The following is a 57,671-nucleotide window of genomic DNA, read 5'->3' as shown; positions in this document are numbered from 1 at the left end:
AGGCGCGGCCGCTTGCGTCGAAGTCAGGGACGGGTTCGGCTGCCACCCCGAGGAACTCGGCGATCGCATCGATCTGGGCCAGGCTTGCGTGCGGTCCCTGCTCCGGCGGAGCCGGCGTGGGTACCTCTGCGTGCGGTGGCGGCGTCGGGGCCGGCCCGGCGACCTTGGTGAGGGTCACCGCGCAAGCCTTGTACTCCGGTTGGCGCGACACCGGGTCGACGGCGTCATTGGTGACCGCGTTGATCGAAAGGTATTCGCCGAAGGAGTCATTCCAGTGGAATGGAGCGAAACAGTTGCCGGGGCGCACGCGGTCGGTGACGACGGCGGGCAGCACTGCACGGCCGCGCCGGGATGCGATCTCCACCCGGTCGCCTTCGGAGATATGTTGGCGGGCGGCGTCTTCGGGATGAATCTCGACAAACGGTCCGGGATTGAGCCTGTTGAGTTTGGCGACCTTGCCGGTCTTGGTCATGGTGTGCCATTGGTGCGCCAGCCGACCCGTGTTGAGCAAGAAGGGGTAGTCGGCGTCCGGCATCTCATCGGGCGGCAGGTGCGGACGGGCATGGAACACCGCCCGACCGTGCGGGGTCGGGAATGCGAACCTCGGCACGTGACCGTCCTCGCGGACCAGCAGGTTTTGGCTCACACCGTCGTTGAGATAGCGGATCGGATTGCGGTCGGCGAGACTGTCGGGCGGGCAAGGCCACTGCACGGGCGTCTCGCGCAGCCGCTGGTAGCTGACGCCGCGAATGTCGTAGCCGGTCCTGGGATTCCAGAACCGCTTGATCTCGTCGAACACCTCCTCGGCGCTGCGGTAAGTGAACGAGTCGGAATATCCCATCTCGCAGGCGATCCGGGCGATGATCTGCCAGTCGGGCAGCGCTTGGGCCGGCGGATCGACCGCCTTCTGGAACAGCGTCAGATTGCGCTCGGAGTTGACCATCACCCCCTCGGATTCGGTCCACAGGGCGGCCGGCAGCACCACGTCCGCGTATTCGTTGGTCTCGTTCTCCAGGTACGCGTCCTGGGTGATCACCAGCTCCGCCTTCTCCAGGCCGGCCAGCACTGTCTTGCGGTTGGCAACGGTCGCAACGGGATTGGTGCACATGATCCAGCACGCCTTGATCTCACCGTCGGCCATCCGGGAAAACATGTCGATGACGCCGTCGCTGACGTCGGTGCGCAGTGAGCCGCGGGGGATACCCCACTGGTCCTCGGTGAACTCGCGGTCCTCGGTGCAGGTGACCGCCCGCTGGCCCGGCAAACCCGGACCCATGTAACCCATTTCACGCCCGCCCATGGCGTTGGGCTGCCCGGTGAGGGAGAACGGTCCGCTGCCGGGCCGGCAGATCGCACCGGTGGCCAGATGCAGGTTGCACAACGCGTTGGTGTTCCAGGTGCCGTGGGTGCTCTGGTTGAGACCCATCGTCCAGCAACTCATCCAGTTCGCGGCCTCGCCGATCCACTGCGCGGCGGTGCGGATGTCTTCGGCCGGAATGGAGGTGATTTCGCTGACGACGTCTGGGGTGAACTCCTCGAGGAAACTCGGCATCACCTCCCAGCCGGTGGTGAACTCGGCGATGAACTCGGGATCCGTGTGTCCAGTGCGCACGATCAGATGGAGTAATCCGTTGAGCAGCGCAAGATCCGAGCCGGGAGCGATCTGCAGGAACAGGTCGGCCTTTTCGGCGGTCGCGGTACGGCGCGGATCGACCACGATCAGCTTGGCGCCCGCCTTGACCCGTTCCATCATGCGCAGGAACAGGATCGGATGGCAGTCAGCCATATTGGCGCCGATCACGAAGAAGACGTCGGCGTGATCGAAATCCTGATACGACCCGGGAGGCCCATCGGCGCCCAGGGACAGCTTGTAACCCGAACTCGCGCCGGCCATGCACAGCCGGGAGTTCGACTCGATCTGATTGGTGCCGATGAATCCCTTGGCCAGCTTGTTCGCCAGGTATTGGGCTTCCAGCGACATCTGGCCCGACACGTAAAGAGCTACCGAATCCGGACCGTGCTTGTCGATCAGGGCCCGCAACCGCTTGGCCGATCGGATGATCGCGGTGTCGGTATCGACGGCCTCGAACGGCTGACCGCGGTCGGTCCGGGTGTATGCAGACTCCACCCTGCCCGGCGCCGCGAGGAACTCAGCGGTGGTTGCGCCTTTGGTGCACAACCGCCCGAAGTTGGCCGGGTGGTCCTCCTGTCCAACCGATTTGGCGGTGTGACGCCTGCCACTTACCGGATCGGTTGTGATCTGCAGCACCATTCCGCACCCGACGCCACAGTAGGCGCACATCGTGCGCACGGTGTCGTCGACGGACCCCATGGTGATACTCCGACCTCCCCTGTTCAGACACCGGGATACGACCACATCGTCCGGCAGCGATGTTTCAGTACGGCACATCCGAGGTTTCTGCGGTTTTACGGACTTCTCGCAACGGGGTACGTCGCCGTGTGCGGCATCCGAAACCGGCTGGAAAATAGGTCAGAAACACGCGCCGGCCCTGGGCGATCCCGGTCCTCTTCGACCAGTGATCGCAGCCGAGATTACCCGCGGCGCCGGCTGGTTTATGCCCTCTACCAGCGATACTGACGAAATTCGACGGACATTCACAGTGCGCTTCCAGGCTCGCGCGGCCGCCGGCACGTTCGTTAAGCTCGCGACGTGCGTTCTCGCTTCGGCGCTGTGGTCCTGGTACTGGGCCTGGCAACGGCAGGCTGCGACAGTGCGCCCACGTCCCGGCCGCAGGCCAAGCCGGATTCCTGCAAGGAGTCTGACAGCCCGACCGCCGAGACGGTGCGCCGTGCGATTGCCGCCGTCCCGATCGAGGTGCCGGGCTCTGCATGGGTGGAGATCGCCCGCGGCCATACCCGTAAATGCAGGTTGAACTGGGTGCAGATCATCCCGACCATTGCCTCGGAGTCGACGCCGCAACAGTTGCTGTTTTTCGATCGCAACACCCCACTGGGCTCGCCCACCCCGAACCCGAAGCCCTACATCACGGTGCTGGCGCCGGCAGACGACACCGTGACCGTGCAGTATCAATGGCGAGTCGGCAAGGACGAGGAATGCTGCCCCACCGGACGGGGCACCGTGACGTTCGAGATCGGGCCGGACGGAAAACTCAAAGCGCTCAGTCCGATTCCGCACCAGTAATTCACAGTCAAATCCCAGCGTTCGACGTCGCATTCAGCTGTTCTTCAGCACACCTACAGCAGGTTCAGGCTGCTCCCGGCGTGCTGCACGCCGGTCGGCCTGGCACGCTTGAGTTTCCGTTCACGACACAGCCATGGACGCACAGCAAGGAGGGTTATGCACCAGCAGACGTTGCCGCGAAAGGTGGAGTCATGCGACAACGCGGCGAGCAGACGCCGTGGGCCGCGGCACATCTCGCACTGGGACGCCGAGGATCTGGTGGCCTGGGAAGCGGGCAACAAGGTGATCGCGCGCCGCAACCTGCTGTGGTCGGTCATTACCGTGCACCTGGGCTATTCGGTATGGACGTTGTGGCCGGTGATGGAGTTGTTCATGCCGCAGAACGTCTACGGGTTCTCCACGAGCGACAAGTTGCTACTCGGTATCACGGCCACCCTGGTCGGAGCGGGTCTGCGGATGCCGTACTCGTTGGCCACCAACGTCTTCGGTGGGCGCAACTGGGCGATCTTCTCGTCTCTGGCGTTACTCGTCCCCGTGATCGGCGCCATGGTGTTGTTGATGCATCCCGGTCTGCCGCTGTGGCCGTACCTGATCTGCGCGGGACTGACCGGACTGGGTGGTGGCAACTTCGCCGCCTCGATGACCAACGCAAACGCCTTCTATCCCCACCGGCTGAAGGGCTCCGCCCTCGGACTAGCCGGCGGTATAGGCAATCTGGGCGTACCCGCGGTCCAATTGGTCGGCCTGCTGGTCATCGCCACACTGGGTGACCGCAAGCCCTACCTGATCTGCGGACTGTATGCGGTGTCATTGGCGGTCGCAGCCCTCGGAGTCACCCTGTTCATGAATAACGTTGAGCAGCACCGGGTTAAACCGGAGCGACTGCGACCGATCATCAAAGCCGTTTTCACCACCCGCGACACCTGGCTGCTTTCGCTGCTCTATCTCGGTACGTTCGGCTCGTTCATCGGGTTCTCTTTCGCGTTCGGCCAGGTGCTGCAGGCCAACTTCGTGTGTAGCGGGCAAACCGTCGGACAGGCAAGCCTGCACGCCGCCGAACTCGCGTTCCTGGGTCCGTTGCTGGCTGCCCTGGCGCGGGTATACGGCGGCCGGCTGGCCGACCGGATCGGCGGCAGCCGCCTGACGCTGATGGTCTTCATCGGCATGGCGCTCACCGCAGGACTACTGATCAGCGCAAGCATGGACCAGCACCGCCACCATGGTAGTGCCGCCGCCATGGCGGGCTATTTCGCCTGCTTCATCGCACTGTTCATCTTGTCCGGATTGGGTAACGGATCGGTCTACAAGATGATTCCGACAATCTTCGAGGCCTGCAGCCGCTCGCTCGACCTCAGCGAAGGAGAGCGGCGCGAATGGTCTCGCATCATCTCGGGTGCCGTCATCGGGTTTGTCGCCTCGGTGGGCACCCTGGGCGGAGTCGGCATCAACCTCGCGCTGCGCGCGTCGTACCTGAGCACCGGCACCGCGACGGAAGCGTTCTGGGGCTTCATGGCGTGCTACGCCGCCGCCGCGGCACTGACCTGGAAGGCATATATCCGCAGGTCGGCCGCGCCCGAGCCGGTGGTGCAGACCGCCGAGCTGGCTGTCAGCAGCGCTTAGTCGGGCAGATTCTCCGGGTGCAGCATCTCGGCGTAGCGCAGCTGCTTCGGGATGCCGAACCCGTCGACCAGCGTCCTGGCGTGCGGCCGCAGGACCCGGCATCGATCGTTGATGCCCCGGGTGACGGCTTTGGCACGCTCGGTCGACAGGTAGCGGTGCTCGATGAACCAGGCTTTGTCCCCTTCGATCACCGACAACGCGTACAGGTCGCACACCACGCCCAGCAGTTCGCGCGCCTCGGGGTCGGGACATGACTCGATGCCCGCGACAAAGGCTTCCAGCACCACCGTGTCGATGTGGGCCTGCGCGGCGTGCAGCACGTGATCCTGGACCGCGTTGAACGCGTCGAAAGCCGACATCTCTTTGGACTTGCCCTGCAACCGGCGCGCCACTGAGGACAGCAGGTAATCCTCGCGGTCCTCGAACATCTGCACCTGGGTGCCGCGGTTGAACAGGCTGCCTTCCTCTTCGTTGTCCTGTCTCGCGTCGACGATGCGTTGCATGATCGCTTCGGCCGCAGTGCGTTTCTTGACGCGGTCACCGACGGTGGTGGCCGCGAACCGAACCCACTCGACCGGGCTCATGCTCTTGATGTCGTCGGCGTAGGCGGTGAGCAGTTCCTTGGCGACCAGCTGAGTCAACACGTGGTTGTCACCCTCGAAGGTGGTGAACACGTCGGTGTCGGCGCGCAACCCAATCAACCGGTTCTCGGCCATGTAACCCGCGCCGCCGCAGGCTTCCCGGGCTTCCTGGATAGCCCGGGACGCGTGCCAGGTGTTGGCGGCCTTGAGCCCGGCGGCGCGCGCTTCCAGCTCGCGCTGCTCCTCGGCGTCCACCACTTCAGAGGTTTGCAGGTCATGGCACTTGGACACCAGTTCGTTCTGGGCGAACTGCAGCGCGTACGACTTCGCGATCAACGGGAACAGCCGCCGCTGGTGCACCAGGTAGTCCATGATCAGCACTTCGTGGTCATCGTCGCCGGGAGCGCTGAACTGCCTGCGCTGCAACGCATAACGGGTAGCGATGTCCAGCGCGACGTGAGTCGCGTTGCCGGCACTGCCGCCGACGGTGACCCTGCCGCGGATCAGTGTGCCGATCATGGTGAAGAAGCGCCGGTTGGCGTTGTCGATCGGTGAGGTGTATGTGCCGTCGGGCTCGACGTTGCCGTATTTGTTCAGCAGGTTGACCCGCGGCACCCGGACGTTGTCGAACATGATTCGGCCATTGTCGACACCGGGCAACCCACCCTTGTAGTGGCAGTCCGAGGTGGTCACCCCCGGCAGGTCGTTGCCGTCGGCGTCGCGGAGCGGGACCAGGACACAGTGCACGCCGTGGTTCACCGGCTCGCCGTCCTTGTGGGTGATCAGCTGCGCGAAAACCGCTGCGATTCTTGCCGTTTCGGCTGCGCCGCCGATGTAGTCCTTGCGGGATGTCGGTGTGGGGGAGTTGATCACGAACTCTTCGGTCTCGACGTCGTAGGTGGCCGTCGTCTCCAGCGACTGGACGTCACTGCCGTGTCCGGTCTCGGTCATCGCGAAACAACCGAGCAGATCGAGGGTGATGATGTCCCTGACGTAGGAGGCGTGGCGTTCGGTGCCCAGGTTTTCGACGGCGCCGCCGAACAGGCCCCACTGCACGCCGGCCTTGACCATCAACGACAAATCCGACATTGCCAGCATCTCGATCATGGTGATCGCCGCGCCGACATCGCCGGTGCCGCCGTGCTCCTTGCGGAACCCTTCGTCGGAAATGCCTGCGGCCGCCATCATCTGCATCTGCTCGGCGACCTTGGCACGGGCGATGACCGTGTTCGGGGTGTGGTGCGGACGGAACGCCTCGTGCGAGAGTTTGGCCCGTGTCTCGTTTTTCACATCGCGCCAACGCCCGTCGAGGGCATCGCGGAGGTAGTCGGCCGTGCTTTTGTTGTCAGACGCCATTCCCCGACCGTAGCTCGTCACCCGCACTGTCGGAACCAGTCGGCCCGGGCGACGAAAGGTGTCGCGCAAATTTCGGGCTATAGGCAGCGGCGGCGGCGGTTGCTCGTACGCATCCCCGCCCGCCGTCAGGCAGTTACTGTTGCTCGCGATGTCTCGGCACGACCCTCCGGCGCGCGCAACCGGTACCGGACGAAACCGAGCCATATCGCGCCGAGAAGCCCCAGCATGAGCATGTCGAACACCCACCAACCCGAGTAGTGGCTCCACATCGCGTTGTGGTCAGCCAGCTTGTCGACCCGGCGCAGGTCCGCCGTCGCAGCAGCGGCCGCGAAACCCCATTGGGCCGGGACGAGCCACGAAACCTGGTCGTAGCCCCAAGTTCCCACCAGCGAAACCAACCCGCCGGCGAAGAGCAGCGACGCCAGCAATGCCGGGATGATCAGCGGCACCACCTCACGCATGGACTTTCCGAGCGAAGACAACGCCAGCCCCACGATCGCTGAAACGACGGCCGTCGCAGACACGGCGACGTACAACTCGATGCCGGCCGCCAACGGTGAGGTGCCCAGCAGTGCCGCGCCGTGCCTGGGGCCGCCCTTGCCCACGATGACGATGGCGGTCAGGATCGCGGCCTGCGCGGCGGCCACCGAACCGAAGACGATCAGCTTGGCGAGCAGGTAGGCCGACGCCGACAGCCCGATCGACTGCTCACGCCGGAAGATTCGGTGTTCGGAGACCAGGACGCCAATGGTGGCCGTGGTGCCCAGCAGGACCGCTGCGAAGTTGAGCGCCGCGAGTAATTCGATGGCTTCGTGCGAATTGCCCGACGACGGTCGATTCAATCCGGAATCGCCGGGGATCAGCAGTGTCAACCCCCCCAGCGCAATCGGCAGGATCAGCAGGAGCAGGGGATACCAGGGATTGGCCGACAACAACCGCAGTTGCCGGCGGCCCACCAACCTAACCTGCTGGCCGAAGCCGGTTTTGGGCGCCAGAGGCTGCGGCCTGGCGATCGACGGGGGAGTCGGCGACACCGACGCCTCCTGCCGCATCAGGTACGCGTGGTGTGCGCCGTGTGGGTCGGCGTTGATCCGAGCCAGGATTTCCCACCAGTCGGTGGTGCCCATCGCTGAGTCGATATGTGAAGGCGGTCCGGCGAACGCCAACTCACCGGCGGTGGTGAGCAGCAGCACCTGGTCGCACATGTTGAGCGAGGCCGGCGAGGTGCCGGCGATGACGACTACGCAGCCCAGGTCCGCCTGCCGGCGCAGTAGCGCCATCACGTGATGCTCCTGCACCGGGTCCAGTCCGGCGCCCGGCCCCTCGACTACCAGCAAGGACGGCCGGGTGAGCAGCTCGACCGCCAGCGACACGCACCGGCGCGCTTCGGGGGGCAGCTTGGCCACCCGGGTGGTGCGGTGCGGGGTCAGGTCGAGTTCATCGAGAACCTGGTGGACCACCCGTTCCCGATTCTCCGGCGTGGTGCTTGGCGGCAGCCGCAACTCGGCCGCGTATCCCACAGCGCGATCCACGGTCAGGCCGCGGTGCACCCGGTTGTCGCGCGGGACCACCCCGATCCGGAGCCGCATCACGTCGGGTTCGGCGTGAGCGTCGTGGCCGTCCACCGTCAGCACACCAGAACTGAGCGGTCGCGTTCCGGCGAGCAGTCCGGTCAGGGCGAAATTGCGCGCCGCCGACGGACCGACGACCGCGATCAGTGAACCCGGGGGCGCTGTGAACGAGATGTCTGAGAGCAGCGGCTGGCCGTCTACGGTGAGTCCGAGGTTGTAGCCGGCCACGCCGATCGTGCGGGCGCCCGGTAGCAGGGGTAACCGGCTGGTCTGCGGAGGCAGCTCCTCTTGCAGCGGGTCCGTGCCGCCGGGAAGCAGTTTCCGGGTCGCCTCGGTCATGCGCGCGACCAATCCTGGACCTTCGACCTGTGCGCCGTCCGGTTCGGGCTCAGCGGGCAGCGTTTCGATGTATCGGAAGGGTCTGGTGGGCCGCTCCAGCGGCGAGTACTCAAGCGGGACCGGCTGCGCGGGGATGCGGGTGGTCTGTGGGTCGGCCGCGGCCTCGGGCTGGGCGGGGATGCGGGTGGTCTGTGGGTCGGCCGCGGCCTCGGGCTGCGCGGGGATGCGGGTGGTCTGTGGGTCGGCCGCGGCCTCGACCACAACCGGCACCGGGTCGGGCACCGGCGTCTTCACCCTCATCGGATCGGTGGTAGGCGGAGGCGCGTCGTCAGGAGCCGTGAACAGGAAGCTCAGCCGTGGTCCGTGCTGCGGATCGCCGATCGCGACCGTCTGACCATCTCGGATGTCGATCGTCGACATCCGCACCCCGTCGAGGAACAGGCCCCGATGGCCTTGATCGACGGCAAGCCAATGGGTACCGGCGAACCGCAGCACCACATCCGGGACGGGTGGCGAAGCGTCGTCTGCGCCGGCGCCATCCGGGTCCAGGCGGACATCGCAGTGTCCGCCGTGTCCCACGGTCACATCGCGGCCCGGCGCGAAGACGTACCGCGTCGATCCGACCCATACGGTCAACGGTGAGACGTCAGGGATGGCCGCCACCTTTCATCACAGACCATTGGTACTGATTCAAGTGTCTACCCGTTGAACGGGTCTATCCACTCGCGGCGGCCGGCGGTCAGAGCGTGCGGCGGCCCGGCGTGCTGGCCGCATTTTCCAGCAGACGCCGCAGCACCTGCACCGCATCCGCCAGCACCTGACGATCGGCGGCGTCGAGGCGGGCCAGTTGCGGTTCGATCGCGGCGGCGCGATCCCTGCGGACCGCGTTGAGCATGTTCAGGCCCTTGGGCGTGATTTTGATGCGAACCGCGCGGGCATCGCCCGGGTCGACGGTCCGCGATACCAGTCCGGCGTCCTCGAGCCGGCGCACCTGGGTGGTCATGGTTGGTTGCGAGCAGTGGTCGACGCCGGCCAGGTCACCGATGCGAGCTTCTCCCTGCGATTCGATGGTGGCCAGCAACCGGGCTTGTGCCGCCGGCAGCGGCATCTGGATGCGCTGGGTGGCCAGGCGATTCAACCGCGCCACCACGGCCAGCAGGTCGGCGCCCAGACCGAGCGCGACCTCCGTGTCTTTTGCCGTGGCGGACGAAGTCATGCATCCATCGTTGCATAGCTTTGCTATAGGAGACCAACGGGAGACCGATCGTGACAGCCATCACGCCAGACACCCGGGGGGTCCGTGTGCTGGTCACTCGTGGCGAGTGGACCTGGCAGAATCGATCGAGTGAGCGAGATCGGGCCACCTCCATCGCGCACCCGGGGTGGACCGCTGCGACCGAGTGAATTGGCGCAAGCGTCGGTGATGGCCGCGCTGTGCTCGGTGACCGCCATCGTTTCAGTTGTGGTGCCCTTCGCCGCGGGGTTGGCATTGCTGGGCACCGTCCCCACCGGCCTGCTGGCCTACCGCTACCGCCTGAGGGTGCTGATCACCGCGACAGTCGCCGCGGGGGTCATCGCCTTCCTCATCGCCGGCGGAGGTGGACTGATGGGCGTCATCCAGAGCGCCTATATCGGTGGGCTCACCGGAATCATCAAGCGCCGGGGGCGCGGCACGCCCACCGTGGTCGTCTCGTCGGTGATCGCTGGACTGGTGTTCGGCGCCGCCAACGTCGGCGTGTTGATGGTGCTGACTCGCCTGCGGCACCTGATGCGTGATGCCATCAGCGCGAACGTGAACGGACTGGCCGCGTTTTTGGGGCGGGTGGGTCTGCGGGATGTGGGGTTCTGGCTCAAAAGGCTGTACGCGGGGGCGCTGCAGTACTGGCAGCTGGTCCTGCTCGGCTTTGTCGCCGTCGGGGTCATCTTCATCTCGCTGATCGGGTGGTGGGCGCTGTCCCGACTGTTGGAGCGGATGCGGGGAATCCCGGACGTGCACAAGCTGGACGCCCCCGCCGGTGATGTCGCCGGCGCCGCCGTCGGGCCGGTTCCGGTTCGGTTGAACGACGTGCGCTTCCGTTATCCCGGCGCCGACCAGGACGCGTTGCGCGAAATCAGTCTGGAGATCAGGGAAGGCGAACACCTCGCTATTACCGGCGCCAACGGATCCGGCAAGACCACACTGATGCTGATCCTGGCGGGCCGGGAGCCGACATCGGGCACCGTGGATCGGCCGGGGGCAGTGGGGCTGGGCAAGCTCGGCGGCACCGCAGTGGTGCTGCAGCATCCCGAAAGCCAGGTACTGGGCACCCGGGTCGCCGACGACGTGGTGTGGGGTCTGCCACCGGGCACCGAAACCGACGTCGACCAGTTGCTGCGCGAAGTCGGACTGGACGACCTCGCCGAACGCGATACCGGAAGCTTGTCCGGCGGTGAACTGCAGCGGCTGGCGCTTGCGGCGGCGCTGGCCCGCGAGCCCGCGATGCTGATCGCTGACGAAGTCACGACCATGGTGGATCAGCAGGGCCGCGAGGCGTTGTTAAATGTGCTGTCCGGGCTGACGAAGCGGCACCGCACGGCACTCGTGCACATCACCCACTACAACAACGAAGCCGAGTCCGCCGACCGCACAATCAAACTCAGTGACTCCCCGGACAATGCCGGCATGGTCCAGCCCACCGGTGACGAGCAGATGCCGACCACCGGCGTGGGCGGAACCCGCAGCGGGTCGACACTCGAACTCATCGGTGTCGGCCACGAATACGGCGTCGGTACCCCGTGGGCCAAGGTAGCGCTGCACGACATCAACTTCGTCGTGGAGCAGGGCGACGGTGTACTCATCCACGGCGGCAACGGTTCTGGCAAGTCAACACTGGCGTGGATCATGGCCGGTCTGACCGCGCCGACGCGTGGGGTGTGCCTGCTGGACGGTCGCTCTACCGACGAACAGGTCGGCGCGGTGGCACTGTCGTTTCAGGCGGCCCGATTACAGCTGATGCGCAGCCGTGTCGACCTGGAAGTCGCCTCAGCGGCCGGCTTTTCGCACAAGGATCAGGACCGCGTGATCTCGGCGCTCGGCGTCGTCGGACTCGACCCTGCGCTGGCCTCCCGCAGCATCGACAAGCTCAGCGGCGGGCAGATGCGCCGGGTAGTCCTGGCCGGGCTGCTGGCGTGCTCGCCCAAGGCGCTGATTCTCGACGAGCCGTTGGCCGGGCTGGACGCGGAGAGCCAGAGCGGACTGCTGCGACTGCTCGAGGACCTGCGCCGCGAGCGGGGGCTGACGGTGGTGGTCATCTCACACGACCTCGTCGGGATGGAGAGCCTGTGTCCGCGCACCCTGCACCTGCGCGATGGCACGCTCGAGTCGGCCTCGACGTCCGCTGTGCGACCGGGCGGCGTGTCGTGACCGGGAGTTCGTCGTCGCGGCAGCGGGAGAACCGTAGGCCCGGTCGTCCCGTGGTGTTGCTCGTTCCGATCCCGGGTCGCTCACCCATCCACGATCTGTGGGCAGGTACGAAACTCCTGGTGGTTTTCGGCATCTCGGTGCTCCTGGCGTTCTACCCGGGTTGGGTGACCATCGGGTGCGCCGCAGCCGTGGTGCTGGCGGCGGTGTGGGCCGCGCGTATTCCCCGCGGCACCCTGCCGTCCATCCCGCGCTGGTTGTGGATCGTCGTCTTGATCGGCGGAATCACGGCCGCACTGGCCGGCGGTGATCCGCTGATCTCGGTGGCAGGCACTGACGTGGGACTCGGCGGGTTCTTGAACTTCGTGCGCATCACCGCGCTGACACTGGTGCTGCTGGCGTTGGGTGGTTTGGTGTCGTACACCACCAACGTTGCCGAAATCGGTCCCGCGGTAGCCACTTTGGGGCGGCCACTGCGTCTGCTCCGGCTGCCGATCGACGAGTGGGCGGTGGCGTTGGCGTTGGCGCTACGGGCTTTCCCGATGCTGATCGACGAGTTCCAGGTGCTGTACGCCGCTCGCCGGCTGCGCCCCAAACCCGTGCCACGCAGCCGCAAGGAGAAGCGACAGCAACGCAGGATGGAGGTCATCGACCTGCTCGCGGCCACCATCACCGTGACGTTGCGACGGGCCGACGAGATGGGCGACGCGATCACCGCCCGCGGCGGCACCGGTCAGTTGTCGGCCCATCCACAGCGCCCCAAACTTGCCGACTGGGCGGCGATGACCATTACCATCCTGGTCTGCGGCGCGGGCGTGGCGATCCAGACGATCTTCACGGCGCGATAGCCGTCGGTTTGGCGACAACCGCTCACGTTCGCATCCGATCAATCAGATTCGACAGCACCACAATGCTTTCGCTGCGCTCCACGTCGGCGCTGGAGCGGATACGTTCCAGCGCCGCCTCCAGGTGCCGCATGTCGCGGGCAAGCACGTGCAGGATCGCATCCGAGGTGCCCGTCACGGTGGCGGCGCTGACCACCTCGGGAATGTCGACCCACGCCTCGCGCAGCCGGTCGGGCGCAATCGTGCCGTGGCAGAACACCTGCACGTAGGCCTCGGTGTTCCAGCCGAGCGCATTGTGGTCGACGACCGTGGTGAAGCCGCGGATGACACCGCTGTCGAGCATCCGGTCGACGCGCCGTTTCACCGCCGGCGCGGAGAGGTTCACCTTCTGGCCGATCTCGGCGAAGGTGGCCCGTGCATGCTCGGCCAATTCGACGAGGATGCGTTCGTCGGTGTCGTCCAGGCGGTCCATCGGGATCCTCCGTCATCAGCTGTGCAATAGATCGACGCGTGGTGTAGCCTAGCGCAACAAATCGACGGTAAATGCGCAACGTACTTCGTTTGCTTGCGTTTAGGCGAGAAAATATCGTTGATCTCATGACGGACTACTACGTCGATGCGCGGTCGGTGCCCCCGGCTGGGCAGGCTTGCAGGCCGCAACGGACACCCACGCCTCGGCACTACGCGATGACGCCGCCCGCGTTCTTCGCCGTCGAGTACGCCATCAATCCATGGATGGACACCAGCACGCCGGTCGACATCGCACGCGCAGCGGCCCAATGGGAGCAACTGCGGGAAACCTACCTACGGCTCGGGCACCGAGTGGACCTGGTCGAGCCCGTCGCGGGTCTGCCGGACATGGTGTACGCCGCCAATGGGGGGTTCATCGCTCACGACATCGCCGTCGTCGCCCGGTTCCGGTACGCCGAGCGTGCCGACGAATCCAGGGCTTACGCGAATTGGATGTCCTCGATCGGCCACCGGCCCGTGACCACCCGGCACGTCAACGAGGGGCAGGGCGATCTGCTGTTGGTCGGCGATATAGTGTTGGCGGGGTACGGTTTTCGCACCGACCGGCGCGCGCACGCCGAGATCGCGGCGGCTTTGCGGATGCCGGTGGTGTCTCTGGAGTTGGTCGATCCGCGCTTCTATCATCTCGATACCGCGCTGGCCGTCCTCGATGATCGCACCATCGCCTACTACCCCCCGGCGTTCAGCGAGGCCGCGCAAACGCAACTGCGGGCATTGTTCGCCGACGCGGTCGTCGTCGGCACCTCCGATGCGTACGTGTTCGGTCTCAACGCCGTCTCTGACGGCCGCCATGTCGTGTTGCCCTCGGCGGCAACGGGTTTTGCCCAACAGTTGCGTGACGCCGGTTTCGAGCCGATCGGCGTCGATCTGTCCGAACTACTCAAGGGTGGCGGTTCGGTGAAGTGCTGCACATTGGAGGTGCATTCATGACCATCCTGGCGGACCTGACCGACACAGCCATATCTTTGGCGGAAAGGCATGCAGCGCACAATTATTCACCGCTGCCGGTGGTCGCTGCCAGCGCTGAGGGGGCCTGGATCACCGATGTGGACGGCCGCCGGTACCTGGACTGTCTGGCTGCCTACTCGGCGGTCAACTTCGGGCATCGCCACCCCGAAATCATCGCCACGGCGCACGCCCAGCTCGACACCGTGACGTTGGTGAGCCGCGCCTTCCACTCCGATCGCCTGGGCCCGTTCTGCGCCGCACTGGCCGAACTCTGCGGGAAGGACATGGTGTTGCCGATGAATTCGGGTGCCGAGGCCGTCGAGAGCGGTCTGAAGGTTGCCCGTAAATGGGGTGCCGAGGTCAAGGGAGTTCCCGCGGGCATGGCCAACATCATCGTGGCCGACAACAACTTTCATGGCCGCACCATCAGCATCGTCAGCTTCTCCTCGGATCCGGCGGCCCGGGATGGATTCGGCCCGTTCACACCCGGATTCCGTTCGGTGCCCTTCGGCGATGCCGGCGCACTGGCGCGGGCGATCGACGAGCACACCGTCGCCGTCCTGCTCGAGCCGATCCAGGGCGAGGCGGGCATCATCGTGCCCCCGGACGACTATCTGCCCGCGGTGCGGGCGCTGTGCAGCGAGCACAACGTGTTGATGATCGCCGACGAGATCCAATCCGGGCTGGCGCGCACCGGCTACACATTCGCCTGTGACCGCTGGGGCGTGGTGCCCGATGTCTACCTGCTCGGCAAGGCGCTGGGCGGAGGCGTGGTTCCGCTGTCGGCGGTGGTCTCCGACCGGGACATCCTGGGAGTGCTGAACCCCGGCGAGCACGGCTCGACATTCGGGGGGAATCCGTTGGCGGCGGCGATCGGCACCACCGTCGTGGGAATCCTGGCGGGCGGTGAGTTCCAGTCCCGCTCGGCGCGATTGGGTGCCCACCTGCACGCGGGGTTGGGTGCGCTGATCGGGGAGGGGGTGACGGCGGTGCGCGGCTTCGGCTTGTGGGCCGGTGTCGACATCGACCCGGCGCTGGCTCCTGGGCCGCAGAAAGGCAAGCAGTTCAGTCTTGCCCTGGCCGAGCGCGGAGTACTGGTCAAAGACACTCACGACTGGACGCTGCGGTTCGCGCCACCGTTGGTGATCACCGCCGCGGAGATCGACTGGGTGGTGGGGCAGTTCGCCGCCGTGCTGCGGGAGGCACATACTTAGCTGACACAGCGACGGGAGGCGCAGTTGCCGGCTACTTCGATCAGCCTCAGGCAGCAGATGCTGCGCCGCCGCCCGGTGGGTGGTGCGCCCGTCGCGCATGGGGCCGCATCCGAGCTCAAGCGCAGTTTCGGCACCTTCCAGCTCACTCTGTTCGGCGTGGGGTCGACCGTCGGCACCGGCATCTTCTTCGTGCTCTCCCAAGCGGTGCCGGAGGCGGGGCCCGGCGTGCTGGTTTCCTTTCTGGTGGCCGGGATCGCGGCCGGACTGGCCGCGATCTGCTACGCCGAATTGGCCTCGGCCGTCCCGGTATCGGGCTCGTCGTATTCTTACGCCTACACCACCCTGGGGGAGGCGGTGGCCATGGTGGTGGCGGCGTGCCTGCTGCTGGAATACGGCGTGGCCACCGCCGCCGTGGCGGTGGGGTGGAGCGGTTATCTCAACAAGCTGCTGCAAAACCTGTTGGGCGGCGAACTGCCGCACGCCCTGTCGGCGGCACCGTGGGACAAGACACCCGAGGGTGTTTCCCACGGCTGGGTCAACCTGCCTGCGGTGATCCTGATCGGATTGTGTGCGCTGCTGTTGATCCGTGGTGCCAGTGAATCGGCCAAGGTGAATACCATCATGGTGCTGATCAAACTCGGCGTGCTGGGTCTGTTCGCCGTCATATCCTTCACCGCCTTCAACGACGACCACCTCAGAGACTTCGCGCCATTCGGCGTCGCCGGCATCGGCACCGCGGCGGGCACCATCTTCTTCTCCTATATCGGCTTGGACGCGGTCTCCACCGCCGGGGACGAGGTGAAGGACCCACAGAAGACGATGCCGCGTGCGCTGATCTCGGCGTTGGTCGTCGTCACCGGCGTGTATCTGCTGGTGGCTCTGGCCGCGCTGGGCACCCAGCCTTGGCGGGACTTCGCCGCGCAGGAAAACGCCGGCCTGGCCACCATTCTCGACAACGTCACGCACAGCCGATGGGCCGGCACGGTACTGGCCGCGGGCGCGGTGATCTCGATCTTCACCGTCACCCTGGTCACGATGTACGGCCAGACCCGCATCCTGTTCGCGATGGGTCGTGACGGATTGCTACCCACCCGCTTCGCGACCGTGAACCCGACCACCATGACCCCGGTCAACAACACCGTGATCGTTGCGGTCGCGGCGTCCCTGCTGGCCGCCTTCGTGCCGCTGGACAAACTGGCGGACATGGTGTCGATCGGCACCCTCACCGCGTTCATCGTGGTGTCGGTAGGGGTGATCATCCTGCGGGTGCGCCAACCGGATCTGCCACGGGCCTTCCGGGTGCCTGGTTACCCTGTGACACCAGTGCTTTCGGTGTTGGCGTGCGGATACATCCTGGCCAGCCTGCACTGGTACACGTGGCTGGCCTTCAGCGGTTGGATCGCGGTGGCGCTGGTCTACTACTTCGTGTGGGGCCGCCATCACAGCGCGCTGAATGAGAACCCGCCGTGACCGTCGTCGTCGGGTATCGGTCCGAAAGGGTCGGTTTGTCGGGGTTGTACCTGGCCGTCGGCATCGCCCGCACGCTCCAGACGTCTCTCACGGTGGTGACCATCGTGCCCAAGGCCTGGCCGACACCGTCGTTGGCGCGGGTGGACGCCGAATACGAGCACTGGGCCGAGCATCTGGGGGAGAACTCGGCGAAGGAAGCCCGGCGTTACGTCTCCTCATTAGCCGACGGGATCGAGGTCGACTACCGCCAGTGCGCGCACCGCTCGGTGTCCAGTGGGCTGCTGGAAGTGGTCGACGAGGTCGGCGGGGAGATCCTGGTGCTGGGCTCGTTGCCCAGCGTGCGGCGGGTGCAGATGGTGGTTGGCACCACCGCTGACTGGTTGCTGCACTCCTCGCCGGTGCCGGTGGCGATCAGTTCTCCCGGATATCTTTCGCGCACCGGCAGATTGGCACGACTCACCTGTGCCTACTCCGCCGTCCCGCAGTCGGAGAACGTGGTGCGCCGCTGCGCCGCGTACGCCGAACGGATGCAGATTCCGCTGCGAGTGCTCACTTTCGCGGTACGCGGCCGAACGATGTATCCACCCGACGTGGGACTCTACGCCGAGGACAGCATCCTCGAGGCTTGGGCGGTGCAGGCGCGCGACGTGCTGGAGTCACTCAAGATCGACGGCGTGGTCGGTGATGACGTTGCGCTACAAGTGGTGACCGGCCAGAGCTGGCTGGAGGTGCTGCACAAAGCGGAGTGGGTCGACGGCGAAATCCTCACGGTGGGCACGTCACCGGGCGGCGATATCCGCAGGGTGTTTCTCGGGGCGCGCAGCGGCAAGATCATTCGCCACAGCCCGGTGCCGGTGCTGGTGCTGCCAGGCTGACGCCGGGCGCTAATGCGTCTCGAGCCGGTATACGTCGACAGGTTCCGGGAGGCCTTTGAGTTGTTGCGGGCCAAGGCTTTCAAACACGAGGCCCGAGCCCGCGGACAGATCGCGTACGGTGCGGCCGGCGAGCACCTCACCGGAACCGGCCATCGCCCCGATGCGTGCCCCGATGTGCACCGCCACGCCGCTCCACTCATCGCCTCGCCGCTCGACATTCACCGGTGTGGATGCCGGCGCGGATGGGGATGTTGCGAGCGGCGACAGCGGGAACCAGCTGCAACCCGCAGCGTGCCGCCTTCGTTGGTGCATCGAACAGCGCGAAAACGCTGTCGCCGGTGTGGCTGACGCGAGGTAGGGGCTGTCGGGTTTCGTCGATTGCGTCGACGTTGCTGACCACCCACCCCGGCACCCAGATGAGCGTGGGCCCGGACTCACCGAAGATCCGGTACGCCAGGCGCACGCCGCCGTTGCGGGCGTAGCGCACCCCGTCGTCGGTCATAGGGAGATGGTGACACTTCCCGGTCAGCGCTGATAGAGCGGCGGCCGCTCTGAACAAAGACAGAAAAAAATCTATGAGTTAAACAAATACCGTGATATGTTCATGGCCGTTGGAGCAACATAGGAGGAGGTTCGCCGTGGCGACCATTGCAGAGACAAGATCCGGCACGGTCGCAGGCTGGCGTGACCGCAAGCGATACCTGTGGCCCCTGGGCCTGATCCTGCCGACGTCCTTGCTGGCGGCGGTCGGGCTGGCCTGGGCGTTCGGCAAGCTCGGCTGGACCGCTGCCACGCCGGTGGTGTGGTGGGTGGGGCCGATCCTGCTCTACGTGCTGTTGCCGATCCTGGACACGTTGTTTGGCGCCGATGACCAGAACCCGCCGGACGAGGTGATCGAGTACTTGGAGAACGACAAGTATTACCGCTACTGCACCTACGCTTTCATCCCTTTTCAGATGATCAGTCTGGTGATCGCGTGCTATCTCTGGTCCGCCGACGATCTGAGCTGGCTGGGCATCAGCGGCGGACTCGGCTGGATCTCCAAAATCGGCGTCATGGCCACCATAGGGATCATCGGCGGAGTAGGCATCAACACCGCTCACGAGATGGGTCACAAGCGGGAGGACCTGGAGCGCTGGCTGGCGAAAGTCACGCTCGCCCAGACTCTCTACGGGCACTTCTACATCGAACACAATCGCGGTCACCACGTCCGCGTCTCCACCCCGGAGGATCCCGCGAGCGCGCGATTCGGCGAGAGTTTCTGGATGTTTCTGCCGCGCAGCGTAATCGGTTCGCTCAAGTCGGCATGGGGACTCGAGAAGGCGCGTATGGAGCGGATCGGTAAGTCCACGTGGAACATTCAGAACGACGTGCTCAACGCTTGGCTGATGTCGGTCGTGTTGTTCGGCGCGCTGACGGCCGCGTTCGGGTGGCAGGTGCTGCCGTTCTTGATCATTCAGGCGGCGTACGGCGCCTCGCTGCTGGAGTCGGTGAACTTCCTGGAGCACTACGGCCTGCTGCGCCAGAAGACCGCGTCGGGACGTTACGAACGGTGCGCCCCGGTGCACAGCTGGAACTCGGATCACATCGTCACCAACGTGTTCCTCTACCACCTGCAGCGGCACAGCGATCATCACGCCAATCCGGTGCGGCGCTACCAGACACTGCGCAGCATGGACGGGGCGCCGAACCTGCCCAGCGGCTACGCCACCCTGATCGGGCTGACATACGTCCCCGCGGCGTGGCGAAAGTTGATGGACCACAGGGTGATCGAGCACTATCGCGGTGACATCACCGCGGTCAACATCGACCCGCGCAAGCGGGACAAGATCCTGGCCCGCTACGGGGTCAAGTGATGGCCGCCTACCAGTGTCCGGTCTGTGACTACCTCTACGACGAAGCGAACGGCGCTGCGCGTGAGGGCTATCCGGCCGGCACGAGCTGGGCCGACGTCGAAGACGACTGGCGCTGTCCGGACTGCGGTGTCCGCGAGAAGATCGATTTCACCCGGGCGACCGGGCCCGCCATCGCCGTATCGAACCGCAATGGGCATTAGTCTCGGCTGCATGGTTGAGCAGACGCCCTCGCGAAACCGCAGCCCGTATCAGAACAGCGCAATCGCTCTGATGCGCAGCGGGGTTCTCGATGCCATGCAGGGTTTGCTCCTGGAACGGAAGTGGTCCTCGATCACGATGACCGACGTGGCCACGGCGGCGGGCGTGAGCCGCGGCACGCTCTACAACGAGTTCGGCACCCGCCGCGGGCTCGCACGCGCTTACGCGTTGCGCCTCACCGACAGCATCATCAGCGGCATGGAGTCGGCGGTGCACACCCATCCCGACGACGGCTACGGCACCCTGCGCTCGGCGTTCAGCGAGTTCTTCGACCGCGCCGAGAGCGACCCGCTGGTGCGGGCGCTGCGCACCGAAGACGCACCCAACGACCTGCTTCGGATGATCACGGTCGAAAGTCAGTTCATCGTCGACTACGCCGCCGAGCAGCTTGCCGTCGTCTTCGAGCAGAGCTGGGTGCGGCCCAACCCGGACGATGCGAGTTTGATCGGACAAGCCATTGCGCGGGCCGCGCTCAGCTTTCTCGCCCTGCCGCCCACTGCGGTTGATATCTCAGCCGCGGCGCTGGCGCGGGTGCTGGCGCCGTTTCTGCACAGCATCGCGGATTAGCTCGCGCGGGCCCGTGAACAGACGCAAAATCGCACGCTTCCAACGGAAGTCGTGCGATTTTGCGTCTGCTCGCGGAGGGTACTCTCGCGCGCGCTACCGTCGAGCGGCGGCGTTGGCGGCATCCTGGGCCCGCTTCAGCGTTGTCTCGATATCACCCCGGCCGAGGAACATGTCGTCGAAATAGGGCTGTAGCGCCTCGTTGCCGGCCGCGAACCCGGCGCCTCCCGGTGCGGGGATCCGTGGTCCGGCCAGCACCGCGAAGAAGGGCGTGACGTCTACGCCCCTGGCCCTCCAATACGCGAAGTACCCAGGCTGCGCCGAGAGCACCGCCGGGATCGCCGCACCTTCGCGGCCCAGGTAGGCGTTGCCTTCGCCGCTACCCATCCAGGCCAGCACCTGGCGTACCGCGTCCGGATGCTTCGTCGCCGAATTGCCTGCTGCGGCAATGCCGTTGGTCACACTGACGCGCCCCTTGGGGCCGGCGGGCATCATTGCGATGCCCCAGTGGAAGGTGGCGTCGCGGGCCACCGCGGCCAGGCTGTAGGTCCCGGACTGGAAGAGCGCCATCTTGCCGGCCAGAAATTGGTTGCGGGAGAAGTCACCGTTGTCGTTGGTGTCGGAGGCCGGGGGCGCGACGTGGTCGGCATTGATCAGGCCGACGAGGTAGCGGAAAGCTTCCACCGCCTCGGGGTTGTCGAAGGCGAACTCATCGTCACGCTGGAACACTCCGCCGGCTGACCCGATGTAGTTGAGGTAGATGGCCTGGGGGTCATTGGCGGCGTTGTATCCCCATTGGCGCACCCGGCGGGGCTCGAACCCCGTGGTACCGGCCAAGTGTCCGTCTGCGTCGACGGTGAGCCGGCGCAGCAGGGGACGCAGTGTGTCATCGCTGCCGGGACTCCAACGCACGGTGTCCAGGGAAGCGGGATCGACACCGGCCGCGGCCAGCAGGTCGGCGTTGTAGAACAGCGCGATGCCGGCGTCGGTGAGTTGCGGCACCGCCCACAGGGTGCCGTGGCGGGTGAACTGTTCGGTCACGGCCGGTTCCCAGTCCCGCTCGGAGGTGTCGATCTTCATGAGCCGCCCACTGTCGGCGTACGCGTCCAGGTAGGAGTTGGACAGCCAGAAGATGTCGTCGGCGCTGCCTCCGGCCACGTCGGTGCGCAGGGTGTCGAAATAGTTCGAGAACGCCACCATATTGGTGCGTACCTCGATGTCGGGATGGCTGCGCGTGAACGCCTGGAAAGACTCCTGATAGACCCGCGCGATCGGATCGGCCCACAGGCGCACGGTCACCACGACCTTGCCGTTGTCCTCGATGCGGCCCATCAGGATCGCCGTCGCCATCAGCAGTGCCGCAACCAGAATCAGCGCGGCGGCGACCACCGTCGAGAACCGCGGGCGACTCATAGCACGCGCCGAGATTGCCATAGGGGTCGCGATGCCACGCGGATCACAGCCGTAGCGGCAATCTCGACCACGCGGCGCCGGTTCATTTGAGTCCCGACACCAGAATCGAGGACACGATGTGGCGCTGAAAGGCCAGGAACAGCACGATCAGCGGCACGATCGCGACCGTCGTGGCCGCCATCACTAAGGTCCACTGCGAGTTGTACCGGGACTGCAGATCGGCGGTGGCCACGGTCAGCACCCGCCACTTGCGGCCACTGGTGATGACCAACGGCCACATGAAGTTGTTCCACTGTGAGACGACGGTGATCATCGTGAGCGCGGCCAGCACCGGCTTGCTGGACGGCAGGATCACATGCACGAGCACGTCCAGCGTGTTGGCGCCATCCAGGCTCGCGGCGTTGACCAGATCGTCGGGGATGAGCCGAAAGTGCTCACGCAGCAGGAAGATTGCGTACGGCGAGCCGAACATGAAGGGAATCACCAGCGCCCAGAAGGTATTACGCAGACCCATCTGGGCCATCATCAAATACAATGGCACCACCGTCACCGTGCCCGGCACCATCAGCGTCGCCACGTACACCCAGAACAGGGCGTCACGCCCCGGAAATTGCAGTCGTGCGAACGCGTAGGCGGCCAGCACCGAGAAGGTCATCTGGCCCAGCAGGATCACCGCGGTCATCAGCGCAGTCACCGCGGCCGCACGCCCGAAGCCGGTGCCGACCAGGTCGGTGTAGTTGGCCAGGGTGGGCGGGTGCGGCCACTGCAGCGGCGAACCGGTGGCGAACTGGTGACCGGAGGTGAACGAGGTGAGCAAGCCGAGTGCAAAGGGTGCCAGGGTGATCAGCGCTCCGGCGATCAGGGCCGCATAGATCAGGCCCAGCGGCAACCTAGACGAGGTCATAGCTGATCCTCTTGCGGAAGTACAGGTGCTGGACGAAGGTGACGCCCACCAGAATGACGAACAACACCACGGCCATCACCGCGGCCCGGCCGATGGCTGCCGCACCGAAGGCCTCGGCATAGATCTGGTGGGCCACCAGGTCGGTGCTGCCCTCCGGGCCGCCGCCGGTCAACGCATACACGGTGTCGAAAACCTGTGCGGTGCTGACGATCCCGGTAACGAGGACGAAGAAGGTGGTGGGTCGCAGCATCGGTAGCGTGATCCGCCAGAACCGCTGCCACACGCCGGCGCCGTCGGTGCGCGCGGCGTTGTGCACGTCCTCGGGTATCGCCAGCAGACCAGCCAGGAAGGACAGCGACACGTAGCCGACGTTGGTCCAGATGACGACTGCCGAGACCATCGGCAACGCCAGGTCGGGGTTGGTCAGCCACTCGATGCGCCGTCCCAGCAGGGTGCTCACCGCGCCGTCGGTGGGGGCCAGGATCCAGCGCCACAACACCGCGATCGCCAGCGGCGCGCAGATCCACGGCAGCACGTAGAGCGTGCGGAACAACCCGCTGCCGGGCAGCCGGGGCGCCAGCAGCAGTGCGGCCAGCAGTCCCAGCGCCGTCTGCGCCGGTACGACGAGTGCGACGAAGAGGGCGGTGACCACCAGCGAGTCCCCGAAGTCGCCGTCGTGCAGCACCGAGCGCCAGTTCGCGAGGCCGACGTAATGCAGCGGCCCCAGCAGGTCCCAGCGATAGAGGCTGAGCCAGATCACGACCAGAATCGGCAGCAACAGGAACGCGACGACGCCGAACAGGCTGGGCGCCAGCAGCGCGTAGGCCAGCGCGGTGGAACGGCGTGGCGCGTCGGACATGAATGTATTAAAGCCGGTCGTTACGGTGTACCGGTGACCGCGAACCGGGGAATCGACGCCGACTTCCTTGACCTGCCGCGCCACCAGTTGGCGGACGCCGCATTGTCGGCGGCACGAGCGGCCGGGGCCAGTTACGCAGACCTGCGGATTCACCGCATCACCACCGAAATCATCCAGCTGCGCGACGGCGAACTCGAGACCGCCGTTCTCAGCCGCGACATCGGGCTGGCGGTGCGGGTGATCGTGGCGGGCACGTGGGGGTTCGCATCCCATGCCGAACTCTCCCCAGATGTGGCGGCCCGGACCGCTCGGCACGCCGTGCAGGTGGCCACCATCCTGGCGGCGCTGAACACCGAACAGGTCAGGCTCGCTGCCGAGCCGGTGTACCCCGACGTCGTGTGGGCGTCGGATTATCAGATCGACCCGTTCGGTGTTCCGGCGTCCGACAAGATCGACGTGCTGCGGGAGTACTCGGCGCGGCTGCTGGACGCCGACGGCATCGACCATGTGTCGGCCAGCCTGACCGCCGTCAAAGAGCAGACTTTCTACGCCGACAGCTTCGGCTCCTCGATCACCCAGCAGCGGGTGCGGCTGCAGCCGCAGCTTGAAGCGGTGACCGTCGATGCCAAGGCGGGCAGTTTCGAATCGATGCGCACGCTGGCCCCGCCCAGCGCGCGGGGCTGGGAACTCGTCGCCGGCGACGACATCTGGAACTGGTCCGCGGAGCTGGCGGAGCTGCCCGACCTGTTGTACGAGAAGGTGCACGCGCCTTCGGTGGTGCCAGGACCCACTGACCTGGTGATCGACCCGACCAACCTGTGGTTGACCATCCACGAATCCATCGGCCACGCAACCGAATACGATCGGGCCATCGGCTATGAAGCCGCCTACGCCGGAACCTCGTTCGCCACTCCGGACAAATTGGGCAGTTTGCAGTACGGCTCGCCGGTCATGAACGTGACCGCCGACCGTACGATCGAATACGGTTTGGCCACAGTCGGTTACGACGACGAGGGGGTGGCCGCCCAGAGCTGGGACCTGGTGCGCAACGGTGTTTTCGTCGGCTACCAGCTCGACCGGGTGTTCGCGCTGCGCCTGGGACAGCCGCGTTCCAACGGGTGTTCGTACGCCGACTCGGCTCATCACGTGCCGATCCAGCGGATGGCCAACGTGTCGTTGCAGCCGGGACCGGAGGACCTCAGCACCGCGGACCTGATCAGCCGGATCGATGACGGGATCTACATCGTCGGCGACAAGTCCTGGTCGATCGACATGCAGCGGTACAACTTCCAGTTCACCGGGCAGCGGTTCTACCGCATCCGCGACGGCCGCCTCTACGGGCAGTTACGCGACGTGGCCTATCAGGCGACCACCACCGATTTCTGGAACGCCATGGAGGCTGTGGGCGGGCGATCGACGTGGCGACTCGGCGGTGCCTTGAATTGCGGCAAAGCTCAGCCCGGCCAGGCGGCCGCGGTCAGCCACGGCTGCCCGTCGGCGTTGTTCCGCGGCATCAATGTGCTCAACACCCGTACCGAGGGCGCCCGATGATCACTCCTCAGCACGTCATCAACATCGTCCTGGACGAGGCCGCCAAGATCGGTCGTGCCGACGAGACCATGGTGCTGGTCACTGACAGGGTCGATGCGACACTGCGCTGGGCGAACAGCACGATGACCACCAACGGTGTGACGGTCACCCGCAGTGTCACGATCATTTCCGTTGTGCGACAGGGTGATAGCGCCTACGTCGGCACCGTGGTCTCCGGCGAGACAGACCCGTCGGTGCTGCCCGGGCTGGTGGTGTCGTCCCAGGACGCGGCCCGTTCTGCGCCCGAGGCCGGAGACGCCGCGCCGCTGCTCGCCGATTCCGGGGAGCCCGCCGATTGGGATGCGCCGGTGCCGGGTACCGGTGCCGGGGTGTTCGGCGCCATCACAGGTCCGCTGTGCCAGGGATTCCGGCGCAGCGACCGGTTGTACGGCTATGCGCACCATAGTGTGTCGACGACGTTCCTGGCGTCGTCGACCGGGCTGCGGCGACGCTACACCCAGCCTTCCGGGGCGATCGAGATCAACGCCAAGCGCGGTGACGCCAGCGCCTGGGCGGGCATCGGTACGCCGGATTTCGTTGACGTTCCTATTGATTCGCTGCTTTCGGACCTGTCGACGCGGCTGGAATGGGCGTCCCGGAAAGTGGAGCTGCCGGCCGGTCGCTACGAGACGATCATGCCGCCGTCCACCGTGGCCGACATGATGATCTACCTGGCCTGGAAGATGTCCGGGCGCGGTGCCCAGGAGGGCCGCACCGCGCTGTCGGCACCCGGTGGCGGAACCCGGGTAGGGGAGCGGCTCACCGATCTGCCGCTCACCCTGTTCTCCGATCCGATGGCGCCGGGCCTGGCGTGCACGCCGTTTGTCGCGGTGAGCCACTCCTCGGAGATGATGTCGGTGTTCGACAACGGCATGGAGATCGATCAGGTCGACTGGATCCGCGACGGGGTCATCAACGCGCTGGCCTATCCGCGGGCCGCCGCGGCCAGGTTCGACGCCCCGGTCGCGGTCGCCTGCGACAACATCATGATGACCGGCGGGTCGGCTGAACTCGCCGACATGATCGCCGCCACCGAGCGGGGCCTGCTGCTGTCCACGCTGTGGTACATGCGCGAGGTTGATCCCACCACGTTGCTTTTGACGGGTCTGACCCGCGACGGTGTTTATCTGATCGAGGACGGCGAGGTGACGGGGGCGGTCAACAATTTCCGGTTCAACGAGAGCCCGCTGGACCTGTTGCGGCGCGCGACCGAGGCCGGAGTGAGCGAGAAGACGCTGCCGCGCGAGTGGGGCGACTGGGCCACCCGGGCGGCGATGCCGTCGTTGCGGATACCCGACTTCCATATGTCCTCGGTCAGTCAGGCGCAGTAGCGTACGAAAGATGTCGCTTCCTGCTGACCAGCTGACGAGGCTGGTCGCGCTTTCTGACGGGCGCATGTCGGCACTGGTGCGACGGGTGTGCGCGCAAACCATGTCGCTGCCGCCTCTGCCGGCGCCTGTTGCCGTGGGCGAGCCCGAGTCCGAGACCGACACCGTCGTCGCCGAGTTCGCCGAGCAGTTCAGCGCCGACGTCTCGGCAATCACCGTCGAGCAGCGGTCGCGACTGCTGAAGTGCCTGGGCCACAGTGCGTTTCGTGTCGTCGTCGCGATCTTCATCGCCGACTTCGTGCCGCGGGTGCGGGCCGGCTTGGAAGCCCTCGGGGTCGGCTCGGAGTATTTGGCCTGGGTGCACGGGCCGATCGCGTGGGACGACACGCGCGATCCCTCGGACGAGTTGTTCAGTGGATTCCTGCCGAGGGTGGCCCGCGAGCGCGCCGTGGACCCCGTGACCTCAGAACTCGTGCGACTGCGCGGTGCGGCCGCGCACAACTGCCGGCTGTGCAAGTCGCTGCGTGAAGGAAACGCCCTGGATGCGGGTGGTTCGGAGTCGTTGTACGACGAGATTGCGCAGTTCGAGACGTCCGATGTGCTCGCTGATCGTGCAAAGTCCGCCCTGCGGTATGCGGATGCGTTAATTTGGACCCCTGCGCACCTCGCCGTCGACGATGCCGCCGAGGTGCGCTCCCGGTTCTCGCCCGCCGAGGCCGTGGAGCTGACGTTCGACATCATGCGCAATGCCAGCAACAAGATTGCCGTGTCGTTGGGAGCCGATGCGGCGCGCGTGGAGTCCGGGACCGAGCGGTATCTGATCGATGTCGATGGGCAAACCGTCTTCAGCTGACCCGACGCTTCCGTAGCCGCTTGTCCAGCGCGTCAACGGCGAGCAGGACCGGCATCGAGGCGAGTGCGACGACCCACCCCCAGATAGGCGGATTCCACTGGCCCAGCAGCCGCGCGACCGGCGGCACCCATAGCTCGATCAGCGAGATCGCCAGCCCGGCCAACGCCGCGGGTACCAGCAGCCGGTTGGTGAACCAGCCCAGCGCTCCGGGCCATCGGGAGGACGATCGGCAGGCGAAGACGTTGGCCGTCTGGGCCAGGACGACAGTGATGAACGCCGCGCCGGATGCCGCTGCCAGTTCGTGCCCGGTGGGAAACGGATTGCCGGGGCGCCAGCCGAGCGCCAGCAGGGACACGATGAAGGCGGCGAGGGAGAGAACCGCTTCGAGCGGACCCAACAGACCGAAGGCCCGGCGCAACACGGTGCGGTTCATCAGCCGGCCGTGCACCGGAGGTCCCTCGAGTAGGTGCTTGGCGGGTGGCTCGGCGCCGAGTGCGACCGCGGACAGCGTGTCGGTGCCCAGGTCGAGTGCGATGATCTGCAGCACGCCGAGCGCCAGGGGGAAGAAGCCGCCGGAGAGCGCCCAGACGAGGAATGGCGCCAGCTCGGCGACGTTGTCGGTCAGGTGATAGGTCAGGAAGCGGCGGATATTGACGAAGGTTGCACGGCCCTGCTCGATGCCGGCCACGATGCCGGCGAAGGAGTCGTCGAGCAGTACCAGGTCGGCTGCCGCGCGGGCGACGTCGGTGCCGGATCGGCCCATAGCGACTCCGATATCTGATTCATGCAGCGCCGGGGCGTCGTTGACGCCGTCTCCCGTCATCGCCACCACGTGACCCAGCGAGCGCAGCGCGCGGGCGATGCGCAGTTTGTCCTCCGGCGATACCCGGGCGATGACGATGCCGTCGTGGTCCAGCAGAGCGGCCAGTTGCTGCTGATCGTCGGGCAGGTCGGAACCCGACAGCACCGGCGAGTCGGGGGCGCGCAGCCCCACCTCGTCGGCGATGGCGGTCGCGGTGGCCGGATGGTCACCGGTCACCATCGCCACCTTGACGCCGGCCGTGCGGCAGGCCCGCAGTGACGCGGAGACGTCGTCACGCGGCGGGTCCTGCAGTGCGACCAGGCCGAGCAGGCGCAAGCCATGCTCGCAGTCGGTCTGATCGCGGGGTGTGCGGCCGTTCCTCGCGGCGGCGGCGATGGCGAGCACCCGTAGCCCGCGTGCGGTGAGGGCCTCCATCGCCTGGCGGGGCGCCGGATCGTCACCGCAGAGCGGAAGGACGGCGTCCGGCGCGCCCTTGACCACGATCTCGTCGGCCAGCACGACAGCCATCCGGCGCAGCCGGGGGTCGAAGGGGAACCGCAACGCGGCCGGGCCGGTGCGGCGGTCCTCGACGGTGTCGACACCCAGTCGCCGGGCGAGAGCATCCAGGGCCGCTTCCATGGGATCCCCATGAGCCCGCCACTGGCCCGCTACTTCTTCGGCGTACCCGGTGGAGCAGCGTTCGGCAGCCAGGGCCAGCCTGCGGGCGGCGTCTTGTGCGGCGGGCGAGGAAGGGATCAGGGTGGCCGTGGGTCCGTAGCCGGACCCGTCGACGCGCAGCGACCCGGCGGGTGTCCACGTTTCGACGACGGTCATCTGGTTGCGGGTCAGGGTGCCGGTTTTGTCGGTGCAGATGAAAGTGGTAGAGCCGAGGGTTTCGACCGCCTCGAGGTTCCGAACCAGAATCTGCTGCTTGGCCATCTGCTCCGAACCCCAGGCGAGTGACAGCGTCACCGTCGGCAACAGTGCCTCGGGGACCAGCGCGACGGTGACGCCGATCGCGAACACGAAGGCCTGCTGGATGGGGTTGCCCACAAGCAGGGAAACGACCAGGAACAGCACGCCCACGCTGACCGAGATCGCAGCGGTGAGACGGACAACGCCGTTCAGGCCGCGGGTCAGCGGGGTGTCGGGTTTCGCGGTCGACGTCGACAGACGGGCGATCCCGGCAAGTCGCGTCCGTTCGCCGATCGCGGTGACCTGGGCGCGCGAGTCGCCCTCGACGACGAATGTGCCCGCAAACAGCGATTCGCCCTCGGCCACGGAATTGGCCTGGCTCTCGCCGGTGAGCATCGAGGAGTCGACGAGCAACCGGTTCTCCGCCAGCACCACAGCGTCGGCGGGCACCCGATCGCCACTTTCCAGCAGCAGAACGTCGCCGATTACCACGTCCTCGGCGTCGATCAGTTGCCGGCGCCCGTCCCGCCACACCGTGACACGGGTGGGCAGCATCTCCTGCAGCCGATCGGCCGCACGGTCCGCCCGAGCCTGCTGGATCAGGGCGAAGACGCCGTTGAGCACGATCACCGCGGCGATCGCGACGCTGAGTTGCGGGAGCTTCGCGAGGAAGGCCAGTGCCGCGGCCGTCCACAGCAGCAAGGCGAAGAAGTGCGTCAGCTCCCCGAGCAGGCGGCGCAAGACGGACGGCCGCTTCGCGGCGGGCAGCGCATTGGCGCCGTCCCGCGCACGCCGCGCGAGAGCTTCCGCCTTCGTCAGCCCTGCTGCCGTCACAGCGGCCATGTTTTCCCCTCAGCTACCGCGATGGAAAACCGCCGGCACAACCTTATCGCCGGGCTGGTGCACCGCGGTGCGGGAACCGATGGCCCCGCGCCTCGTTCGCGGTATCGTGAGCAAACAAATCAAAATCGCAGCAGCAGCGAGGAGTCATGGCGGTTAAAGCGGCTTTCGCCATCATGTTAGTCGCGGTATTCGTGGTGACCGGCTGTTCTGGATCCGACGGCAAACCGCCTCGGCAAACGCCGACCGGCCACGACAATCCGTCTCGGTTACCGCCCATCTACCCCGGGACCACCGTCTCGATTCCCCCGTCCGCGTCCGCTGCGTCGCCGACATCGTCGACTGCTACGTCTTCGGCTGCGCCGGCCCGCACCATCCCGGGTGACGGGACGTTCCGGACGGGAGCGGACCTGGTGCCGGGCACCTACCGATCCCCAGGTGGTGGCTCCTGTTACTGGGAGCGGTTGAGGGGCTTCGGTGGGCAGACCGCCGACATCATCGCCAACGGGGCGGGCATCCTGCCGCAGACGGTGACGATCGCGCCGACCGACGCCGGGTTCCGATCCCAGGGCTGCGCCCCGTGGACGTTGGTGACGGATGCCGCTACCACCACCACTTCGGTTGCACTCCCGGCGGGTGCCCAGGCCTGCCCGCCGACGTCGGGGCCGGCCGGCGGCTTCGCGCACTCCGCGGTCGGATCCGCCGACACGTCATGTCCGTTCGCCGAGCAGGTTCGGCTCGCGTACGGTGCCGGGGGGCCGGCCAGCGTGACACCGCGCGAGGTCGAAGCCGACAGTCCGGTGACCGGCCAGCACTACACCATGACGTGTGCCGCCAACGGGTCGATGGTGGTGTGCAACGGCGGCAACGGCGCGGTTGTATATGTCTATTAGTTGTTGCGGTGCAACGGGATAAGTCAGCGAATCGAGGAACTATGGAGCCTGGGGAAATCTTGGAGGTGGGCACAAGCTATTGCCTCAACTGCCGCGTCGACGCGGAGTATCACATCATTGACATGACAGGTAACGGCGACCGGATGGACCGTCAGTGGCTTTGTCCCGGTAATCACCGCGACACTCACGTGCAGGACGAATACAAGCAATACACCTGGGAGAATCGGCGGCGAGCGAAGAAAGAGGGTTCGTAGGCGCGGCCGCGGCGCGGTCGCAACGGCTACGGTTAACGTGTGTCACTCCGACGAGAAAGCCCGCTGCGCGGGCGGCGGCTGCGCGTCCACGAAGCCCTGTTCGAACGCTTCGCCATGAGCCGGGCCGGCGCCGTGCTGGGGACGCACGTGATGCCGCGCCTCGACAAGGTGCTGATACCGCGGACCAAGGGGCGGCTCAGCGGTATGGGGCTTGACAAGGTCGGGCTCGTCACCTCGACCGGCGCCAAATCCGGCCGGCCGCGCACGAATCCGCTCACGTTGATCGATGACTCCAACGGGCTGCTGGCGATCGGATCGAACTATGGCCGCCCCACGCACCCGGGGTGGAGTGCCAACCTGCTGGCTAATCCCGAATGCACGGTCGAATACAAGGGTCCGCCCCGGCAGTACCGGGCCGAGCTATTGACCGGCGATGCCCGCGAGGCGGCGTGGGCTACCGCGGTCGACTTCTACGCGGGTTACGAGGCCTACCGGGTCAAGTGCGCGCCGCGAGAGATCAGGGTGTTCCGGCTGCGGCCCGTCAACACCGGGGACAGCGCAACCCACGGAGGTCGGTGAGCTCGTCATCGGGGAGCGTGGGCCTTGCCGATATCCCGCTGTGGCCGCTGCGCCTTGAGCCAGATTGTTGCCGCCTCGACGCGGTTGGCTGCGCCGAGCTTTCGCAGGATCCGTTTGACATGCGACTTCGCGGTGTCCTCGGTGATCACCAGGCGTGCGGCGATGTGGGCGTTGGACGCTCCCGAGCCCAACAGGGCAAGTACCTCGAGTTCGCGTTTGGAGAGGTCCCCGGGGATTTCGCTGTCGACGGTCGGGAGGATCGCGGTGGTCGCGCGCGAGGCGGCGGTGCCTTCCGAGTCGCCGCTCACGAGTTCGACCTCGGCGTCGAGGTATTCGGCGACCACCGCTTCGGTGCGCTGCAGAAGTCGTCGTAGCTCTTGGCCCTGCGCGCGCAACCGGTCCGTGAGTTGGGCTCGTTCCACCGCGAAACCGAATCCCTCCGCGAACGCCCACAGGGAGTCGCGGTCGAACTCGTCCACCCGGCGCGGTTTGAGCCGGTGGTCGGCGTGAATGAAGCCGATGACCCGACCCTCCGGCATGATCGGCGCGGCGACGTAGGAGTGGGTGTCGTAGGCGTCGGCGAGCTCGGCGAACACCCGTGGATTGCCGACGACCTGTTGGATCGCCATGGGTCTGCGGCGCCGGACCATCTCGGTCTCGAGAACCCGGGCGGCGAGGATGGCAGGGTGCTCGCGGCTGAACGCCAGCAGTCGTGCCGCGGCTTCAGGATCGCCGTTCACCCAAAACGCTTCAGCGAGAAGCTCTTTGCCGCGGACGCGGTAGAGCACCGCTCGATCGAAGCCGCAGGCTTCGCAGGCCTGTTGCGGGGCTGCGGCGATCATCGCTTCCGCACTGGGCATCCGGCGCAGGTGCGCGAGGGCGGTATGGACGCGGGCGAGGACTTCGAGCCGGTCGCGGAGCTGGGCGTCGGCGGCTCGGTCGCGGCGTTCGTGGAGATCGGCGAGTGCACGGACGGCGGCTTGTAACTCGGGTGCGGCGGTGGCGGTGAGCACGCCGAGGCGCTCCTCGAGATCCGCCAACTCGTCGTCGAGTTCGGCGCGTACCTCAGAGGTCGGGCTGGCCGGAGGGTTGTCGGGCCATGCGGGCAGCGGCCCGTGCAGAGCGTGGGTGCGCGGGTCGCTGCGGGTCTGATTCACAGCTCGACGCTAACAGCGAAGTGAACGAGGCGTCGACGGCCGAAATCCCGCATTCGCTACCGCCCGGGCGCCGCGAGCCGGGGCGCCTGCCGCCCCGGGGTGTAGGCGGGCAGGTCCGCGCTCGGTTCCCACGAGTGCAGCCGAAGCGCCTTCATCGCCCGGTACTTCAGGGCGCCGTGCGCGTTGCCCGCGTACCACACGAGATGCACCGAGATCGGGAACGGCGCGTTCCAGAACACCTCGGGTATGGGATCACGCGGGGCGGGTTCGGTGAGGGCCACATCCGCGCACACGTACCCTTCGCCGTCGTCGTAGGACATCCGTTGCAGGATGACGCCGTCGGCGTCGCAGATTGTCGTCTCTCCCAGCATGCGCGACGGATAGCTCAAGCCGGGGATCAGCGGCGTCTGCATCGTGAAGGGGCCGACGTGTGAGGGGTGCACCGCGGGTACGCCGAGCATCCGGGCCATCCTGGGCGGGGTCTCGCGGCAGTACTGGAGAAGGTACTGCTCGTCGCGGCGGATGAGCCAGGGCCGGGTGAGCGCCCAGGTCGGGAAGGACGGGAAGTGCATCCCGCCGGCCAGCAGTCGGACGCGGCCCAGCAGGCGCTTGGCCGTGCGGACTCGGCCCCACTCGAATCCGTTCGCGCAGCCGATCGGACCCAGCGAGGTCGCCATGACGCCGTCGTCGCTTCCCCCCGCGTAGTAGTTGTTCTCCCAGAACGACGGTTGGTCTTTGTCGTGTAGGTGAATCGCGCCGTCCGGCTCGCACAGGGCGTACGTCCCGCGGGTGTCGCGTCCGCGGACGGCGATGAACCCGCCGCCTACCAGGCAGCCGTGCTGACGGGCCAGTGACCGCAGCGTCTGCAGGGGCGCGCCCAGCAGTGGCCGCGCCACTGACCGCATGCGGGAGTCATAGGCGTTGGGTGAGGTCATCGCCTCGGGTAGGAAGATCGCCTCGGGGGAATGCTCGCGGGCGGCGGCGTGCACAAGGTCCGCGCACCGCCGCAGGTTTCCTTCGACGTCCCCGATCCGCAGCGCCGGCTGGATCGCGACGACGCGCGTCATGGGTTGACCCGGTGTCGCGCCACGATCGCGCCGGCATCGATGCCGGCGGGCAGGCACCCGAGCACGCCGCCGCTGTCCTCCAACTTGGCGGCGCAGTAGGCGTCGGCCACCATCGCCGGTGCGAAACGCACGAGCAGCGAGGCCTGCAGGCAACGCGCCATCCGGCCGGTCAGCTCGCGAGCGCGGGCCTCCGGTACCCCGCCGGCAACCATGTCCCACAGCTGTGCCACGGCGGTGTCCAGGCGCCGGTTCGCGCCGGCCGCGAGGTCGAGTTCGTCGAGAAACACCCCCATCGCCTCCGGCTCTCGCTGCATCGCACGCAAGACGTCGAGTGCTTGCACGTTCCCGGAGCCTTCCCAGATCGACATCAACGGCGCCTCCCGGTAGGAACGCGGCAGCCGCGACTCCTCGATATACCCGTAGCCGCCCTGGCACTCCAGTGCCTCGGCGGCGTGCAACGGCGCCCGCTTGCAGATCCAGAACTTCAGCACCGGACCGGCCAGGCGGCGCAACGCGATCGCCCTCGGGTCGCCGTCCGCGGCGTCCTGCGTGGCGCGCGCGAGCCGTAACGCCGACCAGGTGGCGGCCTCGCTCTCTAGGGCGAGGTCGGCCAGGACAGCCGTCATCGCGGGCTGTTCGGCAAGGTGGCGCCCGAACGCGGAGCGATGCGAGGCCCAATGGATCGCCTCGATCGTCCCGGTCCGCATGACGGCCGTGGACCCGAGCACGCAGTCCTGCCGCGTCCCACCGATCATCGCCATGATTGCCCGTACACCCCGGCCGGGTTCTCCGACGAGCTGGGCGCGCGAAGCCTCGAACCGTACCTCCGCTGTCGGGTTGGACCGGTTTCCGAGCTTGTCCTTGAGCCGGTCCAAGATCCAGCCGTTGTCGGTGCCGTCGTCGAGCCGGCGCGGGACCAGCAGACAGCTGACCCCCTCAGCGGTCTGCGCAAGCACGAATATCGCGTCGGAGTGCACGGCCGAGACGAACCACTTCTCGCCGGTGACCCGGTACCACCCGTCGTCGCCGTCAGGTACGGCGACCATGGTGTTGGCGCGCACGTCGGAGCCACCCTGCTTTTCGGTGAGCGCCATGCCGATGAGGGCGCCCCGCTTCTGGACTGCCGGCAGCGAGCGGGGGTCGTAGACCCCGGCGGTGACCAGCCGCTCCCACCGCTCGGCGACCGGCGCGGCGAGCCGCAACGCCGGAACGCAGGCGTAGGTCATCGCGAGCGGGCACGTGGCACCAGCCTCGACCTGCGCGACAGCAATGAACTTGGCCGCGCGAGCGACGTGCGCCCCCGGGCTGTCATCGGCCCACACCGCTCCCGCGGTTCCGTGCTCGACGGCGAGCCGCATGAGGTGGTGCCACGCCGGATCGAACCGGATATTGTCGGTCCGCACACCCGACCGGTCATAGAGCTGATGCACCGGCGGGTGCTCGTTGGCGGAGAATCCTGCCTCCAGCCCCTCGGCCGACCCCAGTGCACGCCCAAGAAGGCGGCACTCCGCCACCCGCTCTCCGGCCCCGAACGCTGCCATTGCCTCGATCAGCGCGATGTCGTCTCCGATCACATCGAAGTCCTGAAGACGGGGCGGGGTATTGAAGGTGGCCCGGTTGGAGGCGGTCGCACGCGCGGAGTCGGTTGCCACGGGGTCGGAGACGATGCTCATGAAACCGATTCAAGCGGCCCGGCGGAACTGAGGCCAGCGGATTGACTCTTAATGGCGACAAGGTGCACCCCGAATGGCGACGAATCCTCCCCCGGGTCGATCTACGGTTTGTTTCGTGGTGGAAAACAAGTGTCACGACATCGACGACAGCGCCGCAGCCCCCGATCGCGGGGACGTCAGTGAGGACAAGTCAATGAGTTCAGCAACGCCGGTACAACACCTGGACACCGACTATCTATTGCTCGGCGCCGGCGCCATGAGCATGGCGTTCGCCGACGTGATCCTCTCCGAGGACCCCTCGGCGCGCATCGTCATGGTGGACCGCCACGCCAACCCAGGCGGGCACTGGAACGACGCCTACTCCTTCGTCCGGCTGCATCAACCCGCCGCGTTCTACGGTCTCAACTCGACGCACCTCGGGCAGGGCGGCGAAGACCTCAGCTCGGGGGCCGATATCGTCGCCTACTACCGCGATGCGATGGACCGGTTCCTGCACACCGGTCGGCTGCGTTTTCTTCCGATGAGTGAGCACCGGGGAGACGGCCGGATCGTCTCCACGATCGACCGCGACCGGGTCACCACGGTCACCGCGCACCGCAGGATCGTGGACGGAACCTACATGCAGGTAACGGTGCCGTCGATCTGCCCACCCCGCTACACGGTTGACCGCAGCGCCACCGTAATTCCGCCCAACGGCCTGGCCCATATCCGGCGGCCGCACGAGCGCTACGTGGTCATCGGCGCAGGCAAGACCGGGATCGACGCGATCCTGTTCCTGTTGGACAACGGTGTGTCGCCGGCTCGGATTCAGTGGATCGTGTCCAACGACGCGTGGTTGTTGGACCGGGGCACCATGCAGCCCGGCCTCGTGCTGGAGACCGTGGTGTCCATGGTCCAGAGCATCGCCGACGCCACCGACATCGACGATGTCTTCCTGCAACTCGAACGCCAGGGGATCGTCTTCCGCCTGGACACCCAAAGGCTGCCGACCAAGTGGCGCTGCGCCACGGTGGACCGTACGGAGCTGGCCGAGCTGCGTCGGATCGACAATGTGGTCCGGATGGGCCGGGTACAGCATGTCGGCAGCAGCGAGATTCGCCTCGACCGCGGAACCATCGACGCCGTCGAGGACAGCCTGTTCGTCGACTGCTCGGCCAACGGGCTGGCCAAAATGGATGCCCTGCCGATCTTCTCCGAGGGCCGCGTCACGTTGCAGTCGGTGTTCATGTGCCAGCAAACATTCAGCGCGGCGCTGATCGCACACCTGGAACTGCGCAATCTCAGCGATGAACGCCGAAACCGGATCTGCACGGCGGTGCCGCACCCGGAACTCACCCAGGATCTGCCCACCACCCTGATTACCACCGCCCAGAACATGATCAACTGCAACCGGCATGTACCGCTTTGGCTGCGCCACAGCCGCCTATATCTCGGGCACCATTCGGCGCCGCACCGCTACCTGATGGGCTCGGCCAAGCTGGCATTGCTGCAGCGCCGGGCCGATGCCGCCGTGAACAGGATGCGCGAGCGGGCGACCGTCTCGTAAACGTGTGGCCTCAGCGCAAGCCGTCCAGCGGCGGTTGCCTTGGCGTGATCCCGGTGCGCTTAGGCTCGGCGGAGCAAAGGTGTTCTCCTGCAAGGGATTGCGCGAAGCTGGCGATGTCGTGGATGGTGGCGAGGTAGACGTCGGCCAGCGGCTCGCGCAGTAGTGTGTCGCCTGCATGGCAGGTGCCATTGATCGAACGACTCACCACATCGACGCCGGCGCGCAGGAGCATCCGCGCATAGCGGAGGCCTTCGTCGCGGAACGGGTCGAGCTCGTTCAGCGAGATCACGTGCGGCGGCAATCCCGCCAGATCGGCGGGCCGCGCGCGGTAGGGCCAGCACAGGGGATTGTCGTCGTTTTCGCCGCTTGGATCGTAGACGCTGGCCAACACGTCCATCGCGCCCACGTTCAGCAGGTAGCCGTCATTTTCGTGGAGCGATGGGAGGTCTGCCGGCTTGGTACGCCAGGCGTTGGAGATGAACGGGCACTGGGCGTAGACACCGTCGATTTCGTTGATCCAGCCTTCACGGTTGGCCTTGAGTGCTGTGGCCAGGGTGAGGTTTCCGCCGCCGGACTCGCCGGAGACGACGAGGCTGGTGATGCCGAGTTCCTGGCGGTGGGCGTGCACCCAACGCAGTGCGGTTGCGCAGTCGTCGAGCCCGGCTGGAAAAGGATGCGGACCGAGCACGCCTGCGCCGTTGCGGTATTCGACGCCGATCACGAGGTTGCCGGCGAGCGCGAGTTCGTCGCGCCAATGCCGGTAGTTCGGCCAGGCGGCCTCGAACATGACCATGCCGCCCCCGTGCAGGTGAACCACGCCGGGACGCGGCGCGTCGCCGTGGGTGGGGCGATGAATGTAGAGCCTGATCCGGTTCCCGTCGATCCCGGCGATTTCGTCGACGCTGGACGTCACGCCCGCCACCGCAGGCAACGATCCGAAAAGCGCGTCGATGACGTGGCCGAACTGTTCTTCGAAGCCGGCGGCGTAGGCGCGCCGGTCCTGCAGCGGCGAATCTCTGTCGAGCGGCGCGGCCGGGGCGGCCAGGTCGAGGCCCAGCGGTGCAAACGCCGCGATCATCCGCGGGTCGGCGCGCGGATCATCGCGCAGGGTCATGGCGGGATCACCCAGGCGGCCAGGAAGATTGAGGTGCGGTCTGTCGGGCATCGGTCTGTCCAGTTCTGTGTTGGTCTGGGTCACGCCGACAGCGCGAAGCCGGCAAAGCCGCCTTCGATCGCGGCTCGGCATTCTTGGCGATAGGCTCCCACGCCGCCGAAGTAGAACAGGACTACGTGCGGCTTTCCGGGGATGTTGTCGCCCAGGAACCACGAGTCTTTGCCGCGAAGCAACACCGTGTCGTTGACGAGTTCGTCCATGTGTTTTCCCCACGCCTCGACCGCTTCCCGGGTGGCCTCGATCGCGTCAAATCCGTTGGCTTCCAGGTGACTAATGGCCGTGCCGATCCAATCGACAATGCCGTCGATGACCACCGGAAGGTTGGCAAAGGGCGTTTGGGGGCCGCAAATCAGAAACATGTTCGGGAAGCCGTCGACCCCGATGCCCAGATGCGTCCGTGGCCCGTCGTTCCACGTGTCTCGCAGCGCTGCGCCGCCTTTGCCGCGAATGTCCAGACTTCGCAGTGTTCCGGTGACGGCGTCGAATCCGGTTGCGAAGACGATGATGTCGGCGTCGTACTCGTCGGTTGCGGTGCGAAGTCCGCGAGCGGTGATCTCCGAGATCGCGTTCTCACTGATATCGACCAGGCTCACGTTCTCGCGATTGAACGCCTCGTAGTAGAAGTGTCCGAGCGGCGGGCGCTTCCCGACGAAGGGATAGTCTTTGGGGCAGAGCAGCTCGGCGGTCTTGGGGTCGTGCACGATCGCGCGAATTTTGTTGCGGATGAACTCAGATGCCAACTCGTTGGACCGATCGTCGGTCAAGAGGTCGCCGAAGGTTTCGAAGACGAAGCGAAAGCCGCCCTCCTCCCAGCCGTATTCGAGAACCTGCTGCTGCTCTGCCGGCGTGAGGTCTTGGGCCCTGCGGTCGGCGAGTCCCATCGCAAGGCCGAAGAAGTGCTCGCGTGCGTGTTCCCAAATGTCGTCGTAGTTTGTTCGGATCGCTTGGCGCTCGTCGTCGGTGAGCGTGTAGTTGCGCGCCGGCAGAACGTAGTTCGGCGTGCGCTGAAATACCGTCACCTGCGCAGCGGTCTGAGCGATGATGGGGATGGCCTGGATCGCCGACGCGCCCGTGCCGATCACCGCGACGCGCTTGCCTGCGAAATTCACCTTGTCTTTCGGCCAGCGGCCGGTCACATAGCTTTCGCCCACGAACGTGTCGCTGCCCGGAAAAGGTGGCGTGTAAGGCAGCGACAACACGCCGGTGGCCGCCACGAGATACTTGCAGGTGAAGGTGTCACCGCGATCGGTCGTCACGGCCCAGCGCTTGGCGGCTTCGTCGTACACCGCCGACTCCATCCGCGTCTCGAACTGGATGTCGCGGCGCATGTCGAAACGATCGGCCACGTGCTGCAAGTACGCCAACGCTTCGGGCTGGGTCGGGTATCGCTCCTGCCAATCCCACTCGTCCTGAAGCTCCTTGGAGAACGAGAAGGCGTACACCCAACTCTCGCTGTCGGTTCGCGCACCGGGATACCTGTTCCAGTACCAGGTGCCGCCGACATCGGGTGCGGCTTCGATGACCTTGGTTGTCAGGCCGAGTTTTCGAAGCTCCCACAGCATGCGCAGGCCGCTGAACCCGGCTCCGATGACGATGGCGTCGACGTCCGTGGTAGGCATAGGTGTTCTCACGTTCCTCGGTTGTGGCTAGCGAAAGTTGGGCGCGACCTCGGTCGCGAACAGCTCGACGTGTTCGTCGCTCCATTCGGGCGGTAGTCCCGGTGGCAGGGTCCAGGAGTAGAAGCGGGTCAACTCGTTTTCTTTGGTGAAGTTGGTGAGGATTTCGCTGGCCTGCTCGGGTGTCACGATCATGCAGCCCTGTCGTTCCAGCGCTGCGCGGTCATGAGCGGGTTCGACGAAATCCAGACCGGCGTCTTTGGTCCACTTCGCATAGCGGTTGATCTGGTAGGACAAGTGCGCCTGCGCTTGTTTCCAGCGCGTCTCGGGATCGCGCGAGACCAACAACCACATCAGCGCCGACGCCACCTCCGCGGCGTCGGGATCCTTGCCGGCTTTCCGCAATTCGTCGCGGTATGCGGGAAGCATCGGCGCGATCGGGCCGAGCCCGAGAAATCCGTCGCAGTGTCGCGCCGCTCGCCGAATCGCCGCCGGGGTGGTTCCACCGGCCCAGAGCGGAAGCCCGGCACCCTGCACCGGAAGCGGCCGCAGCGAGACCTCGCCGTAGTGGTAATACTTGCCCCGGTGGGTGATCGTCTCTCCGGCGAAGAGCTTGCGCAGCAGGGGAAGCGCCTCGTTGAGGCGCCCGGCCCGCTCCTTGAGATCGATGCCGAACCCCGCGAACTCCTCCGCGCGGTAGCCGCCCCCGACGCCGAGTTCCACACGGCCGTTGGACAAGATGTCGACGACTGCGGCATCTTCGGCAACGCGCACCGGATCGTGAAAGGGCAGAATCAAAATGGCGATGCCGATACGAATCCGATGGGTTCGCGCCGCGATCGCGGCGGCCATCGGAAAGACGGACGGTAGGTAGTCGTCGTCGCAGAAGTGATGTTCGGAGATCCACACGTCGTCCCAACCGAGCGCTTCGGCCCGCACGATCTGATCGAGAATTCCGCCGTAGAGCCCGGCCGGATCCTGGCGCGCCGCAGGCGGATTGCGGAAGTCATAGTAGAGACCGAATCGAATGCCCTTTGTTGCCATGGGGATAGCTCCTCGTCGTCAGGCCGGATCGAACGAGATCGGTAGACTCCCCGGAACGCGGAAGAACGACGAGGACCACTTGGTATGGCCCGGCTGGTCCAGGCGCACGTTGCGCGCGCGTTCGAAGAAGGTCCGGAAGCCGATCTCCGCCTCGAGGCGGGCCAGGTTCTGGCCGAGGCACCAGTGGCGACCCCCGCCGAAGGACAGGTGATCGGTGTCGGTGCGCGAGATGTCGAAGCGGTCGGGGTCGGGAAAGCGTTCGGGGTCGCGGTTGCCCGAAGCCATCATCGCCCACACCTGCGCGCCCGCGGGAATCGTCTTGCCGCCGAATTCGTAGTCCTCCCAGAGGATTCGCCAGTTGAACAGGATCGGCCCCTCGATGCGCAGGCATTCCTGAACGGCGAGCGGCCACTTCGAGGGGTCCGCGCGAAGGGCATCGACGGCGTCGGGATGCTCGATCAACAGCCGCATGCCGTTGCCGAGCAGTCCGATGGTGGTTTCGTAGCCCGCGACCATGAGACCGATGACCTGGACGATGAGCTCGTGCAGGCTGAGGCGATCGCCTTCCTCCTCCACCCGGATCAGTGCGGTCAGAAGATCGTCGCGCGGATCTGATCGCCGTTTTTCGACGAGCGCTTCGAAGTAGTCGGCCATCTGCTCGGCGGCTTCGTTGGCCCGGGTGAGCACTTCCTCGGGAAGGACGTCGACAAAGAACGCGTTGGTCCGCAGCGCTGTCCAATCGTTGAACTTGTCGCGATCCTCGAGCGGCACGCCCATCATGCGACAGGTCACCGTGCCGGGGAGCAGGCCGGCAAAGTCAGGGACCCAGTCGATGTGCCCGTTCGCCCAGTGCGGCGCGAGGAACTCGTCGACGGTCTGCTGGATCTCGTCGCGCATCCCCGCGATCCGTTTGGGGCTGAACGCCCTGACCACCAGGCGGCGAAGGCGTGCATGCTCGGCGCCCTCCTTCTCGAGCATGAAGTCGAGGAAACCGCCACGGCGCGAATCTTTCTCGCGTCCCGGGTTCTCACCGCCCAAGCCGACGTTGCCCGCCGGCGCCTCGCGGTAGAGCCGGTTGATGTCGTCGTAGCGGAACAGACGCCAAAGATCGGCGCCAGGTACATAATTCACCGGATCGGTTTGGCGCAGCACCTTCATCGAGGGATAGGGATCGTCGCGCCACGACGGGTCGAGCGGGTTCACACCCTTCCAGGGATCCTCGACCGGCAGGTCGCTCGATTGCACGCTCATGGTTGATCCTCCTTGTTCTGCTGGGGCTGTTGCGTTCACCGGGCGGTCCACCCGCCGTCGACTGGAAGCGCCGCTCCGGTGATCAACGACGCAGCGTCGGAGAGCAGCCAGATGATCGCCTCGGCGACTTCGTCGGGCCGGCCGATGCGCCCGACGGGCTGCGCGGCTTCCAGATCGGCCCTCGTCACGGCACCGCCGCGGACCAACTCCTCGACCATGGCCGTTTCGACGCCGCCGGGACACACCGCATTGACCCGGATATTGGCGGCGGCATACTCGATCGCCGCCGTTTTGGTGAGTCCCACGACCCCATGCTTGGCCGCCGAGTAGGGCGCCTCTCCGGCGAAACCGACCAGCCCGGCCACCGACGCCACGTTGACGATGGAACCGCCCGTCCCGCCCGCCAGCATCCGCGGAATGGCCTCGCGCATGCACAGCCATACGCCCTTGAGGTCCACGCCCAGGACGCGGTCCCATTCGGCCTCGGGATGATCGGCGGTGGGCATGATCGGAGACCCGACTCCGGCGTTGGCGACCACACCGGTGACGGGCCCGACTTGGCGGTCCACCGTGTCGAAAAGCCTTCGCACGTCATCGCTTCGTGAGACATCGGTTTCGACGTACAACGCGGCGCAGCCGATCTCGGCTGCCACGCGGCGGCCTTGCTCGGGGTTGCAGTCCGATACCACCACGCGCGCGCCGGCCGCCGCGGCGGCCTGCGCGGTTGCGCGGCCGATTCCCGATGCGGCGCCGGTTATCACAATCACCCGATCGTTGAGCATGACTCCGTTGTGCGGATGGGTGGTGGCATCTTTTGATAGATCACTCACTTTTGTTAAAGTAGACTTCGCCGCAGAGCCAGTCAAGAGTCGAGCTGAGACGGAGAAACAGAGTGCGACCTCGTGGGTGCTTGAGATGCCTGCCGTAGAACCGACAATGCCCGCCGGCACCAAACGCCAGTGGATGCGCACCGCCGATCGGCGGGCCCAACTGCTCGACAGCGCGATCGGGGTGTTCGCGCGCGACGGCATCGGACGTGCCACCCACGCGGCCATCGCCGAGGACACCGGCGTGTCGGTCGCGACCGTGTTCGTGCACTTTCCCAACCGCCAGACGTTGGTGCACGACGTGCTGGAAGCCGTCGATGCGTTATTTTCCACGATGATTCGAGACGTCCTGGACTCCCACGACGACGCGCGTGCGGCGTTGTTGGCGCTGGCTCAGGCCTTCGCCGACTCGATCGACACCCATCCCGACCATGTGCGGGTGTGGCTTGACTGGAGCACGGCGATTCGTGATCAAACCTGGCCAGGCTGGCTGGACTTCCAGAAACGAGCGTTGCGACGCATCCGCGCGAAGATTCGCGGCGGCGTTCGCGCGGGCACGGTCCATCCGCACATCGATGTCGACGCCGCGGCGCGGATCTTCAACGGCGCTGCCCACATCGTGGCGTTGATGAAATTCGGAGCGGCCCGCAACGCCGACGTCGACCGTATGCTCGTTCACCTGGTGGACAGCGCACTGCACATCCCGTTGCACGCCGACGAGGAGCGCGCCCTCCGCCCCGCCGTGCGGACCGAAGCCGGACGTCAGGCTCGAACCCAGAGGTCATCATGAAATACGTTGTCGTTGCCGAACTTACCGAGCTGCCCGCCGACCGCGGCCACACGGTAACCGTCGCCGGCTCGCCCGTCGCGCTGTTTCTTGTCGACGGGCAGATCCATGCCATCGACGATCGCTGCACGCATGCCGGCGCCTCGCTGGCCGCCGGTCTGCTCTGCGACGGCGAAATCACCTGCCCGCGCCACGGCGCGATCTTCGACGTGCGCTCGGGCCAGGCGATTGGCCCGCCGGCCGAAGACGACGTCGCGACGTGGCCGGCTCGCATCGTCGACGGACATGTCGAGATCGGAATCAGCTGAACCGAAGGTGTCATCGCCGAATCCGGCCGATTATCTGCGCGCCGCCTACGCGTTTTGATCCCTCGCCATCTTGCGCCAGTTCGGCGTTTGCACCGCAGCGGGTGCGTCCGGAACGCGACGGCGAAACATCAGGTTTGCAACGGATTTGGAACGCGCGGGGCGGATGGCCGAGGAGCGGTTGCTTACTGTGCGGCAGCCGCGGCGGCCTGTGCGGCTGCGTGTCCGATTGCTGATGCGGCGCCAGTCACGACGATCACCCTATCGCCCGGCGACATCTTTTGATAGATTACTCAATTATGCGAAAGCAGACTTCGTCGCCGGTCAAGACACGAGCCGAGACGGAGGAAGCAGGGCGCGACGCACCCTCCGCCGCGCGGTGCAGGGACCGCGCCGATTGCCGGAGCTGGGCGTCACTCTCGTTCGAGATGTCATTGTGAAACACGTTGTGGGGAGCTAACGTAACGAGATCCGCGCCGGCCGCTGACACGTGGTAACCGTCCACGGCTTGGGGGATTGCCGCTTCACGCGATCTCGGTGAACAAACGCGTCCGCAGGCAGACCGTGACATCGATGTAGTTGTCCAGCAAGCACTGTCACGTGATCGGCAAATCCTTCGCCCTGTCGCCGGACGCCTTCGCGCGGATATTCGGGCCAGCTGCTTTCCAGGTCATGCGACCCTTCGGATTGGGGGACTGTCCTGGGCGTGATTCGCCTGAATCCGTTGTCTGGGCCGTGCGGTCCCGTGGCGCGGGGCTTGCGCCTCAACCCTTTTCACCCCCGAATGGCGACAAAGTGCACCCCGAATGGCGACGAACCGACCCCCAGGGTCGATCTACGGTTTGTTTCATGGTTGAAATCACGGCTCACGACATCACCGGCGTTGCAATCATCGGGAGCCGATCCGCAGCTAGCGCTGCCGCCGTCGCAACCGAGCCCGCGGTTGCGCACCACGAGTCAGAGAAGATCGCATGAGCGCTGCTGCCACCCGTCGCGTGGCAGCCGTCCCTCTCGCGGTTCGGGCCCGGCACGTTCCCAGCCGACCTGCACCGCATCGAGGACATCGTGGGTCGGCTGGCCCATGAGCACTCGCCCGGAGTGTCCCTACGAGAGTGCACCAATCATCCCGACAGCGACGGATGCGTCATGCGCGACGCCGACGAGCCCCCTCGAACCGAACACCAACCGATCCGCCACGCGGAGACTGTGAGTCGAAAAAGATGATCACAAGCATTCTGACCATCATCGCGTACGTCGTGATGATCTTGTCCCCGGTCATCCTCCCGGGCCTCCTCGCCGCGTACGACGCTTTCACCGGTTGGCGGCGGAGTAGAGCTACCGATTGACCCAGCGACCTTCACCCGCTCGTCGTCGGCGATCAGCGGGAGCGCTAATCTCAAGGTCGTGCAGAGGTCTCTTAGGTGCGCGACAGTTGCCTTGCCGCGTGAGCGCTCCGGGCACTTGCTGAGCACCGACCCGGCGGGGGTAGCGGACGCCTCGGGCAACGCGATCGAAAGCGTTGCTGTGTTACTGCGGTCGCTGGGCTTCGGTCAAAACGAAGCGGAGCCGATATCCGCAGTTAGCTAGCATCGGGGGCGGTAGCTCAGTTGGTTAGAGCCGCGGACTCATAATCCGTTGGTCGCGGGTTCGAGCCCCGCCCGCCCCACAACTTAAAAGGCCAGCTAGAACACCAGATTGGAGCTTGCTAGTCCAAAGTTAGCGCATCTAGCTATGCCGATTCTGGCAACACTTTGGCAGCAAGCAAATGACTTAAACGCTCACCTAGCCACTGCCAGCAAACGGCCCTGGCACCAGTGCGCGGCGTAAACTTCGCCCAGTTTTTGACACGGTTGCCTACCGTGACGGAACTGTCATGCGGGCCGGTTATCTGTATCCAAACTGATACGCACGCCAAAACACCGCTTGACCAGCGCAAAGCCCTTGAGCCGTAATAGATTTCCGAACGGCCAGAAACACGTAATTGATTGCAGCACAATTAATTTCAAGCACATAGCGCCGTTGACCAGCACAGATCAGCGCCGACCCGCCGTCATCGAACACCCGTTCGAACCGCCTGGCGCTCCAACCGGCGCGCTGACCAGCACAGATGCCCCGTAAACGGCCCTGAGCGGCCCGCAGAGCGCCGATAGCCGCCCGTCCGGTGCCAGCGCACCAGCGCGCATTGGGACGGCTACAGATTCTTGGGTGGAAACGCCGGTGCGTGTAAGGCACTAGCCCCTTAGAGCGCATACGCTCACAACGGAGGTATAAGGCACTAGCCCCTTATGGACAGGACCAACGTGACCACCCAGCGCAACAGGATGACCAGCGCGCAGCGTGAGACTCTTGCCGCTGCCATAGCCGAGATTGCCGAGCGCGAGCAACCCGTTACGGTGCGCGGCCTGTTCTACCGCGTCATGTCTAAGGGACTAGTGCCTAAGACCGAGCGCGGCTACGCGCAAGTTCAGAAGCTCACATTGCAGATGCGCCGCCAGGGCCGGTTGCCTTACGGCTGGATCGCTGATAGCTCCCGGCGAAGAATCTCTGTGCTGGCATACAACGGGCTAGATGATGCGTTGAACGCCACCGCACGGTTTTACCGTCGCCGGTTGTGGAGTGAGCAAGACGTTTACGTTGAAGTGTGGACCGAAAAGGACGCGATCACCGGCGTAATCAGCACCACAACGCGCCAATGGGACGTGCCGCTAGTTGTGGCTCGCGGCTTTGCGTCTGAGACATTCTTATGGGAAGCCGCAGAGCAGATCGAAGAAATCGACAAGCCCACGCACATATATCAATTGGGCGACCACGATAAGGCAGGCGTAGACGCTTGGAACAAGACCCAAGAGCGATTGCGTGACTTGGTGCCTGCCGACATCGATTTGCACTTTGAGCGGATCGCGGTGACTCCCAACCAAATTGAACAGTGGAACTTGCAGACGCGGCCAGACAAGACCGGAAGCGGATTTGGTGAGTGCGTCGAAGTCGATGCTATCGACTCAAACACACTGCGCGGCTTAGTTTCTCAGGCCATAGAACAGCACATCGACCACGATGCACTGGACACCTTACGGGTTGCCGAACGATCCGAGCGTCAAATTCTACGGCGTATCGCTGGCGAGTACGGAGAATCAGGCAACGCAGAGGCCGAACGTGCGCGGCGACGCCGTGAGCGTGAACGCAAATTGCAGCGCAAGCTTCAACGCAAGCAGATCGAAGCCAAGCGACAAAAAGCCCTCAAAGAGCTTGCCGCCATTGATGAGTCGCTAGAAAGACTCGACTAGCATAAATACACCACCCGGTCAGAGGGTGGGCCAACCGGGTGGTGTATTTGTTTCCCTACACACCGCGCAGCGGGTCAGCAGGACAACGCGCTTTCGGGAACCGCGCTTGCAACTGACCGGAAGGGATTTACGGCTTTGTTGCAAGGTTCTTCAATTGCGTTGGTAGAACGCCGGATACACACGCAGGGACATTGCAGCATGTATCCGGCGCTGGCTCATATCCGCAGATCGTTTGTTACGTTGGTGATTGGGTCCGGTTCTGGTGTCAGGCCGCAATAATCATGCGGATAGCCAACAGGTAGACCGAATTCGCTTGCCTCATCTAGCGCCTCGCGAATCTCGGCACTACCAATTGGCGGTGTAAGGCTAACGCCAGGTTGAAAACCCGTATTACGTTGCATGGCAATTACTTACATCAACGCAGCGCCGGGGATTTCCGGTGCGGTGTAGGTGTTTTCGTCTGTCAATTGAACCGCAACACCAGCGCCACGGTGCCGAACGCCGGTGCCGAACGATCTACTGTAAAAACTTTCCAACAGCGGATACCCGTTAGTATTTCCCGGCAGATGACGCAAGCCGCGATAATTCTGGTTAACGTGTTCGCGCACACCAACAATGTTGGATTGAGCGCCAGGCCCAGAGGTTGCGACAACAGCGAAGTAACCGCTTGGAATCATTGAACTTTCGACAATGCTTATTGGCCCGTACTTACCAACACGCGGCAAGCTGAAAACCTCACCGTTTGGCTGATCGCCGACAAGCTGGCCGCCGTCTTGCAGAACAAACGTCGGCTGATTGAGCGCCGGAATGAAATCCCACTTAGCCTTTGCGCTGTTGTTGTTCTCGACACCGGCCCTGAAACTTTGGATCACTTCCGATTCGGTTTCGTTGACCAGCGCGATAAGCTCTTGACCTGAATCGGTCAAACCGTAGCCGTGCTCGCGGATATGCCGTACCGCATCTTCCAAGTCTTTAGAGTCGATTTCGTCTGCGCCGCTTGGCAAGTAGTGCGTGTGAGTCTTATCAAAAGACTTGCCCATGAAATCAGGCGGTTTCATGTTGTCGTCACCAGACCATAGACCGTAGCAACTAATGCCCTGCGGATTGAGAATAATATCCGGTGAAAAGAGCCGTTGCAGAATAGAACCCGTTACAAGCCGATTGTCAGAATTCATTGCCCCATCGTGAACCGCCAAAACCTGCCGTTGATCTGCGTCACGCAGAAAACGCCAGGAATACCTTGCGGCACGGTCAAAGTCGAGAAAATCGTACCCAACCAATAAGTGAGCACTTGGCGGGCGTAGGCTTTCCGGCTCGCCATGCTCGCTGGCAAGTTCAAAATCGTCCTCATTTAATGCTTGCGAAATTGCATCTGCCGCAGATTGGTGCCAGTAAGAGAGCACGTCAACAACCTTGCTGCGGTGAGCATTCCACGTAGCCAATGCAGCTTGCATCGTTGTGAAAACCGTATTGAGGTCAACTCCGTCGGCAGTGTGGGTAACCCTTGGCAGAACGTCACCTTCAGTTCCAATACCAAGATCAGCCCCAAAGGGTAGCGGGCCTTTCCAGAGGTTTTGTGTAGGCATCTTCAAAAATCCTTTGCAGTTGTGAGAGATAGTGTTTTGTCCAAAGACCGCTGGCCGCATGCGATTTAGCGGTAAAGGTAGGAAAAAACCCGCTAAATCAGCTTGCGCACGGCGGCTCTCGGGTCTCTCACCGAGTTGGCCTGGCGGTTGGCTCTAGGGCACTCTTACACGGCTCTCACGCTGCGCCTGAGCGCCATTCTCGCGCGCCGTGGGACGCAATGCAAGCACCTATGAGCGAATGTCATTGCATTGCGGAGCATTACGCCGTAATGTGGAGGTATCAGGCCACGTCAGGCCGAAATACGCAGACACTAGTTAGGGGTACTAATGAATCTTACTGCGCCACGGATTGATTCGCCAGCCGTTGAATGGCTAGACAAAAACGGTGCCGCAATATACTGCCGTTCCAAGGGGTTTCACACTATTACACCAAATTCAATCGTTCATGCCGCAGGACGCCTCAAGACACTGCATGAGGGCAAACCTGTTGGTAAAAGCCACTTCTGGAAAAAAGCGTGGCTAGACGATTGGCTGGAATCTCTGTAAGTAGATGTTCACCTGTGAAAGCTGTTCGCACAGAATCAAAGTCGCGTACAGCGTGAGAATTCACCGTGTTGAAGAAACCGCCGGCGGCAAAATGGCTGTCGATATTAAAGCCGGATACTAGCTGTGCTACAAGTGTTTTCGCAAAACCATACGAAAGGCAAGCGCAGCATGAGCTTTGATCCTAGTGTCTTCAAGAAGTTCTCAGACGACAAGTACCAGTCGATTCGCCAACGGATCAACGCCGTACACAGACAATGCCAGATGGAAGGGACTAGCACTGCGCCGCTAGTTGTCGATTGGTCGCGAGAAGATGCGGTATTACAAGAGTTGAGCCGCAATCAAGTTGAACAAACGTGGGACGAAAACAAGCGTAGGCTGTGCGCCAATACTATTGACGAACATCTAAGCAACTCCGATCCAGAGCAGGATAAGTTTCCTGCCGGGCCGTGCGCTCTGTTCGGCTTCGATCCGCGCATAAGGTTTTCTCTTGCCGAAAATACTGTGGAAAGCCTTATCGAAGAATATCTTTCAGAGCGTTACCGCTATGTGTGTGATGTCGGTGTGTCAACTTTCTGCGACACACAAGCTTTTGTCGTGCAAGCGTTGGGCTTTGGCGAATGGGCTTGCTTGTATAGGTTCTGCAAACACTGTTGGTGTTGGTTTGATCTGCCGCAAGAACAGCGCGAAAAGACACAGAAGCCCGGTTGGCCGTTTCCGCACCCTGGTCAAGAATTTAGGCACCCGGCAACATGATTGAACTACCCGACATCAACGGCATGAGTGTGCCGCGTGCCGCTCTAGCGTATGTCGAGGCAGGCATACCGCTAGCGCCGTTCGATGCCACCAAAGGCAACGGAAAACAGTGCGGCAATCTTGTTGGCAATCCCAATGATTCAACTGACAACTGGTATCACCACGTCACGACAGACAAAGAGCAAATCAAAGCCTGGCGCAAGCGTTTTGGCAGGTTTCAAGCCCTGGCGACATCTCCCGGTGAGTTTGGTTGCGTAGTGATTGATTTGGACTATCCCGACCTCTGGCCGGTTAGGTGGCGCAAGTACCTCAAAGATCAATCTGTGCCTTATGTCAACACGCGGCCCAGCGTGCATAAGCGCAAAGGGCATTATTGGTTCACACTCCCAACCACGGCACCTGCCTTGACCAACAGCGGAATTTTCAATGATTCCGGTCAACGCTGCGGCGAACTACGTTGTGTTAAAGGTGGTTTGATCTTGCCGCCGTATACAAACCCTGACACTGGCGACATGCGAACCGTTGTCAGATCAGGGACACCACCAGTTCTGCCAGACGAACTAGCGCAGTATTTCAAGGCAGGTGCCGGTGTGCGGGGTGTGGATATCAGCCTCGAGGAATTTTGTGCGAAATACGTTGCAGCAGACCCAAAGCGCAAAGACAAACTGCGGGGTTTGAGAAGCTACCACACTCGCAGCACCAAAGTTCCCCACGATGCTATGCGCGATGTTTTGGTGATGGGTCTAGGTGAAGCGCGGCTAGGTTACGTGACCGCAAGACAAGTGATCGCAACGTGCCGTGAGCTTTGGCCGTCGAATCGACCAGCAAGTGAGTTTTCCCGGCTCTGCGCCTCTGCCGCGAGATTCGTTGAAGCCCAGGACATCGACGAAATCAAGTGCCGCAGTGATCGTTTCAAAGGTTCTGACTCACGGCGTTGTTCGCACGTTTTGTCACGGTGACGGACAACAGACATTAAGGGCGGTTAGCCCGTATTTGAGACAAACGAAAAGCCCGCTGCGCTCGGATTTTGGCAGTCAGACGCAAGCGGGCTGATCGGATTGGATAGTGATGACGTTACCACCGGAGACAGACACCGGCAAGCGAAATGGCAACGGGCACAACGGCTATGAGTTAACCAATGTCGCGCCGAAAGTGTGGCGCATAGACGATGATGGAAGCAGCTTTCTTGATCCTGCCGAGTTTGACCCTGATTTTCAGGCTTCGCTTATTCCGCACGGACACAGCACAATTGAACCAATCACGCCGAGTTCATGGTGTCCGGTGGATATGGCCGTTGCTATGTCGGCTGGCGAGATATTGCCAGACTTGGGCCGTCGCACAGACGGTGAACTACTGCTCTACAAATCCAAAGTGCATTGGTTTTTCGGCAACTTTGAGTCTGGAAAGACCTGGGCCGCCCTTCATTTCGTCGCGCAAGTCCTACAGGACGGCGGCACGGCGTTGTATATAGACTTTGAAGATGATGCACGCGGAATCGGTTGGCGGCTCTATCAATTGGGTGTGCCTATCGTAGTTGTGCAAGATAGTTCGCGTTTTGCCTATATCCGGCCAGAAGAATCGCTGACCACCCAAGCGGCATTAGCCGGTTTTGAGGCGACGCTAAGCCTACCGTTCGATATTGCCGTGATTGATGGTGTGACAGAGAGTATTTCGATTGAAGGGCTGAAAGATTCTGTCGGTGGAGATATCGCAGCGTGGTTAAAGTTGCTGCCTAAACGTGTCGCACGTCAAACCGGCGCTGCCACAATCTGTATCGATCACATACCCAAAGCACAAGACAACCGTGGTATGCCGATTGGCTCGCAGCACAAAATGAGCGGCATGGATGGTGTTGCGTACAAGTTCATTTCAGAAGTCAAGCTTGGGAAAACCAAAGCCGGTTGGTCCTACATGCGTGTTATCAAAGATCGTCCTGGCGGTGTCCGTGGACCGTTGGGTGTCGATTATGACCCTAGCGACCAATCAGAATTGATCGGCCAATATTGCTTAGACGCGACCGACGCCAAAGCTTACAGGAGTTCTGTTACACCGCCTGTTATCTCGACTACGGTAGTTGCAAACACGAAACCGGATAAGCATTGGTGTATGGAACACGCTAGCGCATATTTGGCGAGCCACCTTGATGATGCGCAGAGAACGCAGTCGAAGGTAATCGAGCACTTACAGGCCACGGTAAAAGCTGCCGACGGCAGGCCGATAGGCAAAGATTGCTGGAAGCCTGCACTAAAAGAGTTGTGCGAGAAGAACTATGCGTATGTTGAAAGCGGGCCGAAAAACTCCAAACTCTACTATCATTGCGCGCTTTTCGATGCTACGAAACCGTCTAGTCCAGAGGACATTGCCCGCCGTGCTGCGCGGATTAGAAAGCTGAAAGCGAAAAGAGAGCTAGAAGCCGTGGCGTCAGAAGCAGGGGAAAAGAATGCTTGAGGCTATCAATCATGTTGGCAGTCTTTCAGTTTGCGACCGTGCGAGGTGCCCGAAAACGGGGTCGCACACTGGAATAAAAAGTGTGTGTAGTGCGCAGTGTGCGACCGATCGTCCCTGCTTAAGCAGGACGGTCGCACGCTCGCACACTCACAAACGAACACCGCCTAAGTGGTTGCAAGCGAGCGAGGGTGGCTCGCAAACTGACACCGCGCAACGGTGCTTGTAGGTGATTGGGAAAAAGCAAGATTGAATGATGGAAGGATCAAAATGCAATGAACACTCAGTGTGGGCCGAACACTGTTGATATAGAACATATTCCGATCGCACCGATTGTGCAGATTGATGTTGACGGTATGCGGGTTAGAGTGCAGTGTCCTTACGCAGCGGAAAACACTAGGGGGCATAGCCATTGGGTCAATCTGGCAGGTTATGGGTCAGCGGAGGAATACCGGATACCGGCGTGTGTTAGTGGCAAATATTATCGCGTGAGTCTGAAAGGTGCTGAAAGCAAATGACTGGCAAGATGACACCGGAACAATGGGCCAAGCAGAGAGCACGTAAGCGCGCAAACAAGAAGCGGGATAGAGCAATCGAGTTGTTGCGGGCTACAGGCATGACGGACGATGAAATTGCGAAAGAGCTGGATGCGCAAGAATTCACGTCGATAGAGGTTGTCGACGCCGAGATAGTGGAAAACCTGCCTGCGAGAATTGATTACGTAGAATCAGAGCGGGGAGAAAAAACCACCTCTGGAAAAATCAAACCTATGGAATCGGATAGCGTGAGTAAAAATGGTCTGCGTGCGCCACACCCGACGAAGCCGGGCCGCGACACGAAAAACCGATCGCTGATTAATGCGAACGTAGAGCATTGGAACGCTCATTTAGAGGACAATGCCGAAAGACGTTGCAACGCAACGAATTCGTACGGTGAGGAATGTAGAAAATATGCAGTCAGAGGTACGTCTAAATGCGCGATTCATGGTGCGTCGGCACCGCAAGTCAAACGTAAAGCCAAAGAACGTTTAGAGCTTGCAGCAGATCGTATGGCATGCAACCTACTTGGATTAGCTGTTGACGCCGAAAGTGAATCTGTAAAGCTTGCTGCCACAAATAGCGCATTGGATAGGGCCGGTCTGAAACCAAATACGGAAGTTGTTCTGTCGCAAGGCAATGCGTTTGATGAAATCATGTCGGATTTGCAGTTCGGCACAATGACCAGAGAAGAAAGCCGACGTGCTCGCGGCCTAGACCCTGACACCGCACAACCGTTGGGCGGCAATGAATCTAGTGCGTTCAATCTTGCTGACTATCAAGGCAATTGCACACCCGCATCTGCCTTGCATGAACCGAATATTGTAGGCACGCAACAACATACAGACATTAATTCTGCCGAGTTTGAAGGTGGCATTCAATCTGACAAAACGCATTTCGGTAGCCCAACGTCAAACGAGAGCGATTCAGACCCTATCCCTAGGCCATTACCCAGGCCAGGCCGCGATAGGGCGGCAGAGCGGCGCTCAGGGCCGACAATCACTGGTGACGCGGCGCTAGACCTGGCAGCACAGATCAACCGGGTAGTCGGCGCGCTGCGCGAGCTTGAATAGGCCGCTGACCTGCGGATACGGCGAATCATTGCAGGTCAGGGCGTGTTTGGTGTACGGTAATGGAACGAATAGCGTACACGCCAGGCCGGATTGGAGAGCATTTTGACAGCGCCAGGCATTAGGGACGGCAAAAGAACCGTTGCCTATCTAAGAGTGAGCACAGATGAGCAGAGTGCTGGCATCGAAGCGCAAAGGGCCACAATCAATTTCATTGCTAAGCAACGCGGTCTTGAGATTGTGTCTTGGCAGATTGATGAAAATGTGAGCGGTGCTGCTGAAATCGCTTGCAGGCCGGCACTTGTGGAAGCTCTGAATCTGTTGGACAACAACCAAGCTGACCGATTGATTGTCGCCAAGCTAGACCGGCTGGCCCGTAACACCATCATTGCGCTTCAAATTGATTTGGCCGCAAGCAAAGCCGGGTGGTCAATTGTGTTCGGAGACTTCGACATTGACACTTCAACGGCAGTCGGCAAGATGACTTTGACCAACCTGGCCGCTGTCGCCACTTTTGAGCGTGACCGTATTAGCGAACGCACGCGAGAGGCTTTGGCAGTCAAGCGTGCTCAAGGCGTGAGGCTAGGCCGTCCAGATGAATTGCCGCCAGAGATTGCCAAGCGCATTGTTTCTGAGCGCAAGCAAGGCAAGTCAATTCGCGCCATCGCAAAAGATTTGACCGCAGACGGTATCCCAACGGCTCGCGGTGGAAAAACGTGGCAGGGCAGCACTATTCAAGCTGTTCTACAGTCGCAACGTGTGAAAGGTTCAAAGTAATGGCGTCAATTCGTAGTCTGCCCAACGGCACTTACAAAGTGACCTGGCGTGAGAACGTGCGCGACGATTACGGAGCGCCGATTAAGGGCCGCTACGTGCAACGCGCCGAAACCTGCGCCGACTACAAAGCAGCAGAACGCCGTAAGGTCGCTATTGAGATGGCCGCAGAGATTGGGCAATCCGCTGCCGATACTCGCAGTGCTGCAATCCGCACGCTTGGAGACTATGCCCGCGATTATTTCGCATCTCTGCGCGGCATTATTTCTCAGCGCACCCTAGACGGCTATATCGCTCTCTACCGCGTGCATATCAAAGATTCACTTGGCAACCGGCCCGTTGGGTCGATCCGTGTTGCCGACATCAAAGCTCTAAGGGCAGAGTTGTTGAGCAGCAAGGCCATTGGACGCAAAACCACACGCTCTGCCAAAACTACCGCCCAGGTGCTCGGCGTTGTGCGGCGCATACTGGATACCGCTGTGGAAAACGGTGCTATCGGCTCTAATCCAGCGGCAATCGTCAAAGCTCGCGGCTCTAGCGCCAAAGTTTCCGCGCAAGCATCACAACAAATCCAACCGCGTGAACAGACAACACCTCCCCACGGCACCTGCCTTGCGGTAGCCGATAAACCAGCACACTTTAGGCCGTTGCCGCTGACACCGGCACAGGTCGCACAGGTTGCCGATTGGATTGCCCGCGTTCAAAGCTCGCCTGTTTATGCTCTGGCGTTTGTTTTTTCGGCCTATACCGGAGTGCGCGCAGCGGAGTTGGCCGGTTTAGAAATTGGCGATTTAACTTTGTCGGCTCACACTGGCACTGTCGGCGCTGTGTCTGTCAGCCGTACTAAGGCCAAGCGCAGCGGAAAATTTCTGACTGATACGCCAAAGTCTGCCAAGTCAATTCGCACGATTCCGATTGATTCTTGGTTGGCAGATGATTTACGCACATACCTTGCCAGCCACCCGCGCGCCAACGATCCAAGTGCGCCGTTGTTTCCTGGCCGTCTAGACCTGGCCGCTGCCAAAGCCCTAGGCCGCGACGTCAAGGATTCCGCAGACCGTTTCGATTGGTCGAAGCCTGTTGACCCGAACAACGTGTACAAGCGTTTCATGCGACCTGCGCTAGCGGCGCTTAAACTGCCTGCTAGCCGTTGGCACGATTTACGGCACACGTTTGCAGTGATGTCGCTGTCTAACGGTGAGCACTATATGCAGGTGTCAAAGTGGTTAGGGCACAGCACTTTTACGTTGACTTTGGACACTTACGGGGATTACATCTCTAGTGCAGAGGGTGGAAAGGCCGCACCGTTGGCCCGTCCGGTTGCCAACCCTGCGGCTACCAACGTTGTGTCACTAGACGCCAAACGTTCTAGCTAGCTTGTTTTTGTAGGTTCCGTTGCGCATTGCGGCCAGTTCGTCTGTTCGACTTTGTTGACGGCATCCAGAAGGCCGCGTAGTGCAGTTTGAGCACTATATGCTTCTGTGGCGTATCGGCTCGTGTCGTACCACGGAAATCCCACTCCGCCACTTCCCGCCATCAGGAATTGTTTATCCAAATCGTGTTTGTTTAGATCGGCCCATACTCTCGCGCGCTTGAATGCCTCGCTCACATTGTCGTATGCGGTTCCTGCGTGCTCATCATGTAATAGTGAGAACTTTTCTACGGGATTTGCGGTGTCTGATAGGCGATTTCGGATGTCGGCATGTGTATTCCGGTCAAACCATTGCAAGTTTCGTTCTAGTCGCTGCAATCTGACGTATTGGTCGAGCGTGCTCCAACTTGCCAGGATGGCCGACCATTCGAGCTGAATTTCGGCGCGTGATTTTACCTTTGCGTTCACCACTGCGAGATGTTCTTGCCAGTTTGGAAGCTGACTGCGGAGTTCGGAGTTGAACACGTTGAAATCGTCTTGCGTATTACCGCTCTGGCGGTATCTGTCAAAAGTACGGATCACTTCTCTGAAATTGTTGTAAGCGTCGATCGCATCGCTATAGACTCCATATATGCGTGATTCGTTGCAAAGCACGTTGACGCTATCGCGGAATTCATTCCAGGCCAGTTTGGTCAATCTGTTGACGCGGTCTAACGCCGTTCGGTCTTCTCGGTCAATGGTGAAGCTTGCTAGTAAGACAAGCGCAACTGGTGCACCGATAAGAAACCCCGTAAATCCGGCAGCGATGTTTGGAATGTATGAAAGGCCGTGCCACCACTTGGAGTTACCCAAATCTTCGCGCGCGAAAAAACCAAGCAGGATCCATCCCGCCAAGAACATTATTACGAGGGTTGATTTGCCCACTGCGCCAAATGATCTGAACGTTTTTACCGCACCTGTAGCTTTGATGTAAGCGGCGGAACCCTGCGTTAATACGCCCCACCCAAGTCGGTTGATCCCAAACACGGCCATTGATG

General features: G+C 63.6%; 47 protein-coding genes and 1 tRNA gene (1 of these 48 running past the window's edge). 27 read left to right on the top strand and 21 right to left on the bottom strand.

Annotation, left to right across the window (positions count from 1 at the left end):
* On the bottom strand, positions 1 to 2,332 hold the 5' portion of the coding sequence (locus tag ACX9NE_RS05465) for a molybdopterin-dependent oxidoreductase (protein ID WP_459360811.1). It extends 1,811 nt beyond the left edge of the window; 2,332 of the gene's 4,143 nt are visible here — the first part of the coding sequence; the start codon lies at positions 2,330 to 2,332; its stop codon lies off the left edge, out of view.
* 360 nt (positions 2,333 to 2,692) lie between these two features.
* On the opposite strand from ACX9NE_RS05465, the gene ACX9NE_RS05460 reads away from it, so the two are divergent.
* The gene (locus tag ACX9NE_RS05460) at positions 2,693 to 3,163 is read left to right on the top strand and encodes an LppP/LprE family lipoprotein (RefSeq protein ID WP_459360871.1); all 471 of its coding nucleotides are present in this window, start codon (positions 2,693 to 2,695) and stop codon (positions 3,161 to 3,163) included.
* A 156-nt stretch (positions 3,164 to 3,319) separates the two neighbouring features.
* Positions 3,320 to 4,783 carry a nitrate/nitrite transporter gene (locus ACX9NE_RS05455; RefSeq protein WP_459360812.1) on the top strand — a complete coding sequence of 488 codons (1,464 nt, stop codon included), beginning with the start codon at positions 3,320 to 3,322 and terminating at the stop codon, positions 4,781 to 4,783.
* Here ACX9NE_RS05455 and ACX9NE_RS05450 read toward each other — a convergent pair.
* From ACX9NE_RS05450 to ACX9NE_RS05440, 3 genes are all read right to left on the bottom strand, one after another.
* Positions 4,780 to 6,720, bottom strand: a complete 1,941-nt coding sequence (locus ACX9NE_RS05450; RefSeq protein ID WP_459360813.1) for an acyl-CoA dehydrogenase family protein — start codon at positions 6,718 to 6,720, stop codon at positions 4,780 to 4,782. The two genes, ACX9NE_RS05455 and ACX9NE_RS05450, sit on opposite strands and share 4 nt — an antisense overlap.
* A 125-nt stretch (positions 6,721 to 6,845) precedes the next feature.
* Complete coding sequence (locus tag ACX9NE_RS05445; protein WP_459360814.1) at positions 6,846 to 9,293, bottom strand: ABC transporter permease; 2,448 nt, start codon at positions 9,291 to 9,293, stop codon at positions 6,846 to 6,848.
* A 76-nt stretch (positions 9,294 to 9,369) separates the two neighbouring features.
* Positions 9,370 to 9,846, bottom strand: a complete 477-nt coding sequence (locus tag ACX9NE_RS05440) for a MarR family winged helix-turn-helix transcriptional regulator (protein ID WP_459360815.1) — start codon at positions 9,844 to 9,846, stop codon at positions 9,370 to 9,372.
* 129 nt (positions 9,847 to 9,975) lie between these two features.
* Between ACX9NE_RS05440 and ACX9NE_RS05435 the strand changes: the two genes are divergently transcribed.
* Both ACX9NE_RS05435 and ACX9NE_RS05430 read left to right on the top strand, forming a co-directional pair.
* Positions 9,976 to 12,033 (top strand): ATP-binding cassette domain-containing protein, encoded by a 2,058-nt coding sequence (locus tag ACX9NE_RS05435; protein ID WP_459360816.1) that lies wholly within the window; start codon positions 9,976 to 9,978, stop codon positions 12,031 to 12,033.
* On the top strand, positions 12,030 to 12,878 hold the full coding sequence (locus ACX9NE_RS05430) for a CbiQ family ECF transporter T component (RefSeq protein WP_459360817.1): 849 nt from the start codon (positions 12,030 to 12,032) through the stop codon (positions 12,876 to 12,878). The genes ACX9NE_RS05435 and ACX9NE_RS05430 overlap by 4 nt, the downstream gene beginning before the upstream one ends.
* 22 nt (positions 12,879 to 12,900) lie before the next feature.
* Here the strand turns inward: ACX9NE_RS05430 and ACX9NE_RS05425 are convergent, their stop codons facing one another.
* The gene (locus tag ACX9NE_RS05425) at positions 12,901 to 13,347 is read right to left on the bottom strand and encodes an Lrp/AsnC family transcriptional regulator (protein WP_459360818.1); all 447 of its coding nucleotides are present in this window, start codon (positions 13,345 to 13,347) and stop codon (positions 12,901 to 12,903) included.
* 125 nt (positions 13,348 to 13,472) lie between these two features.
* On the opposite strand from ACX9NE_RS05425, the gene ddaH reads away from it, so the two are divergent.
* Genes ddaH through ACX9NE_RS05405 form a run of 4 tightly spaced genes read left to right on the top strand, consistent with a single transcriptional unit; the run spans position 13,473 to position 17,913 of the window.
* Positions 13,473 to 14,336: a dimethylargininase gene (gene ddaH, locus ACX9NE_RS05420; protein ID WP_459360819.1), complete on the top strand. Its 864-nt coding sequence runs from the start codon at positions 13,473 to 13,475 to the stop codon at positions 14,334 to 14,336.
* Complete coding sequence (gene rocD / locus ACX9NE_RS05415) at positions 14,333 to 15,568, top strand: ornithine--oxo-acid transaminase (RefSeq protein WP_459360820.1); 1,236 nt, start codon at positions 14,333 to 14,335, stop codon at positions 15,566 to 15,568. Before ddaH ends, rocD begins: the two co-directional genes overlap by 4 nt.
* A gap of 24 nt (positions 15,569 to 15,592) precedes the next feature.
* Positions 15,593 to 17,038 carry an amino acid permease gene (locus ACX9NE_RS05410; RefSeq protein ID WP_459360821.1) on the top strand — a complete coding sequence of 482 codons (1,446 nt, stop codon included), beginning with the start codon at positions 15,593 to 15,595 and terminating at the stop codon, positions 17,036 to 17,038.
* Positions 17,035 to 17,913: a universal stress protein gene (locus tag ACX9NE_RS05405; protein ID WP_459360822.1), complete on the top strand. Its 879-nt coding sequence runs from the start codon at positions 17,035 to 17,037 to the stop codon at positions 17,911 to 17,913. Before ACX9NE_RS05410 ends, ACX9NE_RS05405 begins: the two co-directional genes overlap by 4 nt.
* 9 nt (positions 17,914 to 17,922) lie before the next feature.
* Here ACX9NE_RS05405 and ACX9NE_RS05400 read toward each other — a convergent pair whose 3' ends face one another.
* A complete protein-coding gene (locus ACX9NE_RS05400; RefSeq protein WP_459360823.1) occupies positions 17,923 to 18,099 on the bottom strand; it encodes a hypothetical protein in 177 nt (58 codons plus the stop codon).
* Positions 18,100 to 18,109: 10 nt separating this feature from the next.
* The gene (locus ACX9NE_RS05395) at positions 18,110 to 18,415 is read right to left on the bottom strand and encodes an alpha/beta fold hydrolase (RefSeq protein ID WP_459360824.1); all 306 of its coding nucleotides are present in this window, start codon (positions 18,413 to 18,415) and stop codon (positions 18,110 to 18,112) included.
* A 136-nt stretch (positions 18,416 to 18,551) separates the two neighbouring features.
* Here ACX9NE_RS05395 and ACX9NE_RS05390 point away from each other — a divergent pair, with 136 nt between their 5' ends.
* The 3 genes from ACX9NE_RS05390 to ACX9NE_RS05380 are packed head-to-tail and all read left to right on the top strand — an operon-like array spanning position 18,552 to position 20,594.
* Positions 18,552 to 19,769: an alkane 1-monooxygenase gene (locus ACX9NE_RS05390; RefSeq protein WP_459360825.1), complete on the top strand. Its 1,218-nt coding sequence runs from the start codon at positions 18,552 to 18,554 to the stop codon at positions 19,767 to 19,769.
* Positions 19,769 to 19,969 (top strand): rubredoxin, encoded by a 201-nt coding sequence (locus tag ACX9NE_RS05385; RefSeq protein ID WP_459360826.1) that lies wholly within the window; start codon positions 19,769 to 19,771, stop codon positions 19,967 to 19,969. The genes ACX9NE_RS05390 and ACX9NE_RS05385 overlap by 1 nt, the downstream gene beginning before the upstream one ends.
* 10 nt (positions 19,970 to 19,979) lie before the next feature.
* Entirely contained in the window at positions 19,980 to 20,594 is a 615-nt protein-coding gene (locus ACX9NE_RS05380) for a TetR family transcriptional regulator (RefSeq protein WP_459360827.1), read from the top strand.
* 93 nt (positions 20,595 to 20,687) lie between these two features.
* Here ACX9NE_RS05380 and ACX9NE_RS05375 read toward each other — a convergent pair whose 3' ends face one another.
* From ACX9NE_RS05375 to ACX9NE_RS05365, 3 genes are all read right to left on the bottom strand, one after another.
* The gene (locus ACX9NE_RS05375) at positions 20,688 to 22,004 is read right to left on the bottom strand and encodes an ABC transporter substrate-binding protein (protein ID WP_459360828.1); all 1,317 of its coding nucleotides are present in this window, start codon (positions 22,002 to 22,004) and stop codon (positions 20,688 to 20,690) included.
* An 82-nt stretch (positions 22,005 to 22,086) separates the two neighbouring features.
* The gene (locus ACX9NE_RS05370) at positions 22,087 to 22,908 is read right to left on the bottom strand and encodes a carbohydrate ABC transporter permease (protein WP_459360829.1); all 822 of its coding nucleotides are present in this window, start codon (positions 22,906 to 22,908) and stop codon (positions 22,087 to 22,089) included.
* Positions 22,895 to 23,767: a carbohydrate ABC transporter permease gene (locus ACX9NE_RS05365; RefSeq protein ID WP_459360830.1), complete on the bottom strand. Its 873-nt coding sequence runs from the start codon at positions 23,765 to 23,767 to the stop codon at positions 22,895 to 22,897. The genes ACX9NE_RS05370 and ACX9NE_RS05365 overlap by 14 nt, the downstream gene beginning before the upstream one ends.
* Before the next feature lie 33 nt (positions 23,768 to 23,800).
* Here ACX9NE_RS05365 and ACX9NE_RS05360 point away from each other — a divergent pair, with 33 nt between their 5' ends.
* From ACX9NE_RS05360 to ACX9NE_RS05350, 3 genes are read left to right on the top strand one after another with little or no spacing between them, the layout of a single operon-like run.
* Complete coding sequence (locus ACX9NE_RS05360) at positions 23,801 to 25,318, top strand: TldD/PmbA family protein (RefSeq protein WP_459360831.1); 1,518 nt, start codon at positions 23,801 to 23,803, stop codon at positions 25,316 to 25,318.
* Positions 25,315 to 26,688, top strand: a complete 1,374-nt coding sequence (locus tag ACX9NE_RS05355; protein WP_459360832.1) for a metallopeptidase TldD-related protein — start codon at positions 25,315 to 25,317, stop codon at positions 26,686 to 26,688. Before ACX9NE_RS05360 ends, ACX9NE_RS05355 begins: the two co-directional genes overlap by 4 nt.
* A gap of 10 nt (positions 26,689 to 26,698) precedes the next feature.
* Positions 26,699 to 27,538: a carboxymuconolactone decarboxylase family protein gene (locus ACX9NE_RS05350; protein WP_459360833.1), complete on the top strand. Its 840-nt coding sequence runs from the start codon at positions 26,699 to 26,701 to the stop codon at positions 27,536 to 27,538.
* Here ACX9NE_RS05350 and ACX9NE_RS05345 read toward each other — a convergent pair.
* Complete coding sequence (locus ACX9NE_RS05345; RefSeq protein ID WP_459360834.1) at positions 27,531 to 30,098, bottom strand: cation-translocating P-type ATPase; 2,568 nt, start codon at positions 30,096 to 30,098, stop codon at positions 27,531 to 27,533. The genes ACX9NE_RS05350 and ACX9NE_RS05345 overlap by 8 nt on opposite strands.
* 146 nt (positions 30,099 to 30,244) lie before the next feature.
* On the opposite strand from ACX9NE_RS05345, the gene ACX9NE_RS05340 reads away from it, so the two are divergent.
* Together ACX9NE_RS05340 and ACX9NE_RS05335 are read left to right on the top strand one after the other, a co-directional pair.
* Positions 30,245 to 30,988, top strand: coding sequence for a hypothetical protein (locus ACX9NE_RS05340; RefSeq protein WP_459360835.1), 744 nt, complete (start codon positions 30,245 to 30,247; stop codon positions 30,986 to 30,988).
* Between the two features lie 293 nt (positions 30,989 to 31,281).
* Positions 31,282 to 31,821 (top strand): nitroreductase family deazaflavin-dependent oxidoreductase, encoded by a 540-nt coding sequence (locus ACX9NE_RS05335; RefSeq protein WP_459360836.1) that lies wholly within the window; start codon positions 31,282 to 31,284, stop codon positions 31,819 to 31,821.
* A 5-nt stretch (positions 31,822 to 31,826) separates the two neighbouring features.
* Here the strand turns inward: ACX9NE_RS05335 and ACX9NE_RS05330 are convergent, their stop codons facing one another.
* The 3 genes from ACX9NE_RS05330 to ACX9NE_RS05320 are packed head-to-tail and all read right to left on the bottom strand — an operon-like array spanning position 31,827 to position 35,718.
* Positions 31,827 to 32,978 carry a LuxR C-terminal-related transcriptional regulator gene (locus ACX9NE_RS05330; protein ID WP_459360837.1) on the bottom strand — a complete coding sequence of 384 codons (1,152 nt, stop codon included), beginning with the start codon at positions 32,976 to 32,978 and terminating at the stop codon, positions 31,827 to 31,829.
* 56 nt (positions 32,979 to 33,034) lie between these two features.
* A complete protein-coding gene (locus ACX9NE_RS05325) occupies positions 33,035 to 34,045 on the bottom strand; it encodes a carbon-nitrogen hydrolase family protein (protein WP_459360838.1) in 1,011 nt (336 codons plus the stop codon).
* Positions 34,042 to 35,718, bottom strand: coding sequence for an acyl-CoA dehydrogenase family protein (locus ACX9NE_RS05320; protein WP_459360839.1), 1,677 nt, complete (start codon positions 35,716 to 35,718; stop codon positions 34,042 to 34,044). Before ACX9NE_RS05320 ends, ACX9NE_RS05325 begins: the two co-directional genes overlap by 4 nt.
* Before the next feature lie 115 nt (positions 35,719 to 35,833).
* Here ACX9NE_RS05320 and ACX9NE_RS05315 point away from each other — a divergent pair, with 115 nt between their 5' ends.
* Positions 35,834 to 37,264 carry an NAD(P)/FAD-dependent oxidoreductase gene (locus ACX9NE_RS05315; protein WP_459360840.1) on the top strand — a complete coding sequence of 477 codons (1,431 nt, stop codon included), beginning with the start codon at positions 35,834 to 35,836 and terminating at the stop codon, positions 37,262 to 37,264.
* 10 nt (positions 37,265 to 37,274) lie between these two features.
* On the opposite strand, the gene ACX9NE_RS05310 is transcribed toward ACX9NE_RS05315, so the two are convergent.
* Genes ACX9NE_RS05310 through ACX9NE_RS05290 form a run of 5 tightly spaced genes read right to left on the bottom strand, consistent with a single transcriptional unit; the run spans position 37,275 to position 43,179 of the window.
* Entirely contained in the window at positions 37,275 to 38,462 is a 1,188-nt protein-coding gene (locus ACX9NE_RS05310) for an alpha/beta hydrolase fold domain-containing protein (protein ID WP_459360841.1), read from the bottom strand.
* Complete coding sequence (locus ACX9NE_RS05305; protein ID WP_459360842.1) at positions 38,459 to 40,057, bottom strand: flavin-containing monooxygenase; 1,599 nt, start codon at positions 40,055 to 40,057, stop codon at positions 38,459 to 38,461. The genes ACX9NE_RS05310 and ACX9NE_RS05305 overlap by 4 nt, the downstream gene beginning before the upstream one ends.
* A gap of 27 nt (positions 40,058 to 40,084) precedes the next feature.
* Positions 40,085 to 41,098 (bottom strand): LLM class flavin-dependent oxidoreductase, encoded by a 1,014-nt coding sequence (locus ACX9NE_RS05300; protein WP_459360843.1) that lies wholly within the window; start codon positions 41,096 to 41,098, stop codon positions 40,085 to 40,087.
* A gap of 18 nt (positions 41,099 to 41,116) precedes the next feature.
* The gene (locus tag ACX9NE_RS05295) at positions 41,117 to 42,400 is read right to left on the bottom strand and encodes a cytochrome P450 (RefSeq protein WP_459360844.1); all 1,284 of its coding nucleotides are present in this window, start codon (positions 42,398 to 42,400) and stop codon (positions 41,117 to 41,119) included.
* The gene (locus ACX9NE_RS05290; RefSeq protein ID WP_459360845.1) at positions 42,385 to 43,179 is read right to left on the bottom strand and encodes an SDR family NAD(P)-dependent oxidoreductase; all 795 of its coding nucleotides are present in this window, start codon (positions 43,177 to 43,179) and stop codon (positions 42,385 to 42,387) included. Before ACX9NE_RS05290 ends, ACX9NE_RS05295 begins: the two co-directional genes overlap by 16 nt.
* An 85-nt stretch (positions 43,180 to 43,264) precedes the next feature.
* On the opposite strand from ACX9NE_RS05290, the gene ACX9NE_RS05285 reads away from it, so the two are divergent.
* The 4 genes from ACX9NE_RS05285 (at position 43,265) to ACX9NE_RS05270 (ending at position 47,552) form a co-directional block, all read left to right on the top strand.
* A complete protein-coding gene (locus ACX9NE_RS05285) occupies positions 43,265 to 43,966 on the top strand; it encodes a TetR/AcrR family transcriptional regulator (protein WP_459360846.1) in 702 nt (233 codons plus the stop codon).
* Complete coding sequence (locus ACX9NE_RS05280; protein WP_459360847.1) at positions 43,963 to 44,271, top strand: Rieske (2Fe-2S) protein; 309 nt, start codon at positions 43,963 to 43,965, stop codon at positions 44,269 to 44,271. The genes ACX9NE_RS05285 and ACX9NE_RS05280 overlap by 4 nt, the downstream gene beginning before the upstream one ends.
* Positions 44,272 to 45,860: 1,589 nt before the next feature.
* Positions 45,861 to 45,934, top strand: a tRNA-Ile gene (locus ACX9NE_RS05275).
* A 634-nt stretch (positions 45,935 to 46,568) separates the two neighbouring features.
* A complete protein-coding gene (locus ACX9NE_RS05270; RefSeq protein ID WP_459360848.1) occupies positions 46,569 to 47,552 on the top strand; it encodes a hypothetical protein in 984 nt (327 codons plus the stop codon).
* 410 nt (positions 47,553 to 47,962) lie between these two features.
* On the opposite strand, the gene ACX9NE_RS05265 is transcribed toward ACX9NE_RS05270, so the two are convergent.
* Positions 47,963 to 49,138, bottom strand: a complete 1,176-nt coding sequence (locus ACX9NE_RS05265; RefSeq protein ID WP_459360849.1) for a hypothetical protein — start codon at positions 49,136 to 49,138, stop codon at positions 47,963 to 47,965.
* A gap of 714 nt (positions 49,139 to 49,852) precedes the next feature.
* Here ACX9NE_RS05265 and ACX9NE_RS05260 point away from each other — a divergent pair.
* From ACX9NE_RS05260 to ACX9NE_RS05235, 6 genes are all read left to right on the top strand, one after another.
* A complete protein-coding gene (locus ACX9NE_RS05260; protein ID WP_459360850.1) occupies positions 49,853 to 50,437 on the top strand; it encodes a hypothetical protein in 585 nt (194 codons plus the stop codon).
* Positions 50,434 to 51,396 (top strand): bifunctional DNA primase/polymerase, encoded by a 963-nt coding sequence (locus ACX9NE_RS05255; protein ID WP_459360851.1) that lies wholly within the window; start codon positions 50,434 to 50,436, stop codon positions 51,394 to 51,396. The genes ACX9NE_RS05260 and ACX9NE_RS05255 overlap by 4 nt, the downstream gene beginning before the upstream one ends.
* A gap of 109 nt (positions 51,397 to 51,505) precedes the next feature.
* A complete protein-coding gene (locus tag ACX9NE_RS05250) occupies positions 51,506 to 52,885 on the top strand; it encodes an AAA family ATPase (RefSeq protein ID WP_459360852.1) in 1,380 nt (459 codons plus the stop codon).
* A gap of 511 nt (positions 52,886 to 53,396) precedes the next feature.
* Entirely contained in the window at positions 53,397 to 54,491 is a 1,095-nt protein-coding gene (locus ACX9NE_RS05245) for a hypothetical protein (RefSeq protein ID WP_459360853.1), read from the top strand.
* 90 nt (positions 54,492 to 54,581) lie between these two features.
* On the top strand, positions 54,582 to 55,265 hold the full coding sequence (locus tag ACX9NE_RS05240) for a recombinase family protein (RefSeq protein ID WP_459370694.1): 684 nt from the start codon (positions 54,582 to 54,584) through the stop codon (positions 55,263 to 55,265).
* Entirely contained in the window at positions 55,265 to 56,638 is a 1,374-nt protein-coding gene (locus ACX9NE_RS05235) for a tyrosine-type recombinase/integrase (protein ID WP_459360854.1), read from the top strand. The genes ACX9NE_RS05240 and ACX9NE_RS05235 overlap by 1 nt, the downstream gene beginning before the upstream one ends.
* Here ACX9NE_RS05235 and ACX9NE_RS05230 read toward each other — a convergent pair.
* Positions 56,635 to 57,671 (bottom strand): hypothetical protein (locus ACX9NE_RS05230; protein WP_459360855.1); only part of this gene is annotated, 1,037 nt, incomplete at its 5' end. The genes ACX9NE_RS05235 and ACX9NE_RS05230 overlap by 4 nt on opposite strands.

It is taken from the genome of Mycobacterium sp. ML4 (genome assembly GCF_054515735.1).
This window is presented reverse-complemented; position numbering and strand designations above follow the sequence as displayed.

Excerpts from the sequence above, each read along its gene's own strand:
- ACX9NE_RS05455 (WP_459360812.1), top strand. The coding sequence starts at position 3,320 with ATGCACCAGCAGACGTTGCCGCGAAAGGTGGAGTCATGCGACAACGCG.
- ACX9NE_RS05450 (WP_459360813.1), bottom strand. The coding sequence starts at position 6,720 with ATGGCGTCTGACAACAAAAGCACGGCCGACTACCTCCGCGATGCCCTC.
- ACX9NE_RS05440 (WP_459360815.1), bottom strand. The coding sequence starts at position 9,846 with ATGACTTCGTCCGCCACGGCAAAAGACACGGAGGTCGCGCTCGGTCTG.
- ACX9NE_RS05425 (WP_459360818.1), bottom strand. The coding sequence starts at position 13,347 with ATGGACCGCCTGGACGACACCGACGAACGCATCCTCGTCGAATTGGCC.
- ddaH (WP_459360819.1), top strand. The coding sequence starts at position 13,473 with ATGACGGACTACTACGTCGATGCGCGGTCGGTGCCCCCGGCTGGGCAG.
- rocD (WP_459360820.1), top strand. The coding sequence starts at position 14,333 with ATGACCATCCTGGCGGACCTGACCGACACAGCCATATCTTTGGCGGAA.
- ACX9NE_RS05395 (WP_459360824.1), bottom strand. The coding sequence starts at position 18,415 with ATGACCGACGACGGGGTGCGCTACGCCCGCAACGGCGGCGTGCGCCTG.
- ACX9NE_RS05385 (WP_459360826.1), top strand. The coding sequence starts at position 19,769 with ATGGCCGCCTACCAGTGTCCGGTCTGTGACTACCTCTACGACGAAGCG.
- ACX9NE_RS05380 (WP_459360827.1), top strand. The coding sequence starts at position 19,980 with ATGGTTGAGCAGACGCCCTCGCGAAACCGCAGCCCGTATCAGAACAGC.
- ACX9NE_RS05375 (WP_459360828.1), bottom strand. The coding sequence starts at position 22,004 with ATGAGTCGCCCGCGGTTCTCGACGGTGGTCGCCGCCGCGCTGATTCTG.
- ACX9NE_RS05370 (WP_459360829.1), bottom strand. The coding sequence starts at position 22,908 with ATGACCTCGTCTAGGTTGCCGCTGGGCCTGATCTATGCGGCCCTGATC.
- ACX9NE_RS05365 (WP_459360830.1), bottom strand. The coding sequence starts at position 23,767 with ATGTCCGACGCGCCACGCCGTTCCACCGCGCTGGCCTACGCGCTGCTG.
- ACX9NE_RS05355 (WP_459360832.1), top strand. The coding sequence starts at position 25,315 with ATGATCACTCCTCAGCACGTCATCAACATCGTCCTGGACGAGGCCGCC.
- ACX9NE_RS05350 (WP_459360833.1), top strand. The coding sequence starts at position 26,699 with ATGTCGCTTCCTGCTGACCAGCTGACGAGGCTGGTCGCGCTTTCTGAC.
- ACX9NE_RS05345 (WP_459360834.1), bottom strand. The coding sequence starts at position 30,098 with ATGGCCGCTGTGACGGCAGCAGGGCTGACGAAGGCGGAAGCTCTCGCG.
- ACX9NE_RS05340 (WP_459360835.1), top strand. The coding sequence starts at position 30,245 with ATGGCGGTTAAAGCGGCTTTCGCCATCATGTTAGTCGCGGTATTCGTG.
- ACX9NE_RS05325 (WP_459360838.1), bottom strand. The coding sequence starts at position 34,045 with ATGACGCGCGTCGTCGCGATCCAGCCGGCGCTGCGGATCGGGGACGTC.
- ACX9NE_RS05320 (WP_459360839.1), bottom strand. The coding sequence starts at position 35,718 with ATGAGCATCGTCTCCGACCCCGTGGCAACCGACTCCGCGCGTGCGACC.
- ACX9NE_RS05305 (WP_459360842.1), bottom strand. The coding sequence starts at position 40,057 with ATGCCTACCACGGACGTCGACGCCATCGTCATCGGAGCCGGGTTCAGC.
- ACX9NE_RS05300 (WP_459360843.1), bottom strand. The coding sequence starts at position 41,098 with ATGGCAACAAAGGGCATTCGATTCGGTCTCTACTATGACTTCCGCAAT.
- ACX9NE_RS05285 (WP_459360846.1), top strand. The coding sequence starts at position 43,265 with ATGCCTGCCGTAGAACCGACAATGCCCGCCGGCACCAAACGCCAGTGG.
- ACX9NE_RS05280 (WP_459360847.1), top strand. The coding sequence starts at position 43,963 with ATGAAATACGTTGTCGTTGCCGAACTTACCGAGCTGCCCGCCGACCGC.
- ACX9NE_RS05265 (WP_459360849.1), bottom strand. The coding sequence starts at position 49,138 with ATGCCTACACAAAACCTCTGGAAAGGCCCGCTACCCTTTGGGGCTGAT.
- ACX9NE_RS05260 (WP_459360850.1), top strand. The coding sequence starts at position 49,853 with ATGAGCTTTGATCCTAGTGTCTTCAAGAAGTTCTCAGACGACAAGTAC.
- ACX9NE_RS05255 (WP_459360851.1), top strand. The coding sequence starts at position 50,434 with ATGATTGAACTACCCGACATCAACGGCATGAGTGTGCCGCGTGCCGCT.
- ACX9NE_RS05250 (WP_459360852.1), top strand. The coding sequence starts at position 51,506 with ATGACGTTACCACCGGAGACAGACACCGGCAAGCGAAATGGCAACGGG.
- ACX9NE_RS05245 (WP_459360853.1), top strand. The coding sequence starts at position 53,397 with ATGACTGGCAAGATGACACCGGAACAATGGGCCAAGCAGAGAGCACGT.
- ACX9NE_RS05235 (WP_459360854.1), top strand. The coding sequence starts at position 55,265 with ATGGCGTCAATTCGTAGTCTGCCCAACGGCACTTACAAAGTGACCTGG.